The organism is Rahnella bonaserana, assembly GCF_019049675.1.
Lineage (GTDB): Bacteria > Pseudomonadota > Gammaproteobacteria > Enterobacterales > Enterobacteriaceae > Rahnella > Rahnella bonaserana.
The window spans coordinates 1-57,671 of record NZ_JAFMOW010000058.1; the positions used below are offsets into that span (position 1 = coordinate 1).

Here is a 57,671-nt window from a genome sequence, read left to right on the forward strand (position 1 = left end):
GACTAACGCCGCAGGCGTTTGAACAACGGCTGTGCCGTTGGCCCGCAGGGCGAGCCTGCTAAGGCGAGTCATCGAACGAAGTTCGATGGAGAGTCCGCAGCTCAGAAAGCAAAAAACCAGCCGTTAGGCTGGTTTCTTTAAATAGGGTGCCCGGACTCGGACTAACGCCGCAGGCGTTTGAACAACGGCTTTGCCGTTGGCCCGCAGGGCGAGCCTGCTAGGGCGAGTCATCGAACGAAGTTCGATGGAGAGTCCGTATCTCCAAAAGCAAAAAACCAGCCGTTAGGCTGGTTTCTTTAAATATGGTGCCCGGACTCGGAATCGAACCAAGGACACAGGGATTTTCAATCCCTTGCTCTACCGACTGAGCTATCCGGGCAACGGGGCGCATTAAACCGTATTGGGCATGTGTCGTCAACGGCTTTTTTTGACAACGGTGGTGTTCGTCACCTGAATGATGCTTTTTACGACGATTTGTCGATTTAACTGCCGGAATCTGCTGTTTACCTGAAATTCCCGTGAAAAACGCCCTGTCGGGCGGTATCGTATTTTGTAAGAAATTCGCGCAATTTACAGGGTTGAACAGGGGTCTAAAAGATGCCATTATTGCGCCGATTTATTAAACAACTCTGTTCCCGTTTTCACGCGACAGCTCAAGAGGGTTGCGGCATGGCTGGTTTATCACATCGCGCTTTTTATAAGTGCAGAAAAAATCTGATGATGATCTCCGGGTGCTGTAAACACCACGATTTCAGCTTTTCTCCTTTTGCAGTCTCTTTCATGCGGTAAGGCTACCGTTTGTCCGCTGTTAGGCATTATTAAAAACAGAGCGTCATCCGCAGGGTATTTCTCTGATTTTACTGTTGTCTATCAGACGTGGCCGGGCCTGAAACTCGATTTGTCACCACTTTGCCGCTCCGGCATTGTCCTGTCGCACTCGATATCTCGCTTAGCTAACGTCATTTGCCGGGCCGGACTCTGCGCGCAATTGCTTTATGACGTGAGAACCTGCTCATTGCCGTGCCATCTGGCACACCCTCTTACTTAACCGTTTGAGAGTCTGAATGAAACATTTAAAACTTGCAGCAAGCGCTTCCGTCGCCCCTTATCTCCAGACTGCTCGTCTGGTCGTTGACCTGCGCCGCGCTGATTACGCCGACGTAGCGGCCATCATTATTTCTGTGGGTGACCTGAACCACGGCAGGCTGGCGGAGATTGAAACGCTGGGATTCGGTATTCCCGCGTTTGTTGCAGTGCAGGGAACCGAGCAGGTTTCGCCGGAGTTTTTACCGGCGTTGAAAGGCGTTATCACGTTGTCGGATGCCAATCAGGCGTTTTATGCCGCACAAATTGAATCTGCCGCGCAGGCCTATGAAGAAGCCCTGTTCCCGCCGTTTTTCGACACGCTGAAAAAATATGTCGAGATGGAAAATGCGACGTTTGCTTGCCCCGGGCATCAGGGCGGAGAGTTTTTCCGCCGTCATCCGGCAGGGCGTCAGTTTTATGATTTCTACGGCCCGAATATTTTCCGTTCCGATATGTGTAATGCGGACGTCAAACTGGGCGATTTGCTGATCCACGAAGGTTCGGCGAAAGACGCGCAAAAGTACGCCGCTAAAGTCTTCAGCGCCGATAAAACCTATTTCGTCCTTAACGGCACGTCGGCGGCCAATAAAGTCGTCACCAACGCGTTGCTGACCCGCGACGATCTGGTGCTGTTCGACCGTAACAATCACAAATCAAACCACCACGGCGCGCTGTTACAGGCGGGTGCAACGCCGGTTTATCTCGAAACAGCACGCAATCCGTTTGGTTTTATCGGCGGCATCGATGCGGCCTGTTTCGACGAAACTTATTTGCGTAAACAAATTAAAGAAGTCGCGCCGGATCGCGCTAACGAGAAACGGCCGTTCCGCCTGGCCATCATCCAGCTCGGTACCTACGACGGCACCGTGTATAACGCGCGTCAGGTGGTCGATAAAATCGGTCATCTGTGCGATTACATTCTGTTTGATTCCGCATGGGTGGGTTACGAGCAATTCATACCGATGATGAAAGAATGCTCGCCGTTGCTGCTGGAGCTTAACGAGAACGATCCGGGGATTATCGTCACGCAGTCGGTACATAAGCAGCAGGCAGGATTCTCGCAGACTTCGCAGATCCATAAAAAAGACAATCACATCAAGGGTCAGAAGCGCCATTGCAGCCATAAAAAGCTCAACAATGCCTTTATGATGCACGCCTCAACCAGCCCGTTTTATCCGCTGTTTGCCGCGCTGGACGTGAACGCGCGTATTCATGCCGGCGGCAGCGGTAAACATATGTGGATGGAGTGCGTGAAGCTTGGCATCGAAACCCGCAAAATGCTGCTGGATCAATGTTCGATGATTTTGCCGTTTGTTCCGCCTGTGGTGGGGGGAAAGCGCTGGCAGGATCATGAAACCAATGAGATGGCCAACGACGTACGTTTCTTTGATTTTGTGCCGGGTGAACGCTGGCATGCATTCGACGGTTATGCCGAAAAGCAGTATTTCGTTGATCCGTGCAAGCTGCTGCTGACCACGCCGGGCATTGATGCGTCGAGCGGTAAATACACTGAGTTCGGCATTCCGGCGACCATTCTGGCCAACTATCTGCGCGAGAACGGCATTGTGCCGGAGAAATGCGACCTGAACTCGATCCTGTTCCTGCTGACGCCTGCCGAAACGCCGGCCAAAATGCAGTTGCTGGTGGAAGAGCTGGTGCGTTTTGAGCAATACATCGAAGAAGATGCGCCGCTCAGTGAAGTGCTGCCGACGGTGTATCGTAAAAACGAAGACCGTTACCGCAATTACACCATCCGTCAGCTGTGTCAGGAAATGCATAATCTGTACGTCAGCTTTGATGTGAAAGAGCTGCAAAAAGAGATGTTCCGCGAGAAAAGCTTCCCGAAAGTGGTGATGAACCCACAGGACGCACATAACGAGTTTATCCGCGATAACATCGAGCTGGTGGCGATTGGTGATGCGGAAGGACGTATCGCCGCAGAAGGCGCGCTGCCGTATCCTCCGGGCGTGCTCTGCGTGGTGCCCGGCGAATTGTGGGGCGGGGCAGTTCAGCGTTACTTTATGGCGCTGGAAGAAGGCATCAACCTGTTACCGGGCTTTTCGCCGGAATTACAGGGTGTGTATATTGAGAAAAAGCCGGTCGGCTGGAAGCGCGTGATGGGGTATGTTCTCGCGCAATAGCCTCATAAAAACCCATCTCCGGATGGGTTTTTTATCGATTTTCTCCAGGAATAAACACGTTTTCGGATATGTGATGCAGCTCGTAAATATCCCGCTTATTGAGCGAGAATAGAGATACCTGCGTCACAGTTGATTAAAAGCATAAAACGTAAATGAGAAATCACAATACTCAGAGTGATTTTCCGGAATTATAACTAATGCAGAATTCCATCTTAATAAAGGTGACTGCATGTCAGCATTAACTGAAAGGATCAGTGCGAAGGAAAAACTGGGTTTTGGATTAGGTGATGCGGCCAGCCACATTGTTTTTGATTCCTCTGTCGCTATTCTTGCCTATTTCTATACGAATATCTATGGCCTGCCGCCCGCGGTAATGGGGACGTTGTTTCTGGTCGTCAGAGTACTTGATGCGATTACCGATCCTATTATGGGCGCGATCGCCGATCAGACTAAAAGTCGCTGGGGAAGATTTCGGCCCTGGTTGCTGATTATTTGTGTGCCCTTTGCCGTCAGTTGCGTTCTGGTTTATTCCACGCCGGATTTTGAACAGACCGGTAAAATTGTTTATGCGGTTTTCGCATATATATTTATGACCTTAATGTACACGGCGATTAATATTCCTTACTGTTCTTTAGGTGCCGCAATTACTACCGATCCGCAGGATAATCTTTCCCTGCAATCGTGGCGTTTTGCTATTGCACCCGTCGGTGGTGCGATGGGGACTGCGCTTATCCTGCCGTTAGCCGATTTTATCTCACCGGGAGACCGCGCAACCGGCATGCAGTGGGCGATGGGCATCTTTGGTGTCATTGGCTGCGTAATGTTCTTTGTCTGTTTCCTCACAACGCGGGAACGCATTACACCGGTGAAAGAAGAGAACATGAATATCCTTCGCGATGTTCGTGTGCTTATGCAAAATGATCAGTGGCGGATACTCTCCGTTTATAACCTTGCCATGTTATGCGGGGTTGTTGTTCGCGGCAGTCTGCTGGTTTATTTCGTGCAATATGTCCTGCATCAGGGAAGCGGCGTTATTTCGATTTTCATGATGGCGACTACCGTTGCGGCTGTTATCGGGAGTTTATTTGCGAAAAAACTGGGATCGTGGATGTGTAAAATCCGCGCATCTATATGGGTAAATATAGTCAGTGCATTCGCAGGATTACTTTTCTTTGTACTGCCAACCGATTACTGGATCCCAGCCTTTATTGTTCATATTGTCCTTAACTTATTACAGGGGATAAATGCTCCGCTGCAATGGTCAATGATTACGGATGCCAATAATTATGGTGAATGGAAAACTCAACGCCGTATTACCGGCATGAATATCGCGGCGAATATCTTTGTGATTAAACTCGGCGTAGCGATCGGTGGCGCGCTGACAGGCTGGGGGCTTGCATGGTTTGGTTATCAGGCGGGTGTGGAACAACAATCGGCAGAGGCGGTACGCGGTGTCCTGATTTTATTCACCGTCTTACCGGCTATTTTCTATCTGATCACGGCTTTCTCTATCCGTTATTACCAGCTGACGGAAGAGCGGATGAATCACATTGTCAGTGATTTGGGAGCCGGAAAATTCCAGACACAGAGTTTACAGACGGAAAGTTTACCGACACACAGTTAAGACATTCGTTGCGGCGCCTCACGCCTGAGGCGCCGCAATGACAAACGTTAATCCAGGCGGCGGTAGCTGCGCTGAGTATTGTTCACTTTATAAAGATAGCGGCGCGATTCTGCCGACGGATGTTTTGTCGTCAGTGTGGTATAGACATCGCCCGGCGCCATATTGTTGATGATGTTAAACGCCTGCGCTTTATTCTGAGAGAACACACGCAGAACACTTCCCGCACCGCCGTTATACGCTGTAATCACTGCATAGCGACGTGATGTCGGATTATCGATATTCCCCAGATAGACGTTTTGCAGCATCGCCAGATAGGCCGTGCCGGTATTGATATTGTTCTGCGGATCAAACAGATAGCTGCGGCTCGGCTTACCCCATTTCCCTTCAGATTTAAACACATCAACACCTGCGGTGTGTTGCACAACCTGCATCAGACCCAGCGCATCGGCATTACTCACCGCATACGGGTTAAAGGCGGACTCTGTTTGCATGATCGCCAAAATCAGAGACTGATCGACGCCATATTTGGCAGAGGCTTCACGGATCATCGGCAGATATTTATGCGCACGTTTGTTCAGGTGGTTTGGCACCATCTGGATCGTGACGGAATAAATGATATGCATACCGGACTGACGGCGCATCAGTTTGTTCTGCACCAGATAGTCGGCAAAGCTGTTGGCTCGTCCTATCCAGCGGATTGGCTGTCCGGTATTGTCGAGCACCTGACCGTACAGCATCGGTTCACGGCTGATCTGGATATCGTTGGCATCGGAATACAGGTCAACGTTGCCCGGATCATCCCCCACCAGCAATGTGCTGATGATGGCCTGACGCAGGCTGGCCGCCGGATCCGTACCAGAAATGGTTTCAATAGTGATCGTACCCGCATCAAAGTTGATGTGGCTGCGGGTGTAATACTGATCGCTATATTTTACGTAGTCTTTCGGACCCGCGATCAGTACTTCATTCATACCCCAGATGTTTTCGATGTTGTGGGCGAACTGCCCCATTAAAATATCGAATCCGTTGGTGTCTTTTACATAAGCTTCGTTGAACTGGTCTTTCTTACTGCCGGAGCAGGAGATCAACATGGGCGCGATAACCAGCAAAGCTAAAATTTTCTTCATCTTAAAAGCCATTTCTGATGAAAGAAGCCGGTGCCTGTCAGCACCTGCCTTAATATTTTAATCATTGTTATTAATGATTATTTTGACGGCGGGGTATAGCCTTCGATATGCACGTCCTGACCTTCGAACAGGAAATTGACCATTTCCTGTTCCAGCAGTTTGCGGTCTTCCGGATTCATCATGCTGAGTTTCTTCTCGTTGATCAGCATGGTTTGTTTGGCCATCCACTGAGACCAGGCTTCTTTCGAAATCTCATTGAAGATACGTTTGCCAATCTCGCCAGGGTACAGCTGGAAGTCTTGTCCTTCAGCTTCGCGCTTGAGAAAAGTACAAAAAATCGTTCTGCTCATGCTAATTCCTTATCGATCGTTCTTTTGGGTCGGTTCTTTAGCCAGTTGCGTCAAAAGACGCTCTACCGGCGCGGCCAGCCCGACGGATTGTGGTTGCGCTAAGTTATACCAGAGACCCGCACCTTCATCCATGCAACCCGCAGCGGAACGCAGATTTAACCACATCGGGACAATATCCAGATGGAAATGGCTGAAAGTGTGACGAAAAGCGGTCTGCTGCTGCAACTGATTTTGCGTAACACCGTATTTTTTCAGACCAAGAGCCAGTTCATCTTCGGTGGTAAATTGCGGGAAGCAGAACAATCCGCCCCACAGGCCGACCGGCGGACGCTGTTCCAGCCAGACTTTATCTTCCTGCTGGATCATCAGCATAAACGCGGTCTTTTCCGGCAGGGTTTTCTTAGGTTTTTTACCGGGATAATTCGCCCAGCTATGATGCGCATAGGCTTCACAGCCTGATTTTACCGGGCACAACTCGCACTTGGGTTTGCTGCGGGTACACACCATCGCGCCCAAATCCATCATCGCCTGATTGAACTGTGCAACGCCTTCGGCTGGCGTGACCGCTTCGCTTATTGCCCATAGCTTGTTTTCGATTTTCTTCTCGCCAGGCCAGCCTTCAACCGCATAACAACGGGCCAGCACGCGCTTCACATTCCCGTCTAAAATCGGGTAGTGCTGATTAAGAGCCAGCGACAAAACCGCTCCTGCGGTGGAACGGCCAATGCCCGGCAGTGCAAGAATTTCATCAAAAGTTATCGGAAATATGCCGCCGTGCTGGCTGGCGATGGTCTGCGCCGCTTTATGCAGGTTACGCGCACGGGCGTAATATCCCAGCCCGGTCCACAGATGCAGCACTTCATCGAGCGGCGCCGCGGCGAGATCAGACACCGTCGGGAAGCGTTCCATAAAACGTTCAAAATACGGAATTACAGTCGCTACCTGCGTTTGCTGCAACATCACTTCTGAAAGCCAGACTTTGTAAGGTGTTTTAGCGATTTGCCACGGCAGCGTTTTGCGGCCATAGCGCTGATACCAGTCGAGCACCAGAGGTGAGAAACGTTGGGCTTCCATCATGGGTGAATTACAGTCCGGCAGGGTTAAAAGACGGGGCTGATCACATCACAGTTCCCGTCTGGCTGTAAACCGGAACTTTCCGCACTGTATTGACGGATTTCCTGCCCGCAAGCCTTGCTAATCGGGAGTAAGTTTGGATAATGCGCCTTTCCTTATATTTAGTGACCAAAGCACAGGCATCCGCGCGCGGGTACCGCGTCTTGCCAATCGGAGTGGAAACACCATGAAAAACGACGTCATTTCACCGGAGTTCGACGAGAACGGTCGCGCGATGCGCCGTATCCGTAGTTTTGTCCGCCGTCAGGGCCGTCTGACGAAAGGTCAGCAATTCGCGCTGGACAACTTCTGGCCGGTGATGGGCGTGGAGTTTCAGGCCGAATCTCTGGATATTGATGCCTTATTTGGTCGCTCTGCACCTGTGGTGCTGGAAATCGGTTTCGGTATGGGCACGTCGCTTGTCACCATGGCGAAACAGAATCCTGACCAGAACTTTATCGGGATTGAAGTACACTCACCGGGCGTCGGCGCGTGTCTGGCAACGGCGCACGAAGAGGGCGTCAGCAACCTGCGCGTGATGTGTCACGATGCGGTTGAAGTGCTGGAAAAAATGATTCCGGATGGCTCGCTCGACATGGTGCAGCTATTCTTTCCTGACCCGTGGCACAAAGCGCGCCATAATAAGCGCCGTATCGTGCAGCCGGAGTTCGTTGAGAAGCTGCGCAAGAAACTGAAAGTGGGCGGTGTCTTCCACATGGCAACCGACTGGGAGCCGTATGCGGAGCACATGCTCGAAGTGATGACAAGTTTAGAAAGCTGGGCGAATCTGTCGCAGGAAGGTCATTATGTCCCGCGCCCTGAATCGCGCCCGGTGACCAAGTTCGAAATGCGTGGCCAGCGTTTAGGCCACGGCGTGTGGGATCTGATGTTTGAGAGGAAGCAATAATGGCTACAAATCGCAGTCGTCGTTTACGTAAGAAGTTACACATTGCCGAGTTCCAGGAGCTGGGCTTCTCTGTAAAATGGCGTTTCCCGGAAGGTACCGCGGTAGAAACCATTGACGAATCACTGGATAAATTCATTGACGGTGTGATCGAGCCAAACAAACTGGCCTTCGACGGCAGTGGCTATCTGCAATGGGAAGGTCTGGTTTGCCGTCAGGACATCGGTCACTGCACTGATGAACAGCGCGCGCAGGTCAAAAAATGGTTAGAAGACCAGAAAATGGAAGACGTGGAAGTTTCTGAGTTATTCGATATCTGGTGGGACTAATTCCACCGGTCAGATAAATTCTGAATCTTTGAAAGGTGCCTTTCCGGCACCTTTGTTACATCTGGAGGCAGGACGTTGGGTACCGAACTCGATAACAGTTTGCTGGAAGATATTCTGGCGCAGGTCAGGCCGCTGATTGGCCATGGCAAAGTTGCCGATTACATTCCTGCGCTGGCGGAAGTCAGCCCCGATCATTTAGGGATTGCCGTGTGTACCACGAAAGGCGAGATCTTTCGTGCCGGTGATGCCGATATGCGTTTCTCGATCCAGTCGATCTCAAAAGTGCTTAGCCTGACGCTGGCGCTGACCCGATATCAGGAAAGTGAAATCTGGCAGCGTGTCGGCAAAGAGCCCTCCGGGCAGCCTTTCAATTCCCTGGTACAGCTTGAACTTGAGCAGGGAAAACCGCGTAACCCGTTCATCAATCCAGGCGCGCTGGTGGTCTGCGATCTGCTGCAAACCCGGCTCTCCGCACCAAAGCAGAGAATGCTGGAAGTGGTGCGGCAACTGGCCGGATCGGCAGATCTCAACTACGATCGGCACGTTGCCCGTTCAGAGTTCGAGCATTCTGACCGCAATGCGGCCATTGCTTATCTGATGAAGTCTTTCGGTAATTTCGACAACGACGTCATCACCGTTTTGCATACCTATTTCCACTACTGTGCATTACGGATGAGCTGCGAAGAACTGGCGCGGACGTTTGTATATCTTGCCAATAAAGGGCATCCGCTGGGGAGTGAAGAACCGCTCATTGATGCCCGTCAGGCGCGGCAGATTAATGCGATGATGGTCACCAGCGGTATGTATGACGGCGCGGGTGAATTCGCCTACCGCGTCGGGATGCCGGGCAAATCTGGCGTCGGCGGCGGCATTATTGCCGTGGTGCCTGGCGAGATGTGCATTGCGGTTTGGTCACCGGAACTTGATGCGGCAGGGAACTCTTTGGCAGGTATTGCTGCCTTAGAATTACTGGCGCAACGTATTGGCCGTTCAATTTTTTGAGTTTGCTGTCTTAAGGGAGAGTACATGTTAGTAAAAAGTGGAGTGGTAAAAACCGGACTTGCTGCGTTGCTGGCGCTGAGCGCGTGGAGCGCGCAGGCTGATTATCAGTGTGCCGTCCAGCCTAAAGATGACGTGATCATCAAGCCGCAGACCGTACAGGTGGTCGGTAACAGCGGTGATCTGCTGATCACACCAAATGGTAACGTGACCCTCAACGGTAAAGACATCACCCTGAGCGCGAGACAGCGTCAGGAAGCTATCGACTATCAGGCCGGTTTACGCCGTGACCTGCCGTGGATTGACCAGGGTGCGACGGCACATCTCGAAAAAGGCCGTGTGGCGGTTGATCGTGTGATCGTCGAGAAACTGGGCTCTGACAGCAATGTGCGCAACCGTCTGGTTAAGCTCGATAAGCAACTGAAAGAGCAGATGAACCTGATTATCGAGCACCGTGCCGATGGCCTGACCTTCCACCATAAAGCGGTGGATCAGGTTAAGCAGAACGGTCAGAAGCTGATGGAACAAACCATGGGCGGCGTGATGCAGGACAGTATCAATGAGATGGGGCTCAAACAGGCGGCCAGCGGTGGAAATCCACTGCAGGCGATGATGGGTAATCTCGGCGGACTGCAGCAGGCCGTTCAGGAAGAGTGGAGCAAGCAGGAAAAAGAGTTCAAAGCCTTTGGTGATGACGTCTGCAAGCGCGTGACCAATCTGGATACTCAGCACAAAGCCTTGCTGGCAGATTTGAAATAATGGCCATTTCATCGCCTCTTTAAAACACCTAAAGAGGCGATGAAGACGACATTAGTGCGAAGTATTCACCATATGGTAAAGCGACCAGCGCTTCATGCCAGGATAGAAAGTCGTGAATAACCTCTGTAGAAAGGCGATCAAATCCCCTTCCTTTTTGAAAATAAATTCGCCTAAATTAGGGTCAAATACTTTATATTTGCCCTCGGATGTTAATAACCCCATCGCATGAGCTGAGTGACTCATTTTTATACTTAAATACTCAACCCTGCCATGCGCACACGAGTAAACAATTTCGCTTGCTGCCGTTTCAAAGAAGCTGGAATTATCAGTATTTTGTGATGTCGGGGATTCCTTTTTTACCGCATCAAAAAGATCTAAACCCAGAGGCCGGCACATCTCCCGGCGGCTATAATCGTTATAGGCATTCATTTCCGAAAATAGCAGCCTCATATTAGTGAGTCCCCTGATTACACTTGCCCCTTCGGCACCCAGAATATAATTTTTCCATTCATGGAAATTGCCCCTTTTTTTGGCATAGGTAAGCACTAATGCCAGACAGGCTCCATTTAGGCCACGCTGGACAGTTTTTCCATTGACCTGAACACCATCTTTTTGCCAATAACCGCGCCGGCAGTAGGGGAAGGGGTGTCTGGCATTGCCTAAATCCAGATAAGTGAATTGTTGAAATAAAGAATAATCAGAACAATGTGTTGCTTTAGCGAGCTCAATAGCTTTTGTGAAGCGCATATAACATCCCTGTGTTATTTATCAATGTAGACTTACGTCTGTTTACTCCCCCAAAAACAGCTCCAGCAGTGAGTTGAGGAATAATTTTCCTTTGCCGGTGATCTGCCAGTGTGTCTGGGTTTCCAGCAGATACTCTTTGGCGATCGCTTCGTCGAGCTGTGCGCGGATCACCGATTCATCCAGCCCGGTATACAGTCCAAACTCTTCGCGCGGCGCGGCTTCCAGCAGGCGAAAGCGGTTCATGAAGAATTCAAACGGCAAATCTTCGGTTTCCACCGGATGTTGTTTATCCATGTAACGCCCCTGCATATAACCGCGAGGATGCTTGGTTTTTACGGTACGCAGGATTTGCCCGTCGGGCTGCGTCAGTTTACCATGCGCGCCGCAACCGATGCCGAGGTAATCTCCGAAGCGCCAGTAGTTCAGGTTGTGCTGACACTGGTAGCCTGGTTTGGCATACGCCGAGGTTTCGTATTGCTGATATCCGGCGGCTGTCAGCAACTGATCGCCTTGCTCGAAAATATCCCACAGCGCGTCATCATCCGGCAGTTTTGGCGGGCGCGAAGCATACATCGTATTGGGCTCGATAGTCAGCTGATACCACGACAAATGCGGCGGATTGAGTGCGATTGCCTGACGCAAATCATCCAGCGCTTCTTCCAGTGTCTGATCCGGCAAGCCATGCATCAGATCCAGATTAAAGCTGCGCAGGTTCAGGTCTGTCGCCAGATGCGCCGCGCGTTTCGCTTCGTCAGGGCCGTGAATACGCCCCAGACGCTCCAGTTTCTGTGCATCAAAACTTTGTACGCCGATGGAAATGCGGTTCACTCCGGCGCGCTGGTAACCGCTGAAGCGGTCTGCTTCGACAGTGCCGGGATTAGCTTCCATGGTAATTTCAGCGTGAGTATCGAGCGGCAAACGCGCACGCACGCCATCGAGCAGCTTTTGCATCGCTTCGCTGCTCAGCAGGCTTGGGGTTCCGCCGCCGATAAAAATAGTCCCAACGCTGCGTTCGCCAACCAGATGCAAATCCGCATCTAAATCTGCCAGAAGATGCGCGACATAATCGTCATGCGGCACTTCACCCTTTAACGCGTGCGAGTTGAAATCGCAGTAAGGGCATTTTTGCACGCACCACGGAATATGAATGTAGAGACTCAGCGGCGGTAACTTACGCATTCTTTTGTGCAGCCTCTTTCATCGCGGCAAACAACAGTTTCAATGCCTGCCCCCGGTGTGACACCGCACTTTTTTCTTCACGGCTCAGTTCTGCTGCAGTTTTGCCCAGCTCAGGGACATAAAAAATCGGGTCATAACCAAAGCCGCCTTCACCTGCTTCAGCAAAGGTGATTTCACCCGCCCAACTGCCATGACACACCAGCGGCGTCGGATCTTCAGCGTGGCGCATATAGACCAGTACACAATGGAACTGCGCTCTACGCTGGCCCTGCGGGACGTCTTTCAGGGCGACCAGCAGTTTGTCAAGGTTTTGCTGATCGCTGGCATCAACGCCGGCGTAGCGTGCGGAGTAAATCCCCGGTGCACCACCGAGAAAATCAACCGCCAGACCAGAGTCATCTGCAACAGCAGGTAAACCGGTGATGGCCGCCGCGTGGCGGGCTTTCAGGATGGCATTCTCAATGAACGTCAGGCCGGTTTCTTCGGCAGATTCAACGCCGAGTTCGGTTTGTGCCACCACGTCCAGCCCGAATCCGGCCAGAAGATGTGCGAGTTCACGCACTTTACCGGCGTTGCCGGTAGCTAATACGACTTTCTGCATGGGAGAGTCCTGACTTAAACGTTATTCTGCGAGCAGTACCGCGACCTCAGTCGGGATATTTTGCGGATGGATAATGCGGACTTGTTTATGGCGGCCCAGCGCGCCCTTTTCGATGCTTATCTGACTTTTGGCGACTTTAAACTGTTTTGAGAGAAATTTCACCAGATGTGTGTTGGCCTGTCCGTCTACCGGCGGGGCGGTGATGGCGACTTTTAGTTCGTCGCCATGCAAACCCACCAGGCTGTCACGGCTGGCTTTGGGCTGGATAACCAGCCGCAAAACCAGCTCGTCATATTGCCAGACCGCCGGGCTTAAAGCTGGAACCACAGCGCACCCAACAGATCCATCCCCAGATAATTCAGCATATACAGGATAAGGATCACGACCATCGCTGAGAAATCAATGCCGCCCATTGCAGGGAGTATGCGGCGGATTGGCGCCATCAGCGGCTCAGTCAGCTGCATCAGCAGATAATCCATCGGCCCGCGGCCCTGACTCACCCAGCTCATCAGCGAGCGGATAATGACCAGCCAGAACACCAGATAACCTGCGGCTTTGACCAGCCCTATCAGGCCTATCAGCAGACTGCTCAGTCCAAAGAAGATAGCACCGCTCTGGATAAGCAACAGCAGCGGGAATTTGATGGTGCAAAGAATGAAAGCCAGCAGCAGGCTTGCGCTGTCAATCGGGCCCAGCGGCGGAATAATCCGGCGAAGTGGTCCGATAATTGGCTGAGTAATCTTCACAACGAACTGTGAAAACGGGTTATAAAAATCTGTACGTGCCCATTGCATCCAGATGCGCAGCAGCAGAACCATCACGTAGAGATCTATGAGGGTTTTAACCAGAAAAGTCAGCGTTAACATAATTCTCCTATGCCCTTCATCCTTCGCGCTGCTTCTGCGTTGGCTGCCTTCGCAAACCCCGGTCACATACTGATGTATGCTCCCGGCGATTTGACTCAGTTGCCGCCTTGACGCAACACGAATGATTTTGGGCAGTGTTATTTTATTATTTGCTCTTATTAGAACAGTTTTTCCATTTCCTGCGCGCGGGTAATGGCGGCCTGCATGGCTTCGGAAACGATCTCCGGTAATTGTCGGTCGGTGAAAACTTTCAGTGCTTCAAAGGTCGTGCCGCCTTTAGATGTTACATTCTCACGCAGTTGTGACAATGGCGTGTCCGGGCTGGCCGCCACTAAAGCACTGGCACCGCTGGCGGCTTGTTCAACCAGCATCCGCGCGGTTTCTGCACTGAAACCCAGACGCTGCGCTTCGGCCTGCATCGCTTCCATAAACAGGAAGAAATACGCCGGTGCGCTACCTGCGGCGGCAATCACGTGGTTGATACCTTCTTCGGTATCGACCCAGCAGATTTTGCCCACAGCAGTCATCAGTTCACCGCTGTAATCACGATCTGCCTGCGAAACCTGTTCTGGTGCATACAGCCCGCTCATGCCCTGACCGACCAGCGATGGCGTGTTAGGCATGATGCGCACGATATTGAGATTATCGCCCAGCAACTCACAGAAGCGCGCCACGCTGACGCCTGCGGCAATCGACAGTACCAGCTTGTCGCTAAAATCCACGTCTTTTTGCAGTGCTTTACATACATCCGCCATCATCTGCGGTTTTACAGACAATACAACGACATCTGCGGCTTTCGCACAGCCGTTATTATCGCTGCTGCTCTGTACGCCATATTTTGCGGCCAGCGCATCGCGATGGGTGGTGGAAGGCGCACAAACGCTGATCATATTGGCCGGATAACCACTTTCAACCAGGCCGGAAATAATGGCACCTGCCATGTTACCGGCACCGATAAAACATATTTTGCGATGTTGCATTCATGCTCCTTGCTTTTAATGGGGGCTGAATTGAGCCAATCAATAGTAAAGCAGTATACCGGCAGAGAGCGGTTACTGTTTTACGCTGTAATCACGGGCACCGAAAATAGCGGTACCGATACGAACCAGGGTGCTTCCGGCGGCAATCGCGGCGGGCATATCATCGGTCATACCCATTGATAACGTATCGGCCTGAGGACAAATACTGTGTAAATCTTTCAGGGCGTCACGCATCTGACCGAAAACCTCCAGCTGGCGCGCATAGTCGGTTTCAACGGCCGGAATAGCCATCAGACCGCGCAGCGTCAGATTGGACATGGCCATAATCTGCGTCGCCAGTTCGCCCACTTCACCCACAGCAATGCCGGATTTACTGGCTTCATCGCTGATGTTCACCTGAATCAGCACCTGTAACGGCGGTAAATCCGCCGGACGCTGTTCGTTCAGGCGCTGGGCGATTTTCAGGCGATCGATGGTATGACACCAGTCGAAGTTCTCCGCCACCAGACGGCTTTTATTCGACTGCAACGGCCCGATGAAATGCCAGGTCAGCGCAGGCTGATGCCCGGCAAAGTGGGCAATCTTATCCACGCCTTCCTGCACGTAGTTTTCGCCGAACGCTAACTGCCCGGCGGCAATCGCTTCTTCGACAGCGCTCGCAGGTTTAGTTTTACTCACTGCAAGCAATGTAATTTCTTCCGGAGACCTGCCGCAAAGGTCTGCAGCGGCTGCGATTTTCTCGCGGACATTCTGTAAGTTCTGCTCAATAGCATTTTGCTGACTAAGGCTCATAGGGACTCAGGAGGATTTCAACATGGATATTGATGGATTAGTGGGGCGTAGTGTAAAGCAAAATGCCTCCGATCTGCACCTTTGTACCGGCAATCGGCCCGTGCTGCGTATCGGAGGGGAATTATGCCGCTGTGAGGACCTGCCGCTGATCGACGCATCGCAGATGCAAAAGCTCATCAGCCAGTGGCTGAATGTCGCAGAACAGGCCAATTTACAACTGGCCGGGCAATTCGATAAAGCGCTGACGCTGGCGCAGGGCGTGCGGATGCGCCTCAATGTGTTTCAGCAACTGCATGGTTTGTCGGCGGCGCTGAGGCCGGTTCCCGCATGCTGTCCTGAGCTGGCGACACTACGGGCACCGGATATCTTGCAGCAAATCATTACATGTGAAGATGGCCTGATCCTGGTGACCGGTGCGACAGGCAGCGGGAAATCGACCACGCTGGCGGCAATGATTGATTATCTCAACCGCCATATGACGCGGCACATTATTACGCTGGAAGATCCGATTGAGCTTATCCATATCAGCAGACATTGCCTTATCCAGCAGCGCGAACTGGGGCTCCATACCCGTTCATTCAGTGAAGCGGTACGCGGTGCCTTGCGTGAGGATCCTGACGTGTTACTGCTGGGGGAACTGCGCGACACCGAAAGTATCCGACTGGCGCTGACGGCGGCAGAAACCGGTCATCTGGTGCTGGCGACGCTGCATACGCGCAACGCGACGCAGGCCATCGACCGGCTGATTGATGTCTTTCCGGCAGAAGAAAAAGCCTTTGTGCGGGCACAACTGGCGGGCAGTCTCAGGGCTGTCGTCGCACAAAAACTGGTGGTGCAAAAACTTAAAGAAGGGCAGGGGAATGATGATGAAAATGCGGTAAGAATGGCGCTGTTCGAAGTGCTGACGTCAACACCGGCGGTATGCAATATGATCCGCGAGGGAAAAACACATCAGCTGGCGGATATCCTGCAAACCGGCGCGCAGGCCGGAATGCAGACATTTGCCCAAAGTCTTCAGCAGCGGCAAAGTGCCGGGCTGCTGGCCGCAGATCAGGACTGACTCCATTGCTTCTCAAACCAGCTTTCCAGAATGATCACCGCAGAAGCGGCATCCACACTACCTTTGTCCAGCGCGCGGAAGCCTCCGCGGTCAAACAAATCAGCGCGGGCTTCCACGGTGCTCAGACGTTCATCATGCAGTTCAACCTGAACGCCAAAGCGGCCATGCAGGCGGTTAGCAAATTTACGGGCACGGGCCGTCAGCGGTTGCTCGGTGCCGTCCATGTTCAGAGGCAGACCCACAACCACCAGATCCGGCAGCCATTCTTTCAGCAGCTTTTCGATTTTCTGCCAGTCCGGCGTACCGTCCTGTGCTTTGAACGAGGTCAGCGGACGTGCAGTGCCGGTGACTTCCTGACCGATAGCCAGACCGATGCTCTTAGTGCCGAAATCAAACGCAAAAACCGTGCGGTTAGCCATTATGCGTGTCCTGCATGCGTGGCAAGCTGGCCGACATCGATACCGATCATTTTCGCGGCTTCACGCCAGCGGTCAGCAACCGGGGTACGGAATAAAATGTCATTGCTGGCTTCAATGGTCAGCCAGGAATTTTCCAGCAGCTCTTTTTCAAGCTGGCCCTGTTCCCATGCGGCGTACCCGAGCGCCACCAGCACATCTTTCGGCTGATCGGGCGTGCCCAGCGTTTCCAGCACGTCTTTAGAGGTGGTGATCATGGTGCTGTCCGAGATACGGATACTGGAGCCAAAGCCTTCGCGCGGCGTGTGCAGAATAAACCCACGGTCGTCAGCCAGCGGACCACCGGAAAACACCGGGCGGTCGAGGCGGATGTTCGGGTCGCGAGGCTCGGGTGTGATGTCCAGTTTGTCGAGAACGTTTTCAACGGTGAAATCTTCGACCAGTTTGTTAATCACCAGACCCATTGCGCCGTCTTCATTATGTTCGCAGATATAGACGACCGAACGTTTGAACTGGGGTTCATCCAGGCCAGGCATCGCAATAAGAAAGTGATGTTGTAGATTCATGGTAAGCAGGATGTTTAACCTCAGAAAATTGAAACACCGCGTAAAGGGCAGTGTAGTAAGTCATCCGCATCAAAAAAAGTGGGTTATCCAGCATTGCTGAACAACCCATCAGATTATGCGGTCACGCCATTTTAGCGGGCAGCCAGACGCTTTTCGATAGCGTCCATCAGCATGCCGGTGACGGAAATCGGGAATGCCGCTTCGATTTCACGCGCACAGGTCGGGCTGGTGACGTTAATTTCAGTCAGGCGGTCGCCGATAATATCCAGACCGACAAAAATCAGGCCTTTCTGCTTCAGGATTGGCGCGACAGTGCGGGCGATTGCCCAGTCACTTTCGCTCAGCGGACGCGCTTCGCCACGGCCACCGGCGGCCAGATTACCACGGGTTTCGCCCTGCGCCGGAATACGCGCCAGGCAGTAAGGCACCGGCTCGCCGTCGACCACCAGAACGCGTTTGTCACCGTCTTTGATGGCGGGCAGATAATTTTGTGCCATACAGAAACGACTGCCGTGTTCGGTCAGCGTTTCAATCACCACAGAAACGTTCGCGTCTTCTGGTTTCAGACGGAAGATAGAAGCGCCACCCATGCCGTCGAGCGGCTTGAGGATCACGTCAGTGTGCTCTTTATGGAATGCTTTTAACTGCGCAGCATCGCGGGTCACCAGCGTATCAGGCGTCAGTTCAGGGAACCACGCGGTGAACAGCTTTTCGTTACAGTCGCGCAGGCTCTGCGGTTTGTTAACGATCAGCGTGCCTTTTTCTTCGGCGCGTTCAAGGATGTAAGTGGCGTAAATGAATTCGGTATCGAACGGAGGATCCTTACGCATCAGGATGACATCCAGTTCCTGCAGGGCGATATCCTGCTCAGTACCAAACTCATACCAGCCGTCGTAATCCTGCTTCACGCTGAGTTTTTTAGTGATGGCACGGCCTTCGCCGCCGCGCAGATACAGGGAATTCATTTCCATGTAGTGCAGCTCGTAACCACGACTCTGCGCTTCCAGCAACATAGCGAAACTGGTGTCTTTTTTGATGTTGATGGAAGAAATCGGGTCCATCACGATGCCAAGCTTAATCATTTGGTCTCCTCTTAACCCAGATCGCCGAAACGAACCTGTAAGGCCGTTATCGCGGTGAGTGCTGTGGTTTCTGTACGCAGAACACGGGGTCCCAGCAGGATATCAGTAAATCCGTAGCCGGAGGTCATTGCAATTTCGTCAGCGGATAAACCGCCTTCCGGGCCAATCAGTAAGCGGACGTGGCTTACCGGTAGCGGCAGGGTGTTAATACTGTGGCTGGCGCGCGGATGCAGGTTCAGCTTCAGGCTGTCATCCTGTTCGGCACACCAGGCTTCAAGTTGCATCGCCGGGCGAATTTCGGGGATACGGTTACGCCCGCACTGTTCGCAGGCTGCGATGGCAATTTTCTGCCATTGCTGCAGTTTTTTCTCCAGGCGTTCGCCGTCAAGTTTGACGCCGCAACGCTCGGAAAACAGTGGGGTAATGGTGTTCACGCCCAGTTCGATGGATTTCTGGATGGTAAATTCCATCTTCTCGCCGCGTGAAATCACCTGGCCGAGATGCAGATTCAGCGGGGATTCGTTATCTGACAGCACGCCTTCGCTCAGGCTGACGCGCACACTTTTCTTATCAACCTGCGTGATGCTGGCGTCGAAAACCTGATTGCTGCCATCAAATAACTGTATCGCCTGACCGGGCTGCATCCGCAGAACGCGTCCGACATGGTTGGCGGCATCTTCGCTCAGCGCAATTTCGCTGTGAGCGGTCAGGGTTTCCGGATGATAAATGCGGGGGATGCGCATGTGTGGCTGCTGTCCTTAAAGTCTTTTCTGAAGGGCTATTTTGGCGTGATTAGCCCGCGTTGTCGCGAGCTAATGTGCTCTGATGACGTGTTAATACTAAGTTAGCTTTTTCGTTGTGCGCAAGCCTGCTGAACGTAAGGGTTATGATTACCCTGTACGCTGGCGATGCGGTTATCGCGCTCACATTCCCATGAAGTCACCGGATACTGGCGATCCCAGGCGGTGAACAGCTGGGTTTGCTGACGGGACAGGTTCAGTTTGTACTGATCGCGCATGTAGAAATAGGTGCGTGCGATGGCACCACGGGCACGGGCTGGCGGCTCAGCGGCCTTAGCCTTGAAGTCGACTTTCATTTCGCAGCGACCATACTGGCCTTCCCCGCCATTCCATTGGCTGTACATAAAATTATTACGGTCGCCATTCACTTCACCAATCGCGGGCTGCAGGTTGTGCAGGTCAGTTTCTACCTGACGATAATCAGCGTTTTTCGCACAATTTTTACGTCCGCCATCCTGCCAGCATTGCATCTGATGACCAAACTGCCACGCAGGAACCACATGTTCCCACTCAATCCGGCTGGCGCGCTGTTCACTTTTTCGTACCGCGTAGCCGCAGGATTGCAGATCCGGCGTGCCCTTTTTCCCTTGCCAGCTGATGTTACAGCCGCAATAGAAGCTCGGCGCACCCTGATTAATTTTAACCGCTGCGGCCTTGGCCTGAGTGAAATTATTGATGGCATGCCCGGACTGGCTCAAGGCGCTCAGCGGCGCCAGCGCACCGATAAACAGAAAAGATAAAAACGTTTTATGAAACATGTTTCTGAAAGACCTGAGACTAAAAGGCCGGAAGGGTAACGGATACAACGGGCGGTGACAATGAGACTTTGCCGTGATTAGTGATTGAAAAATCAGCTATTAGTGGTGCCTTTAGCGTTGAAACGTAACAGTTCGCCACAATGGCGGCAGCGATATTCTGACTCTTTGCGCATCACTTTGTTATGGCGACGGACGGTGAGCTGATGGTCACGGCAGGCGCATAAATACGGATAGGTTTTGCTTTGCACGGAGGCGACTTCGAACTTGTGCGTTCTGCTGGCAGAAACACCCAGCACATGTTCCATCATCCAGCGCCACTCTTTGCCGTGCGGTGCAGGTGCCCGGCCAAACCTCCGATATACCAGCAGGTGCGCCAGTTCGTGAGGCACAACTTCATCGATAAACGGCTGCTGGTTTTCCATCAGCAATACCGGGTTGAGCCGGATTTGCCAGTGTTGCAGATAGGCGCTGCCCGCGCTGGTGCCGCGTTGCTGGTAGGTGATTTCCGGCTCAGTGTAATCGGTGCCAAAAAACTGATTTGCCATCCGGAGCTTTTCCCGAAGACAGCGCATAACGGCCTGTTGCAGGGCGATGGGGAGACGTGAGGTTTTCATCTGGCGAAGGATAAATCTGGCGGGGGAGAGATGCAATATGGAATTCCTCCCCTTTGCAGGGGAGGAATGGCAGGCCTGTTTATGACAGGCTTATTTACCAATATCGCGCAGGGCTTCGCCTTTCATCAGGTTGCGTTCGATGTGTTCCAGAGAGACGTTTTTAGTCTCAGGGATCAGCGCAATGGTGATGAAGATGAAGACCACGTTCAGCGCGGCGTACACCCAGAAGGTGTTGGCGTTGCCCAGGCTGTCGAGCATGGTCAGGAAGGTGGCGCCGACGATCATGTTGGCAATCCAGTTGGTCGCGGTGGACACTGTGATACCAAAATCGCGGCCTTTCAGCGGCTGAATTTCAGAACACAGAACCCAGATCAGCGGGCCGGCGCTCATCGCAAAACCAACGATAAACATCAGCAGCATAGCGATAGAGAAGTATTTCGCCGCATCGGATTCCACACCGATATGCAGCATAGTACCCAGTACGCCCATACCGACTGCCATCACCAGGAAGCCCAGTTTCAGCGTTGGTTTACGGCCCCAGCGGTCAACCAGACCGATGGCAATGAAGGTCGCCAGAACGTTGACCAGACCGACGATAACCGTGCCCCACATCTGCTGAGAGGTGCTGGCGAAACCGGCGATGCCGAAGATTTTTGGTGCGTAGTACATGATGACGTTCATACCGGTGAACTGCTGCATCACCTGCAAGAGAATGCCGAGGTAAACCGCACGACGGAAGTTTTTGTTGTTAACAAACAGACCCCATCCGCTTTGTTTTACTTTCAGACTCTCACGGATTTCATCCAGTTCGCGTTTTGCCTGCTCGCTGGAATCACGCAGTTTTTCCAGTACGCGGCGCGCCTTACCGTCATCGCCACGTGCTGCCAGCCAGCGCGGGCTGTCCGGGAGGAAGAAGACACCAATCAGCAGCAGCAACGCAGGAATAGTGATGATACCCAGCATCCAGCGCCATGCGCCGGTGTAGCTGAACGCGGTATCAGACAGATACGCGGCCAGAATACCGATGGTGATCATCAGCTGATACATGGAAATCATGCTGCCGCGGATTTTCTCCGGTGCGATTTCTGACAGGTAAATTGGCGCGGTGTAAGAGGCGATACCGACCGCCAGACCCAGCAGAACGCGGGCAACAATCAGGATTTCTGCATTTGGCGCAAAGGCAGAACACAGGGAGCCGATAACGAACAGAACTGCGCCGATCATCAGGCTGTATTTACGTCCCAGGCGGAAGTTCAGCCAGCCGCTGCCGACAGCACCGACGGCGGCACCAAACATCATGGAACTGACAACCCATTCCTGTTGATGGTTTGTGATCTGGAAGTCATGGCTGATAAAGGGCAGGGCACCAGCGATGACGCCGATATCAAGGCCGAACAGCAGTCCGGCCAGTGCAGCAAGAAAACAGACAAAGAAAGTGACGCTTTTATTCGAGCGTTTTCCTTTGGTCGAAGTTGAGTTGTTCATCCGGTCTCCAAAATAATGCAATCGTTTTGAGTTTGTAATAATGCTTAGGCTGTTATGTTATTTACCCTGCGCACAGCTTAACGTGAACCCGCTCACAGTGTTGTAATCGTTTACACTTATAGGTGTGATTGGGTGTCTTGTTTTTGAAGGGTTTCAAACGGATAGCGTAACAGGAAGGGGATGTGCCGGAGAGTAATAGCCCAGAAATTGATTTATATCAATCAATACAGTGTTTCAAACTTTTACATATACAAATAACTAATTAATTTATAACAAGTTATGTTCTGTAACCGTTTTCATTATGACCATTACTTAAACGGAAAACTCTCCACTTCCTGCTTTTGAGTGTAATCGTTGAAATACTCGATTCTGATTTTTTCAGACGATGCTGAAGCGGAAAACGTTAACGCCGGAGAGTACGGCTTTCCAGGATAGACGTTTTTCTTCAGCTCTTTCCACTGGCAGCGGGCCTCGTTTTTATCGCTGTCACATAGTCCGATACGTTTCACTAACAGATGAATGTTTCCGGTGTTGGTGATTTTCTGAGCGGAGACGTCCCACCCGAGTTTTGCTACCTGTTTTGCAGGGGGCACCATCACCACCACGCCCCAGACAATGGTCAGGCTCAGATCGCTGGTGAAGTTTTTATCACTTCCGGTGTTTTTAAACTCCTCCGGTGTCATCGACTGAAAATGGACGCGGTAGATTTTTTCCTGGTTGCTTTCGCCCAGGCTGACGATCCTCACGGGCTGACTGTTACCCGCAGGCAAGCCAAATTTCAGCGGCGAAACCACCAGACTATTCTGCGCGCCCTGCTGCGCAGGCGTTTCGTTTTCCTGAGCGGTGCCCGGGTTGTGAACCTCAGTGATTTTTCCCTGAATATACTGCGTTGTTTCACTTTTTGAACTGATGACTAACGTCGTTGCATACTGCTCATTGAGCATCACTTTCATTGGTGAAACGGTGATATTGGCAAAACACAGGGCAGGCATGGCCAGCACCAGTAACGGGAGCATTTGCAGACCGGAGACCGGCCATTGTTTTTGTAACCTGCGCATAAAAATCCTTACGTTAGATATGGTGATGAAGTGCAGTCCTTTGCCCGGAGTTTCGCCTAAAGCTGCGGTGTAAAGTCCACGATCAAGTGTCCGGTATAATGTCCGGCTTGTTTGCTGCTGATCTGAATAGGTTTTGTACTTAATGTCAGCGGTACAGGGACGCACGTCACCGGCTCGGGTATGCCGGGCAGAAGCACGGGCCGCACTGGCGCAGAGGATATATCCGGAATCACATTATCCTTACCCCGGTCCACGGTCATTGTGCTGCCATCGGGCAAATGCATCGCGACCTGATAATCGATGCGTCCTGATTCCACACTGGTATCCCCCGTATCGTGATAGAGGGAAAAATCGTCATTACCACGTGATGCAGAGCCTTTAGGCTGGTCGGTAAATTTGACCGTGAAACTGCTGCTGTAGGAGTCAAAGCCGTCGTAAAGACACATATCAATATTTGCCAAACCCGTCATCTGTGACTGGTTTCCGCCCGATCCGGGCAGCGGGCGTAAATTAAGATCAATCCGCGGCGCGGCTGAGGAAAACTCCGGGAAATAAATTTGTACATTATTATTATCGGTCACATTGAGGTTGATATACGCCACCCAGTCAGCCAGCTTTTGACGGGGCTCCCACTCTGTCAGCGCCATATCAAGTTTGGCATGCCAGATCCCCCCTGTGGGGAATTTGGCTATTTCACTTTTCGGAATATAAAAAGTGGCGAGCGCAGTATAGCTGGCACTGGCACCCACTGCGGCGGCCTCGATATGATAGGGGCCATAGCCACCCACCATTCGTGATGCCTTCACCGTTAACCTGGCAGCGGCGCCGGTCCTTTTTTCCACAAAGAGTAAAACGATATCGGTCGTCCCTGTAATATTTCCAGAGTCTTCTGCCTTAGGTTCGGTTGGGCATTTACCATTGGTTGAATCCGTGCTGCTAAGGCATACCCAGGTATTTCTTGCATAAGGGAGTGGGTACTCGCCATTCCCCCCTGATTCATCTTTCCAGATATAAGTGTCCGTGGGGGATGCTTTGTCTACAGTGGCGTTGATGGATGTATTGCGTCCGGCGGGCGGTTCAGCATAACAACTGACGCTGACAGATATAATCGAAAGAAATAGTATTAAAAAATGAATACTTCTAAGTACGTTCCGCATCTTATTCCCCCGACACCCTGCATTACAGGTTGTCTTTATCTGACTTCTGATAAATGATCCCGCTATCGATCATATTGCTGTTTTTTTCTCCCCCATTGAATATAGACTGATAGGGTTCATGAGGAAGAAATAGCTTAGTTTTAATCTCACCACTGGCTTTAAGTCATTTAAACGAAGAATTACCCGTTAAACTCAAAGCTGCGATGTGAATGACACAATTAAATGTCCTGATTGTTTGTTATTTTTATAATAAATTTTTGCTGAACATCTGTAGTACTGTATTCGGCACTTGAACGTGCGTGCAGACAATAAAACTCATCATATTATGATAATCGGGTAAGACTTTTTCATTGTGATGTTTTTCATTTCATCTCCCGAATATATTCCGGTAAGTCAGCAAACTGAGCGGGTTTGCACAATGTTTTACCCACATAACGTACTACGTCCCGGCTGGATTTAATGGTCACCGCACATTGATAGGTCTGATGGTTGCTGCTGACATACAGTGTTTTCGCCAGAGAATTCATCTCTGCGGTAAATCCACCATCTTCTGAAATGCTGAAAGCAGTGGCATTAAGCATCGTGCTATTAGCCAGCGGGATACCTGTTGCGGTAGTCAGTTGTCCGACATAGGTGTAATGCGATTCCATTGTCACTTCACGCAGTTTCATTTTTCCCGGCAGGAGGAATAAATTCTGACTGCCTGCGCCCTGAGTAATGCTGGCCTGGCTGCCGTTGCTGGCATCACGACTTTCATTGACGGACACTTTTCCTTCTTCAAAACCAGTGACCGGGAACAGGGCTTTGCTGTTCTGTTTCATTTGCGTGGCTCCGCCGCCCTGGACAGACACGTCTATCAACGCATCATCTGCTGCATCCGGATCTTCTTCGTTGCCTTTCACTTTCACCGCCACGGCCGCACCCGGTGAACCCGCGCCACCTGGCCCCAGGAAGAAGCCGGATTTAGAGACTGCAATGGAAGAACTGTAGCTGCCGGTCACCGCGCTCTCATGACTTTTTTGCTGGTTGTTATAACTGTCGGAAAGGGTCAGTTCACCCTCGCCATGCTGGCTGTTGAGGCGGCCATGAATTGCGGCGTTAGCGTTATCAGTGTCAGTGCCACCTATATCAATACCCAGTTCGCGCTCGTTATTGCTGCCCCAGTCCCAGTTCTGGCTGGCGTTGTAGGTCATCTGCCCGTCGCCGTTCTGGCTGCCCTGGTAATCAGTGCTGAGTGAGGTGTTGCTGCTGCGAAGCTGTGCATCTTTTGGTGTATTGCGCGACAGGGAGAAGCCCACGTAGACCCCTTTGTCGTTATCACTGTCACTGCTGCTTTGACGCCGGTATGTGCCAAATCGCGTGGTAATAGTCATTTTCTTCCAGTTGAAACTCTTATTCATGCTCAGCTGTAAGGTGTTCGAGGTACTCTGTGATTCGGTGTTATTGATCATGTTGTCTTCAAAAGGCTTTGTAGGATCGTATGACGATGAGTCCGGCGAGAGGCTGGTGTTTTTATTGTATGTATAGCCCAGCGAAGCCGACCAACCTTTGACCGGCACCGAAAATGTGGCGTTAACGGATTCGTAGCAACCGATATCGGCATAGTCATTTTCGTCGACGTCGGCACTGGTGCAGCTTTTGCCGTATGCAGCATTACGGTAGACACTCAGGGAAAAGCCGTCGTTATAGCTGATTTGCTCAACGTTCCCCCTGGAACCTTCGGTGCCGCCAAAGACACTGGCCTGCATATCCAGCACGCCGTCGATCAGTTTTCCGTTAAAACCGTGCGTCCATTGCAGACCCGTTTCGCCGTAATTTTCATTATCCGTATTGGCAATGCCCGCCGTCGCCGTCAGTTCGGCAAACACGGACAGACGAGCCCCGGCTTGCACCACCGGCTTGCGTGACGTGCTGTTATTGTCATCATCATTATTGTTTGAACTGACAACTTTGTTATCGGCCGTCTCGCCAGCCTGGATAAACCACTGCATATGCCCGTCGCTGATCCCGCCGGTTTTGGTAAACGGCTGAGTATCGGTGCGCACGAGCTGATTATTCTCATAAATTCTCAGGGTGACGGCATAACTGCCGCTTGGGAAGTTGCCGGTATCGAGCGTATTTGAACCGTTGTTGAGATAAAACGTCCCGAGCAACTGATTGCCACGATAAGCATCCACACGGGATTTACTGGAAAGCAGTACCACCAGCGGCGAACCTTTACTGGCCTCTGCGAGATTCAGGTAGCTCAGGGAGCTCCCGGCACGCAGGCCATCGATCGCATTCAGCGGCAGCTGAGAGAAACTGATATTGCCACCGAGATTGCTGGAGAGATCGCGTGAGTCCATCCGCCCGGCCTGCACATAGTGGCGCTTGCCTATATTTTGACGGAAATAAAAGTCATCGACGGACACCGTCTGGTTGTCGCTGTCGTCACTTTTGTAAGAATCGAGTGACCAGTCAAAACCGACATAGCCGTTGGTCAGGATGCCCAGTGCGCCTGAGCCCTGTAATGACAGGCTCTGATAGTCATCCTGCGCCGCCACATTCAGGGTTTGCTGATGAATCAACGCATTTTCAGTCTGCGTTGACGGGGTGTAATAAAGCGTTTTGCCACCAGATTCCGGCAGCAGTTTTTTACTAACAAAAACGTCAGCCGCGCTGTTATTTTCATCATAAATCAGTGCCAGGGAATCGGTATCCAGATAACCGCAGCCAGTGGCATTAGCGTTACTACCGCAAACCAGGTTGCCGTGTCGCGCAAGAGGCGCTGATAACGTCGTCAGCATTTGCTGGTAATCGGGGGTGCCAGCTTTCAGCGGCAGATTTAAGGCGTTGAGCACCGACTGAGGTTCTTTGAACTGGACGGTTTCCAGCGTAACGTTGGCTTCAAATAAACCGGCTGACTGGCCGAGCAGGTTGACGTTCAGCCAGACATTCTGACCAGAGACCAGTTCTTCAAAACCGGGTGGAACATCTGAGCCTGCTAAAGCAAGATTGCTGAATAAAGCACAATGAATGGCCAGAAAGCAAAGCGACACTTTCAGATTGGGTTTCATTATTTTTCCTTTATTCAAAAATCCATGAGGTGAAAAAGAATCGGCCTGATTAACAGGCCGATATGGAGTGATTCAGGCGGGCTGAACACTTATGGCGTTACAGTTGCCTGAGTCAGTACAACGCTGACAATGCCGCTGTAGTTACCGGAAGCAACAGGTGCCTGAGTGGTCTGGCTGATGATCAGAGGCTGAATGATGGAACCGTTCGCTGTATCACCGTTAGGGAACAGCATGTTCGCGCTCATGGTCTGCTGTGTCTCAGTCAGGGTCAGGTCGCCGTATTTCACGGTCAGTGGGATTTTTGGGTTGACGCCGACGGTATCCATTAATTGCGGAGTACCTGCCAGGTTGATATTCACGTCTTTTTCCGCATCATTTGAATAGATTTTGGTGGACTGTGTAATAGGCTCCAGACCCAGGCCTGGCATATAACGCATTTCCATCGTAGAAGGTAATACTTCGCCGGTATCAGTGGTCATATCCAAAGTCGCATCAATGTTTGCAGTTACAGTAATATCTTTCTGAACTGCATAAGCATTAATAGCCATACCCATGATCACTGTCGCCATCAATGGCTTGATAACTGATTTCATTATTTAATTCCTTAATTTAGAGGTGCACATTGCTATGCGGATTTTATAACGAGGGTTTACTTTATTTTCTGCACAAGATAACAGGGCTTATCTGGCGCTGAATTCTTTTACACCACCGGTTTTATCGGTCCAGTTGAAATATTTCACTTTCACCACGCGGTAATTATTGCCTTTGAATAAAGCGGGATCTAACGTTGCGTGCTGATTAGGATAAATACTGTTCTTGACCGGTTTACTCCATTTGCATCCTTCATCGGTGAGTTGCTGAGGACATAAACCGATACTGTTAATCTTCAGATGAATATTGCCGGTGTTGCTGACCACACCCCTTGCCGGATCCAGCGTGAAGTCCAGCCGTGGGGTGGCAGGGGGGACAGTAACCAGTACGCCCCAGATCATGCTGATTCCGAGTTTAGCCGGGCCTTTTTGTTCATTTTTGTCATTGCTGTTCAGCCCCGGAACCCCTTCAAAATATACGCGATAGGCTTCTTCTGTTTGTGGTGGCTGAATATTAATTAAACGTATAATTCGGGTGGTGCCGGGAGAAAGTCCGAACTTTTCCGGGGTAACGACAATACCGTTTCCGGATGACTGGCTTATTACGCTTTCACTTTCTTGTGCTGTTGCCGGATTATTGATTTTTTTTACTGTCGTTTTCACATATTCCGTGGTGGCGGAATTTGTTGTTACGCTAATTTGTGCGCCACCGCTTTTTTGCATAGGGACCGAAATAGGGTAGACGCTTATTCCTGCAAATGATGATGCTGATAAGATTAATGGGGAGGCCGCTAAAATCATTATCAATGATTTTGATTTTTTTAATGGCATTGTCATTTTCTCGATAATTTAATAAGTCGCTATCCTGAAGGTTATTTCGTTAATTCCCTTTGAGTGAATATCTTTTTTGGTGCTTTTGATGGGGTGAATAATAGATTCAATGAATGTTCCGGTCAATGGCATGTAAATTAGCTATTTGTGTTATTCGTTTAGATATAAAATACATTCAACACAAATATAACATTTAGCGTGAATTTTACCGTGCTGATTATGAAGGGGTTTTATTCACGATTTTAGTTTTATTATCGCAAATGTTAACCAAAAGAGAGTGGATATATTCACTGCAACATATACCTACATGATCTATTAAGTTAAATGAATATAAACAGTATTCTGAAGTTAATCATTAAAATCATTGGGATATGACTTCTTGCTTTACTTGTCGTTGTAAGCTGTTTGGGTATCGGAATGGCACAGCAGAAAGGAACAGGAAATTAAAGAGAAATCCGGGGCAATAAAAAACCCCGCTTGCGGCGGGGTTTGAAAGATTTTTGTCGCGTCGGTTTCTTATAAACCCGCGGCTTCGCGCAACTGAGCGGCTTTGTCGGTTTTTTCCCAAGGGAAATGTTCGCGTCCAAAGTGACCGTAGGCTGCGGTTTCTTTGTAGATTGGGTGTAACAGGTCCATCATCTGAATCAGACCGTACGGACGCAGGTCGAAGAACTCGCGTACCAGCAGGGTCAGCTGTTCGTTAGACACTTTACCGGTACCGAAGGTTTCCACCATGATAGAAGTCGGTTCTGCCACGCCGATGGCGTAAGACACCTGAATTTCACAGCGGTCAGCCAGACCGGCAGCCACGATGTTTTTCGCGACATAACGTGCAGCATAAGCCGCTGAACGGTCAACTTTAGACGGATCTTTACCAGAGAAAGCACCGCCACCGTGACGGGCCATACCGCCGTAAGTATCCACGATGATTTTACGTCCGGTCAGACCGCAGTCACCCATCGGGCCACCGATAACGAAGCGGCCAGTCGGGTTGATGTGGTATTTAGTGCCGGCGTTCAGCCATTCTGCAGGCAGGACAGGTTTGATGATTTCTTCCATCACCGCTTCCTGCAAGTCTTTCAGCGCGATGTCTTCAGAATGCTGAGTAGATAAAACAACGGCATCGATACCGACGATTTTACCTTCGTCATACTGGAAAGTGACCTGGCTTTTCGCATCCGGACGCAACCATGGCAGGGTGCCTGATTTGCGCACTTCAGCCTGACGCTGCACCAGACGGTGTGCGTAAGTAACCGGTGCTGGCATCAGTACGTCGGTTTCGTTAGTTGCATAACCAAACATCAGACCCTGGTCGCCCGCGCCTTGTTCCAGCGGATCAGTACGGTCAACGCCCTGATTGATGTCCGGCGATTGCTTGCCGATAGCGCTCAGAACTGCGCAGGAATTGGCATCGAAACCCATGTCAGAATGGATATAGCCAATTTCGCGAACAGTCTGACGCGTGATTTCTTCAACGTCGACCCATGCGCTGGTGGTGATTTCACCGCCAACCAGGACCATGCCGGTTTTGACATAAGTTTCACATGCAACACGTGCTTTTGGGTCTTGTTCTAAAATTGCGTCCAGTACAGCATCGGAAATCTGGTCAGCAATTTTATCTGGATGTCCTTCCGAAACGGATTCGGACGTGAAGAGGTGTTTAGCCATTATGTTCTTTACCTTACATACGACGGGTTAGATATCACTGCATAGCACTGGGGTGACGGGCAGATGAGGAGCTGAGCTCGACATTGTCGCAATGCGTCCTGCATGTCCCCATTAGGCAAAGCCCTGAAGCAGTTTGCGCGTTAAACCACCCATGCGTTCGGACGGATTAACATCTGGACGGCTATTTTAGGATAGCAGACGTTCTGAATGCCAGTCATTTTTGTGACAGAGTGAGTGTTATTGTGCGGGTTTGCAGTGATATTCACGGTCTGAAACTATTTAAACCGCATTTTCATTTTGCAATTACAGCGGGTTGCCGGTATAAACGGCGCGCGCAATGCACATTTCTGCAGGCCCTGCAGAAGCAGCGTATTCCAGTAATTACTGTTTTCTCAGCTCGAATGCCCGCGGGTGATGCGTGGCACGTGTGGAGGTGGTTAGTTTAATGACCCACTTTTTACCGTTTGTAACATTTCAACAGCATCCCCTGCAGCCTTCATTGCGTTCTGCAGCACTTCTTTCAGACTTTCATTCAGAAAAGCGTCTGTCTTCTTTGCGATGTTTCAAAAAGCCTGACTATAGACAGGTCAGTCGCCGACATCGGTACGCTACTCAGTAACCTCCGGCCTGCGTGAACATCGCAATCCCGACATATAACTGATGTAGCCTGCAATCTCCCGGGGCATCCATCCCTGATTTCTCCCGACTCGTTACACGGAGTCTAAAAACGTGTTTTACAATGATATGAGTAGAAAACAGTCCCGTGGCTGTGGCTCGCAGGGTTTTATCCTGTCTGAAAGCCAGCCTTGCGGGTTGTTCTCACCTGTTGTTACTGCGATAGTGGCTGGCCATGTTGTCAGTATAGAAAGAGGATTTACCTATGTCTGATGACATCCAGTCCCACCGTCCGTCACACGCGGGCGATACTGTTTCTTTGCGCTCCATGCAGGAGGTTGCCGTGAACGATCGTGATGCCAGCAAAATGCTGCGCACTTACAACGTTGCCTATTGGGGTAACAATTATTATGACGTCAACGAACTGGGCCACATCAGTGTCTGCCCGGATCCTGACGAGCCTTCTGCCCGTGTTGATCTGGCACAACTGGTAAAAGACATGCGAGAGCAGGACGGTCAGCGTCTGCCGGCACTGTTCTGTTTCCCACAAATTTTGCAGCACCGTCTGCGTTCGATTAACGCCGCGTTCAAACGTGCGCGCGAATCGTTCGGCTACGAGGGTGACTACTTCCTGGTTTATCCGATTAAGGTTAACCAGCATCGCCGCGTCATTGAGTCGCTGGTGGAATCCGGTGAACCGCTGGGTCTGGAAGCTGGCTCAAAAGCTGAGCTGATGGCCGTTCTGGCGCATGCCGGGATGACCCGTTCGGTGATCGTGTGTAACGGCTATAAAGACCGCGAATATATTCGTCTGGCGCTGATCGGCGAGAAGCTTGGTCACAAGGTGTATCTGGTTATCGAGAAGATGACTGAGATTAAACTGGTGCTGGAAGAAGCCGAACGTCTGAACGTGATCCCGCGTCTGGGCGTGCGTGCGCGTCTGTCTTCACAGGGCTCGGGTAAATGGCAGTCCAGCGGTGGCGAGAAATCTAAATTCGGTCTGGCGGCGTCTCAGGTTCTGCAACTGGTCGAAATGCTGCGTGACGCCGGGCGTCTGGAAAGCCTGCAACTGTTGCACTTCCATCTGGGTTCGCAACTGGCGAATATCCGCGATATCTCGACCGGCGTGCGTGAATCTGCGCGCTTCTATGTCGAACTGCACAAGCTTGGCGTCAATATTCAGTGCTTCGACGTTGGCGGTGGTTTGGGTGTGGATTACGAAGGGACCCGCTCGCAGTCTGACTGCTCGGTAAACTACGGTCTGAACGAATACGCTAACAACGTCATCTGGGGTATCGGCGACGCCTGTAATGAGCATGGCCTGCCGCACCCGACGGTGATCACCGAGTCTGGCCGCGCCGTGACCGCGCACCATACCGTGCTGGTGTCCAACGTCATTGGCGTTGAGCGTAACGAATTCAAAGAGCCGGTTGCGCCTGAAAATGACGCACCGCGTGCTCTGGGCAGCATGTGGGATACCTGGAATGAAATGCACGATCCGGAAAACCGTCGCTCGCTGCGTGAATGGTTGCACGACAGCCAGATGGATTTGCACGATGTCCATTCGCAATATGCGCACGGGATTTTGGATCTGACGCAGCGCGCCTGGGCGGAAGACATCTACCTGAATATCTGTAACAAAATTCAGGATCAGCTGGATCCGAGCAACCGTGCGCACCGTCCGATTATCGACGAATTGCAGGAACGTATGGCGGATAAACTGTACGTCAACTTCTCCCTGTTCCAGTCAATGCCGGATGCGTGGGGTATCGATCAGCTGTTCCCGGTTCTGCCACTGGAAGGTCTGGACAAACCGCCGGTAGGTCGTGCGGTGCTGCTGGATATTACCTGTGACTCTGACGGCACCATCGATCACTATATCGACGGTGACGGCGTGGCGACCACCATGCCAATGCCGCCGTACGACCCTGAGAATCCGCCAGTGCTGGGCTTCTTTATGGTCGGCGCGTACCAGGAAATCCTCGGTAACATGCATAACCTGTTCGGTGATACGGCGGCAGTTGATGTGTTTGTCTTCCCTGATGGCAGCATTGAAGTTCAGCAGTCTGACGAAGGCGATACCGTAGCCGACATGCTGGAATACGTGCAACTGGACCCGAACGTATTGCTGGCCCGATTCCGCGATCAGGTGAAGGAAACCGATCTGGATGCAGAATTGCAGGCGCAGTTCGTTGAAGAATTTGAATCCGGTTTATACGGTTATACCTATCTGGAAGAAGATGAGTAATTCAGCAGGATAAATCAGCCTGTCTCAGTAAAAAAATGGCGAAGGTTTCACACCTTCGCCATTTTTTATTTGCAAATTATAAAAAATAATCTGTCGCGTTGATCTCACGCTGTGAAATTATTTATAGTATGGCGTTGAGCGTACAAATATAATTATTTGAATAATGATGTTGCTGCTAACCCTCTTGCCTTGTCCCTAACGCCTGCACCGATTAAATCCATATCAACGAATTGCTCTTTAATACTGGGCTTTTTCACCTGTTATGCGCTGGCCACAGGACAGCAAATGTATCTAAGATCACACTATTATTCAAATCAACTAATTGAAGTTATTCCTAATATAAGCGTTGGCATTCAGATAATGAAATAATTATTATGATTTCAATATCATAGGCCTGCGTAGCTTATACATATTAAGCTTTGCTTAATTCATAATTTTAATATGGATATGGTGCGACCAGAATAAAATTCATATAATACAAGTCCTGTATAGGGATTTTATTTAACGTACAGCTAACATATTATTTTACTTAAGGGATTAAACTAATGATTAAACGTAATTTATTGGCAGTGGCTATTTTAAGTGTAGTAGCGACTGGTGCAGCACAAGCCTCTGATGGCCAAATTCAGTTGAACGGGAATATTCTTAATCAAACCTGTACCGTTGCCGTTGATGGTACCCCGACCGCTAACTCCACCATTGTTCTTGATGGTGTTCCAGCGGCAGATTTGGAAAAAAACACACTGAATACGGTCTCTGGCGGTACGTTAAAAGGTTCTGATGTAATGCGTACCATCCAGATTACATTGCAGGATTGTGCATTGCCTTCCGGAAAAACAAAAGTCGGCGTCAGTTTCGACAATACCGGTTACGGTCAGTCTGCGTATTCCACTTACCGTAACATGTTGCTGGATTCTATTAATACTGTAGCGACTGCGGCGCGTGGGGTTGGCATTGGCTTCACGGCACCTGCCAGCGCCAGTGATCTGGTCATGGGCGAAACAAAATCGGAATTCACCGCACCAGAAGCCGGTGGCGTGCTGGCTTATGACTACCAAATCCGTTACGTGCGAACAGCCGACGCAGCCGCTGACGTTGTTGCTGGGGATTTAGACTCTGTAGCAACATTCAGCCTGGTGTATGAATAATAGTTAATCCTCCTGTCAAACAGGCAGTTCCACTGCCTGTTTTATTATTACTGAGAATGAAAATGAAACAATATACCGCCAGAAAAATTATTGCTGTTATGGCACTTATCTTCACATGTCAGCATGCCTGGGCCGATATTGTGATCAACGGCACCCGCGTTATTTACAATGAAAAAGAGAAAGAAGTTAACGTCAGGTTGACCAATGAAGGCACCCGTCCGTTATTAGTTAAGTCCTGGCTTGATAAAGGCATAGCTGAAGAATCACCAGAAAATATTGACGTTCCTTTTGTAATTAATCCGCCGGTATCGCGTATTGATTCTAAAAAAGGGCAGGTATTACGTATTTCTAAATTGGCTAACGCGTTACCAAAAGATCGTGAAAGTATATTTTATCTGAATGTGCTTGAAGTTCCGCCAAAAATGAAACCCAGTGAAAAAATCTCAGCGGAAGCCGATAACGATGCGGCCAGCAGCAGTCGTCTGCAACTGGCATTCCGCACGCGAATCAAGTTCTTCTGGCGTCCGGCGAGTCTGGCTAATCAGTCCGTAGCTGAAGCCTCGAAAGCACTGAAATGGGAAATGATTAACGCGCCAAAAGGGTGGGCAGTAAAAGTCACTAATAATACGCCTTTTTATTTTAGCTTCAGCAAAATCAGTGTCGCAGGTCAGGCTGTTAAAGCCGGCATGGTTGCACCGATGAGCTCAGGCGAATTCCCGGCAGTGAATAGCGCGTCAAAACCAGGCAGCGGGAAAGTGGAGTTCTCCTGGATTAATGATTATGGCACCGACGTGGATAGTTCAGCCTTATACGGAAAATAAGTCATTACTTGCTCTTCTTACAGGGATTGTTTTCTGTGCGTATAAAATATCAACGGATTATTATCACTCTTATTTTACTGGGTAAACCCCCGACGGGTCTCCATGCTGAAACCCCGGCAGTGCCGGTTCAGGAAAATGCAGCAGCCGGTCTCCCGTCCACGACTGAGTCTGCACAATCCATACCTGATGAAGAAGAAAAAGTAGAATTTGACAGTGCTTTTTTCACGGACTCCGGGGTGGATGTCTCACGGTACAGCTATGGTAACCCTGTGCTGACCGGGAAATATCGGACGGCGGTGATGGTCAATGACAAACTTCGTGGTCAGTTTGAGATTAATTTCGTTGAAAATCCGGCAGATAAACTGCGTGCTCTCCCTTGTGTAGACCAGGCGTTTTTCGATGCCGTCGGGATTAAGGTGGACGAGCAACAGGATGATAAAGAATGCCACCTGTTGCAGGACTGGCTGCCTGAGGCCAGGTGGAAACTTGACGTCAATGAACAGATCTTCTCCATTACTGTGCCACAGATAAAGATCATTCAGCGCGCGGAAGACGAAGTGCCAGTTTCTCTGTGGGACGAAGGTGTTAATGCCCTGACCATAAATCATAACTTTAACTATTATCGTTCTACTTATTCCAGCGACACGTCGGATTCTGCCTATCTGGGCGTGGATGCCGGACTGAATATTGCAGGCTGGCGGGTGCGTATGCGCGGTGACGCCCGTTACAGTTCAGATACCGAAGACGTTGAATTTGACAGCAGTAATCTGTTCGCAGAACACGATATAACGGCACTGAAATCTCAGTTACGCGTTGGGGAAATTTACGGCAGTTCATCATTTTTTGACTCTTTTCCAATGAGAGGGATGTCCTTAAGCAGTGATGAACGTATGTTGCCCGATTCATTAGGCAATTTTCGGCCGGTCATCCGGGGAGTTGCCGAAACTAATGCCAGGCTGATTGTCAGTCAGAAAGGCAATACCATTCTCGAGACTACCGTACCGCCAGGTGAATTCAGTATTAATGATTACAGCACCATCAGCTCATCTGATGATCTGGACGTCACCATTTACGAAGCCGATGGCAGAACCCGTAGCTTCAGTATTCCCTATAACAGCGGTGCCAGGCTGCTGTATCCGGGCGTTGGCCTATATACGCTTTCCGTGGGGGAATATGACCAGCAAGACGGCGATACGCCCATTGTAGGACAGGCGACATATCAGTACGGTGTTAATAATCTGGTGACGGTTTATTCCGGGGCAGAGTATTTCTCAGATTATTATGCGGTACTCGGGGGGATGTCATTCAATACGTCTTTAGGCTCAATTTCGCTGGATATGACACATTCGTCATTAACGACTGAAGAGGGTGACATTTTACAAGGGCAAAGTTGGGGGCTGACCTATAGCAGTACATTAAGCGCCACCAATACTAATTTTGATCTGGCTGCTTATCGTTATTCGACCGAAAACTATTACAGTCTTGATGATGCAATTTATTATCTTGATGATGATCGTTCTGATCGCGTTGATAATATGCGCTCAAAGTTGCAGGTTAATATCAGTCAGGATCTGACTGAGGGCTTTGGCTCACTTTATACCTCGGGTTCTCTGACTGAATATTGGGCATCGGCGCGTAAGGATAAAAGCTATCAGATAGGTTACAGCAACTCCCTGGGGAATGTGAATTACAGTGTGTCGGTGAACCGTTATTACACACAGGAAAACGAAAAGGACGACCAAATTTATCTTTCATTATCCATTCCTTTGGGTGGAGAAAGTCATGATAAAGCATTGTTTGATTATCTGAGTACCACCTACACCAACAGCGGAAAAGGCAAAAATCATCAGTTAAGTACCAGCGCCAGTGGAACAAATAATAAGCAAGATATCTATTACGGCGTGAATACTTCTTTGAGTAAAACAGACAATTATGGTCAGAGTGAACTGACTGAAGTGGGTGGGAATATATCGATGAATACCCGCTATGGCACATTTGGCAGTAGTGTATCCGCCAATACCGATAACAGTCGGCAGCTATCACTAACATCTAATGGCGGCATACTTGCTCATGGCGGTGGCGTGATTTTAGGGCGTACGATTAGCAGTGATTCAGGGACGGCACTGGTGAATGCCAAAGGTGCAGCAGGTGCTCGGGTCAATAACGACGTCTCCTCTGTATTAAATAACGATGGCTATGCGTTTGTCTCGAACCTTTCGCCTTATCGTTATAACGATGTTTCACTGGATCCCTCCACCATGACAGGCGATACCGAATTAAAAGAAACCTCAATACGGGTTGTTCCCCGGGCAGGGGCAGTGATTAATGTTCCGTTTAGTACCGATGATCGCCGTTCTATTTTCTTAATCATGAAAAAACGTGACGGTAACAATATTCCGTTTGGTACTGAAGTGCTTAATGAAAAACAGGAAGTAGTTGGAATGATGGGGCAAAATGGCCGGGCATTTACACGAGGTCTGGAAGATAAAGGGCGTATTACTGCACGCTGGGGTGATAACCCGAATGAACAATGTTCTTCAGATTATGCATTGCCGGTTTATTCAGATACGGATATCAGAGAAGAAACATTAATGCTGGAAAATTTAATATGCCAATAATAGAAGGACTTTATAAATGAAGCGTAGCATACTTTCACTTTTGCTTGCGGGTGGTGTTATTGCCGGCCAGTTCTGTGGTTCCGCCCATGCGGAGCAGCTTAATTATTCAGGCTCAGTGACGATTGAAAAAGGATCATGTGTATTTACCGCACTGAATAATATGCGCATGGAATTTAATTTTGCCTCGATCACGCCGCTCCAGGTTCTGAATGCGGCCACATCGCTGGAGAATACCTTTCAGGTAAAAGACTGCGCGGGTGCGTCGGGGATTGATTTATCATTAACCACCACCACCAGTCAGGTGCTGACCGGCGCGTATGCCGGAAAATGGACCATACCGGCAAGCGGAACCGGTAAAGCGGTTGGGCTGGCTTATAAAACGGAACTGAAGTCCGGCGGCGGAGCTTATGCATCCTTCCCTGTAGATGGCACTGCTATAAGTATTACCACCAATAGTGTCGCTCTGCCGATAAGTATTAAAACTACCCTGGTTCCGACGGTATCGTCACTGAGCGCCATGACCAGCGGTAATATGGACGCTGCCGCTATTATCAATATTGCGTATCAGTAATAAGGAAATTACAGATGAAAAAGCTAGCTTTGGTTTTATTTTTGGCGGGTCTGGCAAATAGCGCCTGGGCTGCCGACAGTATTGACGTTCAGTTTAAGGGGACGTTAACCAACCCAACCTGCACGGCGACGTTTACCGGATCAACTGGCACAGATCTGCATTTCCCGACGATGAAAGCCAGTGTGTTTAATTCGCTGCAGCAAGGCGCTATTGTTCCCGGCGATACTGTTCCGGGATATATCAAATTTACGTCCTGTGGCGGCGGTGTGACAGCTGTCAATATTCAGTTTGTCGGTAAATCGGTATCAGGATACGGATTCCAGGGTAAAGCGATGTATTTTACTCAGGGAGCAGCGACAAGTCAGCTGGGAATGGTGCTGTTCAAATCCAGTTCTGACACAAGCGAAGATAATGCGATACCGGTGTCGTCAGCCACAACAGCCATAAGATATCCACTGGCCAGCATGGTTAAAGAGGGCAGTGATTACAAATATAACGTTTTTGGTCGCCTCGTTCTCGCAAAACCAGCAAACCCTGTGGTTACAGGAGATTTAACCGCCTCGGGTGTAATTAATATTAGTTATGAATAAATGATTTATTTATAAATATTATTCCTCTCGAATATATAAATCTCATCGCAAGGGAGAGTTTTAAAATGGAAGTATTCTTTATTAAGAAAACAAAACTCTCTTTTACTTACAGAGTGCTTGTGGGGTTGGTTATTGTTTTTTCTGAAATACTATGGGCTCAGGCTGAACCCGTAAAGACAGAAAGTACTGGTATTGAGGTCAATTTTTCCGGTAATTTAAAGTCAGCAACCTGTAACGTTCATTTTATGGAAGATATTGTTACCCTTGATGGCGTGGGAGGGGCTGGTTTTAAAAAAATTGGCGATCTTTCCGCTTATCAGAAACCTATTTCATTAACTGTGCGTGATTGTCAGTTGCCTTATTCTCAGCAGGCGCAATTGTTACTGAGTTTTAAAACTCAGGCATTAACGGATATGGTGGCTCCCGGTGGTTTTTCCAATCAATTAGCTGACTCACCGACCGGAATTGGCCTTGCAGTCTTTGATGCGCGTGATAACAGTAATGTCCTTGATGCGCAGGGGCATGCAAGAGATGTGCGTTACCTGGTAACAGATGACACAGACTTAGTCTCGGAAAGAGCCTTTTATATCCGTTATATGCAGACCGATAATACCGTCGCAGCCGGCCCTGTCAGTGTTTTGCTGTTTGCAGAAGCAATTTATAATTAATGGTAATAAATCATGAAATTAATCTTACTGTTTGTTTTTTTATTTTGCGGGCACGCTATCGCCGCACCGACATTAACACCCAACTCTATTGCGATGCATAAGGTTACCGTCAATATGTCAGCATTCGGTAGTGCGGTTTCGGTAGGGAGCAAGGTGGTTAATGCTGAAGTCAATGCGAACTGGGCGACGGGGGGGGCAGACTATTTTATATATAGCAATAAGGTCCCTGATCCAGGTGCGGTCAGAACAACTTATGGCCCCTTATGGTATAAAAATACTTTTTGGCCATCGAACGTTAATATAAATAATAGTATATCCTATGACGGGATGACATATTATAAAATGATGAATGTTGCCGATAATGATATTTATGTTGCCTGGAAACAGGTGGTCTATGATTATAAAAGAAGGTCCAATACGTGGTATACAGCCCCTTTCGTCGAACAGGATTATTCACAATGGGTGTGCGCTATAAATTCTGAGGGTGAAATTAAGCTTGTAAATAATTCAAGGAGCGTTGCTGGGGGGGATTGTGGTGATGATGAGATGAGTATAAGTATACCCGTAAGACCGGCTGAAAACCCAAGTAACGGTACACTCTATTTTTATTTCCCTAAAAAACCAACCAAAACGGTGGTGTTTAATAGTTACCGACTGGCAGATATGAATATTACTTATAGTTTACTTCCTGATTATCAATATAGTTATCCTGGGGATGGCACCATGACACCCTATCTTCAGATTGTGCTGACGGGGTCATTGACGTTTAACAACGCATGCAGAGTGAGCACCAATGGTGGGCTGGCTGTCGAGGTTCCTTTAGGCGCGTTAAGTGCTGGCAAATTTACGACAAAAGGCGCACTGCCAAACGGTTATACGGCGAAGACCACCAATATAGAATTTAGTTGTGATAACGACATCCCAGGCACTTACGGCAGTGACTCCGTCAAATGGTCAATCAATGCGGCACCAACAAGTACTTCATCAGAAGCCAGCAATGGTATCCTGAAAGCAGTCGCTGCGGGGAGTGGTAATACCATCAATAATCTTGGCGTACAGCTAAAAAGTCCGCAAAATAGTAATAACGCAATTAATGCGACAGGAGCGGTGATCTATCCCACAACAGTATCTGGTAATAAGGCCACGGCGCAAATAACCGCCTATCCGACCATGATTAATGACACAAAACCCAGTGGCTCGGGTGATTTCAAGGCGATGGCAACGGTAACGTTTAATATTCCTTAAATGCCAGTTTAGACGGGTGGATTAGCGCAAGCGATATCCACCGTCATTCCTGTCAAGATTTCAATCATTAACTGAAGTCATTAGCTGAAAATAAAAGAGATGCGCCTTTCGATGCATCTCTTAATTGACGGATTACTTCCCGGCAGCAATACGCTCGCGAATATGTTTCGCACGCGCTTCTGAAGAAGGATGATCGTCAAACCAGCCGATGCTGCTTCCCTGATCCAGTTTTGCCAGTTTTTCAAAACTGGTTGCCAGACCGGTCGGATCGATACCGCGTTTTTTCAGCAAATCAAACGAGTAATCGTCCGCTTCTGATTCCTGTTTCTGCGAGAACTGCGCATTCACATATTTCTCGCCCAGATCCGCCAGTTGCGATTGCGACAGCGTGGCGCTGACACCGCCGAGTGACGAAATCGCCGAGCGCGCCGCGGTAGCGCTGTACGCCACCTGCATCGCTTTGCGGGTATGGCCCAGCGCGACGTGCCCCATTTCGTGGCCGAGCACGCCTTCCACTTCATTGTCGTTCATCATATCCATCAGACCGCTGTAAACGCGGATACAGCCGTTGGCCATCGCCCATGCGTTGACGTCTTTGGTCAGATACACCTTGTAGTTGGCGGGAGTACCGTTGATGTTGTCGCCCAACGCCGCCGAGATTTTTTTCAGGCGCTGCGCGTATTCACTGTCGTCAGGCGCTATCTGGGCTTTTTTGTCCATCTCTTCGCAAGACTGAACGCTCAGTGTTTTGACGTCGGCATCGCTCAGCGTATACGCCTGATAAGCCTGCGCGCCGGACTGCATTAAAGTATCGGTATTGACGGTTGCACAGCCACTGACCAGCGACGCGGCAAAAAGACTCAACATAACAGGACGAAATTTCATCAGTTCAGATTCCCAGAGAAGATAAGCAAAGGTTGAAAAGCAGTCACAAAAAGACCCCGACTGTCAGGATAGCGTTAAGGTAGGTTTTTAGCAGCACCCGATCTATAGTGTAAGTCCGAAAAAACGCACTGATTTAAAAGCGGATTTTGTGAACTTAATCACGAGAGTGATTAGAGATTGCCGTTTTAATGCCGAGTCTGAGAAAATGACTTTCTTGACTGCTTTTTTAATCCGACCTGGAGTAGAACATGTCCTCTCGTAAAGAGCTTGCGAACGCTATTCGCGCACTTAGTATGGATGCCGTGCAGAAAGCGAATTCCGGCCACCCTGGTGCCCCTATGGGCATGGCAGATATTGCCGAAGTGCTGTGGCGCGATTACCTGAACCATAACCCGACAAACCCGCACTGGGCTGACCGCGACCGCTTCGTGCTGTCCAACGGTCATGGTTCCATGCTGATTTATAGCCTGCTGCACCTCACGGGTTATGATCTGCCAATGAGCGAACTGGCAAACTTCCGTCAGCTGCATTCTAAAACTCCGGGTCACCCGGAATACGGCTACACTCCAGGCGTAGAAACCACTACCGGCCCGCTGGGGCAGGGTATCGCCAACGCCGTCGGTTTTGCTATCGCAGAACGTACTCTGGCTGCACAGTTCAACAAACCAGGCCATGACATCGTCGATCACCACACTTATGCATTCCTGGGTGACGGCTGCATGATGGAAGGCATTTCTCACGAAGTGTGTTCTCTGGCTGGTACCATGAAACTCGGCAAACTGACCGCGTTTTATGATGACAACGGTATCTCCATCGATGGCCACGTAGAAGGCTGGTTCACCGATGATACGGCTAAACGTTTCGAAGCTTACGGCTGGCACGTAGTCCGCGGTGTTGATGGCCACAATCCTGACGCCATCAAAGCGGCTATCGAAGAAGCCCACAAAGTGACTGACAAGCCATCCCTGCTGATGTGCAAAACCGTAATTGGTTTCGGTTCACCGAACAAAGCCGGTACTCACGATGTACACGGCGCTGCGTTGGGTGCTGCTGAAGTGGCTGCAACCCGCGAAGCACTGGGCTGGAAATACGCAGCGTTTGAAATCCCGCAAGATATCTATGCTCAGTGGGATGCTAAAGAAGCCGGTAAAGCGAAAGAAGCTGCATGGAACGACAAGTTTGATGCTTACGCTAAAGCGCATCCTGAACTGGCAAAAGAGTTCAAACGTCGTGTGAACGGCGAGCTGCCAGAGAACTGGGAAACCGAAGCACAGAAATTCATCGAACAGCTGCAGGCGAACCCTGCGAACATCGCCAGCCGTAAAGCATCCCAGAATGCGCTGGAAGCTTTCGGTAAAGTGTTGCCTGAATTCCTGGGCGGCTCTGCTGACCTGGCACCAAGTAACCTGACTATGTGGTCCGGTTCTAAGTCTGTCGGTGACGATCAGGCGGGTAACTATATCCATTACGGTGTGCGTGAATTCGGTATGACCGCAATCACCAACGGTATCGCGCTGCACGGTGGTTTCCTGCCGTACTCTGCGACCTTCCTGATGTTCGTCGAATATGCACGTAACGCCGTGCGTATGGCTGCACTGATGAAAATCCGCAACGTGTTCGTGTACACCCATGACTCCATCGGTCTGGGTGAAGACGGCCCGACGCACCAGCCGGTTGAGCAAATCGCCAGCCTGCGCGTTACGCCAAACATGAGCACCTGGCGTCCTGCGGATCAGGTTGAATCCGCTGTGGCATGGAAATACGCGATTGAGCGTAACGACGGCCCGGTTACCCTGATCTTCTCCCGTCAGAACCTGACCCAGCAACCACGTACTGCTGAGCAACTGGCAAACGTGGCGCGCGGTGGTTATGTGCTGAAAGATTGTGACGGCACACCAGAAGTGATCCTGATTGCGACCGGTTCTGAAGTCGGTATCACCGTAGAAGCGGCTGATAAACTGGCGGCTGCGGGCACCAAAGTGCGTGTGGTTTCCATGCCTTCAACTGATGCCTTCGACAAACAGGATGCGGCTTACCGTGAATCTGTGTTGCCGAAAGCCGTGACTGCCCGTGTTGCTGTTGAAGCGGGTATCGCGGATTACTGGTTCAAATATGTTGGCCTGAACGGCGCTATCGTCGGTATGCATAGCTTCGGCGAATCTGCTCCGGCAGATCTGCTGTTCAAAGAATTCGGTTTCACTGTTGATAACGTTGTTGCTCAGGCACAGGCGTTACTGAAGTAATTCCGCTTTCTTAAAAGCTTCTTAAAAGCACCTTCGGGTGCTTTTTTTTGGCCTGCAATTTTATGCGCAGGTTCTCAGTTTCGCGCGAAATGACGCAGGTCAAACCCTTCCGGTGCGGACTCAGCTAAACTCCCTGCATTCTGATGCTGTTTCAAACCATCGGTTTTTGAGAATAATCACTGTCGAAAAGGTGATGAAAAAGTAAAATCACTGTGAATACACGGAATTGGCTGATGTTTTTTTAAGCGTTCGGCGCGATTAATGCCTCTGCGACTGACGAATTATTCCTTTTATTCATTGTTTGGTTTATTCTCAGCTGAACCGTTTCAGTCTGGCTATTTGAGCTTAACATCGTCACCAGGTTGTTATCGTGCCGGAAACTGAAATTTTTCTGCCGCACGCATTGTGCTGACAGATGACGATGGTGATTCACCGTAAACGCACGCTGCATTACTATAGGTGTTACTGAAATTGAGTAACAACCGTGTAACAGGGAGATGTATGCCAATACGTATTGCAATTAATGGCTTTGGTCGCATTGGCCGTAGCGTATTGCGCGCGTTATACGAATCCGGGCGTCGGGCGGAAATCTCTGTCATTGCCATCAATGAAATCGCCAGCCCTGAAGGCATGGCACATCTGCTCAAATACGACTCCAGCCACGGGCGCTTCGCCTGGGATGTTCGCCAGGAAGGTGAAAACCTTTACGTCGGCGATGACTCCATCCGTTTACTTCACCAGCCTGATGCCAGCCAGTTGCCCTGGGGCGAACTGAGTATCGACGTCGTACTCGATTGCACCGGTGTTTACGGCAGTCGTGAAGACGGAGAAGCCCAGCTTGCGGCCGGCGCCAAAAAAATTCTGTTCGCGCATCCCGGTGGTCATGATCTCGACGCCACGGTGGTTTACGGTGTAAACCACGATTTGCTCGAACGCCAGCACCGCATTGTGTCCAATGCGTCCTGTACCACCAACTGTATTATCCCTGTGATCAAGCTGCTCGATGATGCGTTCGGCATTGAGTCGGGCACGGTAACGACCATCCATTCTTCGATGAATGACCAGCCGGTCATCGACGCGTACCACGCGGATTTACGCCGTACGCGCGCTGCCAGCCAGTCTATCATTCCGGTCGATACCAAATTGGCCGCAGGGATCACGCGCATCATGCCTAAATTCTGCGATCGCTTTGAAGCGATCTCGGTGCGTGTGCCGACAATCAATGTCACAGCCATTGATCTGAGCGTATTTGTCGAGGGTTCTGTGACGGTAGACGAGGTGAACCAGCTGCTGCAAAAGGCCGCAACAGGTGCTTTTCGTGGTATAGTTGACTATACCGAACTACCATTAGTCTCGACAGATTTTAACCATGATCCCCACAGCGCCATCGTAGATGGAACGCAGACGCGGGTAAGTGGACAGCACCTGATTAAGACACTTGTCTGGTGCGATAACGAGTGGGGTTTTGCCAACCGAATGTTGGATACAACATTGGCAATGTCCGCTAGCGGTTTCTAGTACGGCTGTTCCGGCCTTCTGGCCGAAATTGCCTTCAAGCAACTTTAAAGAGAATCAACGAGAGGATTCACCATGTCTGTTATTAAGATGAGCGATCTGGATTTAGCGGGTAAACGCGTACTGATCCGTGCCGATCTGAACGTGCCAGTTAAAGATGGCAAAGTAACTTCAGATGCACGTATCCGCGCTTCTTTGCCAACCATCGAAATTGCCCTGAAACAAGGCGCACGCGTGATGGTTACCTCGCATCTGGGTCGTCCGACTGAAGGCGAATATAACGAAGAGTTTTCTCTGCTGCCGGTTGTGAACTACCTGAAAGAACATCTGAAATCCCCGGTACGTCTGGCGAAAGATTACCTTGATGGCGTTGAAGTTGCAGAAGGTGAGCTGGTTGTTCTGGAAAACGTTCGCTTCAACAAAGGCGAAAAGAAAGACGACGAAGCACTGTCCAAAAAATATGCTGCTCTGTGTGACATCTATGTGATGGACGCATTCGGTACTGCGCACCGCGCGCAAGCTTCTACTCACGGCGTGGGCAAATTTGCGCCAATCGCCTGTGCAGGTCCTCTGCTGTCTGCAGAACTGGAAGCACTGGGTAAAGCGCTGGGTAACCCGGCGCGTCCGATGGTAGCTATCGTTGGCGGTTCTAAAGTTTCTACCAAACTGACCGTTCTGGATTCCCTGTCCAAAATCGCTGACCAGCTGATCGTTGGTGGTGGTATCGCGAACACCTTCGTCGCTGCTCAAGGCAACAACGTCGGTAAATCCCTGTACGAAGCAGATCTGGTCGGTACCGCAAGCAAATTGCTGGAAACCTGCGACATTCCTGTTCCTACAGATGTTCGCGTGGCGACTGAGTTCTCCGAAACAGCGACCGCCACTGTGAAGTCTGTTAAAGACATCAAAGATGACGAACAAATTCTCGACATGGGCGACGAGTCTGCAAATCGCCTGGCTGAGATCATTAAAAACGCTAAAACCATTCTGTGGAATGGTCCTGTAGGCGTGTTCGAGTTCCCTAACTTCCGTAAAGGGACCGAGATTGTGGCGCAGGCTATTGCTGACAGCGAAGCATTCTCTATCGCAGGCGGCGGCGACACTCTGGCAGCTATCGACCTGTTCGGTATCGCTGACAAAATTTCCTATATCTCCACTGGCGGTGGCGCATTCCTGGAATTCGTTGAAGGGAAAGCACTGCCAGCGGTTGTGATGCTGGAAGAGCGTGCTAAGAAGTAATGAACCCTGAACAGGGAGCCAGCGGCTTCCTGTTCTTCTTTGCCGCGCGAGGGGCTGCACAGTGGAACTCGCGCGACATAGCAAACCGATTCAATCCATCTACGGCCGACGAATACAGGACAAAGAACTATGTCTAAAATTTTTGATTTCGTAAAACCAGGCGTTATCACTGGTGATGATGTACAGAAAGTTTTCGCTATTGCTAAAGAAAACAAATTTGCTCTGCCAGCGGTAAACTGTGTAGGCACCGACTCTATCAACGCCGTTCTCGAAGCTGCTGCTAAAGTCCGTTCACCGGTTATCGTTCAGTTCTCTAACGGCGGCGCTGCGTTCATCGCAGGTAAAGGCCTGAAAACTGACGTGCCACAAGGCGCGGCAATCCTGGGTGCAATCTCTGGCGCACACCACGTACACCAGATGGCAGAACATTACGGCGTGCCAGTGATTCTGCACACCGACCATTGCGCGAAAAAACTGCTGCCATGGATCGACGGTCTGCTGGACGCGGGTGAAGCTCACTACGCGAAAACCGGTAAACCACTGTTCTCTTCACACATGATCGACCTGTCTGAAGAATCACTGGAAGAAAACATCGAAATTTGCAGCAAGTACTTAGCTCGCATGGCAAAAATCGACATGACTCTGGAAATCGAACTGGGTTGCACCGGCGGTGAAGAAGATGGCGTGGACAACAGCCATATGGACGCATCTGCACTGTACACTCAGCCACAAGACGTTGATTACGCATACGAAAAACTGAATGCTATCAGCCCGCGTTTCACTATCGCTGCGTCATTCGGTAACGTACACGGTGTTTACAAACCAGGTAACGTTAAACTGACTCCAACGATCCTGCGTGATTCTCAGGAATACGTGTGCAAGAAACACAACCTGCCACACAACAGCCTGAACTTCGTATTCCACGGCGGTTCCGGTTCTACTGCAGCAGAAATCAAAGAATCTGTAGGTTACGGTGTTATCAAAATGAACATCGACACCGATACCCAGTGGGCTAACTGGGACGGTATCCTGCAGTTCTACAAGAAAAACGAAGCTTACCTGCAAGGTCAGTTGGGTAACCCGGAAGGCGCGGACAAACCTAACAAGAAATTCTATGACCCGCGTGTATGGCTGCGTGCTGCTCAGTCTTCCATGGTGACTCGCCTGGAACTGGCATTCAAAGAACTGAACGCAATCGACGTACTGTAATTCTTACGCTTCCGGTGCTTGACCACCGGAATGTGAGGATAATCGTCAAAGGGGCTTCGGCCCCTTATTTATTGCCCGTTTTATCTTCACAATGTCACTCCTGTTAACGCAAATGCCACTGGCGGAGAAAATTATGCGTATCGCATTGTTCGCGTTATTTGCCCTGACGTCCTTTGTTCAAGCTGCTGAAATTGATTGTAAAAATGCCACGACCCAGATGGATATGAACATTTGTGCCGGACAGGATTTCAAACGCAGCGATGCGTTGTTAAATCAGGCTTACAAACAAAAAATGGCGCAGCTTTCGCCGGAGCAGCAAACCAAATTCAAAGCAGCCCAGCGCAGCTGGATTGCATTTCGTGATAACGACTGCGCGTTTATGTCTTCCGGCGTTGACGGGGGCTCTGTTCAGCCGATGATCTATTCCGGCTGTCTGCAACAGAAAACCGAGCAGCGTACCAAAGAAATTAATGACATTCTGCACTGCGAAGAAGGCGATTTAAGCTGTCCATAACATGAAGTCTGAAGGTAGAAAGCCATGAAGCCAAAATCTGTGACCCTTGATGATGTCGCGCGCCACGCGGGTGTGTCCTATCAGACCGTTTCGCGTGTACTCAATCAGGCTGCGCACGTGTCGGTAAGAACGCGTAATAAAGTCGAACAGGCGATGGCTGCGCTGAATTACGTCCCGAACCGTGTTGCCCAGCAACTGGCGGGCAAACAAAGCTTTACCCTCGGACTGGCGACCACCGAACTGGCGCTGCATGCCCCGTCTCAAATCGCATCGGCGATGAAAACCCGGGCTAACCAGTTAGGCTTTAACGTCGTGATTTCGATGACTGATAACCTGAGTCTGGCTGCCTGCCGCACGGCGGTGAACGAACTGATGTCGCAGCGGGTAGACGGCGTGCTGATCAACGTGCCACTGTCGAATGACGATGCGGCTGCGATCGCCCGGCTTTGTGGCAATCTACCGGCGTTGTTTCTGGATGTGGATCCAGAAGCTGACGTCTTCAAAATTCTGTTCGATCCGCACTGCGGCGCGGAGCAGGGCGTGGAGCATTTGCTGGCGCTTGGACATCAGCAAATCGCGGTGCTCACCGGCCCGCTGGAATCTATCTCTGCGCGCTTACGTTATGAAGGCTGGCTGAATACGCTCGCGACGCGGGATATTTCGCCCTGTGTGGTTCAGCACGGCGACTGGAGCGCGGCGTCGGGTTATCAGCAGGCGTTATTACTGCTCAATCAGCCGGTGCGCCCGACGGCGATTCTGGTCGCCAATGACCAGATGGCGCTCGGTGTTTTGCGCGCCGTGCATGAGTTTGGACTGCGGGTGCCGGAACAAATCTCGGTAATTGGCTATGACGATACCGAAGATAGCGCCTTTTTCTTCCCGCCGCTGACTACCATCAAACAGGATTTCCGGCTGCTTGGTCACGAGAGTGTGAACCGGCTGGTGGATCATCTGCACAAAAATGGTGATCACCACAGCGACTCGCTGTTGCTGCCGACTTCTCTGGTCGAGCGTCACACCACCGCCAGGCCTGGCGCAGAAAACGTCTCACAGGAAGCGTTGTCGCAGGAACTGATCCGTATCGCCCGTCAGCTTAGCGCGCTGTAATCTTCTTTTAATTCGCAACTCTATTAAATGCCCATGACGCGGATTTTGTGATCCGCGTCCCTTTCCCGCATCCTTGCGCTTTACTTACTCTCTCCGGTTACGCATGTTTATATTATTGTGAGCGCATAACAATTTACCGGGGAGATATTATGAATCCATCAGCGGAAGATAAGTTATCGTCGCTGGCCACTGTTCTGGCCCGCCGTGACTGGGAAAAACCTGCCTCGACGCAGTGCAACAGATTACCTGCGCATCCGCCGTTCAGCAGCTGGCGTAATGCTCAGGAAGCCAGAGAAAATCAGCCATCAGAAAAAGTACGCAGCCTGAACGGCCAGTGGGCGTTCAGCTATTTTACCCGTCCTGAGGCGGTGCCGGAGCAATGGCTGCAGCAGGATCTGGCCGATGCAGATCCCGTACAGGTGCCATCCAACTGGCAGCTGGCAGGTTATGATGCGCCGATTTATACCAACGTACAGTATCCGATCCCTGTCAATCCGCCGTTTGTACCCGAAGAAAATCCTACCGGTTGTTACTCGCTCACAGTTTCTGTGGATAAAGACTGGCTGAGCAACGGACAGACGCGCATCGTGTTTAACGGCGTCAATTCAGCGTTCTATTTGTGGTGTAACGGCCAGTGGATCGGCTATTCGCAGGACAGCCGTTTACCGGCGGAATTCGATCTCAGTCAGGTGCTGCACGCGGGGGAAAACCGTCTGGCGGTGATGGTGCTGCGCTGGAGCGATGGCAGTTATCTCGAAGATCAGGATATGTGGCGCATGAGCGGGATTTTCCGCGATGTCACGTTGCTGCATAAACCGGCGGAACAAATCACCGACTTCCAGGTGCGTACGCATCTGTTCCACGGCTTCACGCAGGCCGAACTGGAAGTACAAGTCAGCGCCGCCGTACCGCAGGAAAATGCCGCTGATTATCAGGTGCGCGTCGAGTTGTGGCAGGGCGATAAACCGGTCACAGAACATCAGCAACCGCTGGGCAGCGAAATTATCGACGAACGCGGAACGGCATATGATCGCACCACGTTGCGTCTGCCGGTCAGTCAGCCTGCGTTATGGAGTGCGGAACAACCGGCGCTGTATCGTGCCGTAGTTTCCCTGATTTCTCCGGAAGGTCAGCTTATCGAAGCCGAAGCCTGTGACGTCGGTTTCCGTCAGGTGGAAATCAGCAACGGGTTGCTGAAAGTGAACGGTCAGCCGGTGCTGATCCGCGGCACCAACCGCCACGAACATCATCCTGAAAATGGTCAGGTGATGGATGAAGCCACTATGCGCCGTGACATTGTGCTGATGAAACAGCACAACTTTAACGCCGTGCGCTGCTCGCATTATCCGAACCATCCGCTGTGGTACAAGCTGTGTGACGAATACGGTCTGTACGTCGTGGACGAAGCCAATATCGAAACCCACGGCATGCAGCCGATGAACCGTCTGTCGGACGATCCGGTGTGGTTCAACGCCTTCAGCGAACGCGTGACACGCATGGTTCAGCGCGACCGTAATCATCCGTGCATCATCATCTGGTCACTGGGTAACGAGTCCGGGCATGGCGCAAACCACGACGCACTATACCGCTGGATAAAATCTGTCGATCCGACCCGTCCGGTGCAGTACGAAGGCGGCGGTGCCAACAGCGCAGCAACCGACATCATCTGCCCGATGTATTCCCGCGTTGAGCAGGACCAGCCGTTCCCGGCGGTACCAAAATGGTCGATTAAAAAATGGATCAGCATGCCGGATGAAACCCGACCGCTGATCCTCTGCGAATACGCCCATGCAATGGGTAACAGCTTCGGTGGTTTCGATAAATACTGGAAAGCCTTCCGCCAGTTCCCGCGTCTGCAGGGCGGTTTCGTCTGGGACTGGGTCGATCAAAGCCTGCTGCGCACCGGCGAAAACGGCGAGCGTTATATGGCGTATGGCGGCGATTTTGGTGATACACCAAACGATCGCCAGTTCTGCATGAATGGTCTGGTATTTGCCGACCGCACGCCGCATCCGTCCTTGTTCGAAGCGCAGCGCGCCCAGCAATTTTTCCAGTTCTCGCTCACCGGCACCTCGCCGCTGACGCTGGAAATTCACAGTGAATACCTGTTCCGTCACAGCGATAACGAGCAATTAGTCTGGCGTATCGAACGTGACGGTGAAGTCATTTCGCAGGGCGAAGCAGTGCTGAATATCGCGCCGAACGGCAAACAAACGTTGGCGCTGGGCGATATCCCGCAGGCAGAAGGCGATTTGTGGCTGAACGTCGCGATACACCAGCCGCAGGCAACCGCGTGGTCCCAGGCGGGACATCGCAGCGCCTGGGATCAATGGCAACTGCCGCAGCCGCTGAGCCTGCCGGTGCCGGAGAAAATCTCCGCTGCTGCGCCGGTTCTGGATCAGCAGGGTGACCTTATTTCTGTGGTGCATGGTGCGCAACGCTGGCAGTTCAGTCAGCAAACCGGACAGCTGGAACAGTGGTTCGATGGCAAAACGCCGCGCCTGCTTAGTCCGCTGCGCGATCAGTTTGTCCGTGCGCCGGTGGATAACGATATCGGGGTCAGTGAAGTCACGCGTATCGATCCGAATGCCTGGGTGGAGCGCTGGAAAGCGGCCGGCATGTATCAGCTGGAATCGCGCCTGCTGACTATCTCCGCCGATCAGTTGCAGGACGGCGTGGTGATTATTACCACGCACGCGTTTATGGCGGGTGAGGAAACCCGTCTGCTGAGCCGCAAGATTTTCCGCATTGATAATCAGGGCGAGTTGCATATCAGTGCCGATGTGTGTGTGGCATCAAACGTGCCTTCACCGGGACGCATTGGCCTGACCTGTCAGCTGGCAGACACAGCAGAAAAAGTGAGCTGGCTGGGGCTGGGGCCACACGAAAATTACCCGGATCGCCGTCTGGCCGCGCAACACGGGCGATGGACGTTGCCGCTGGCTGATCTCTATACGCCGTACGTTTTCCCGACCGAAAACGGCCTGCGCGGTGAGACCCGTGAGCTGGATTACGCCGGATGGACGTTGCGCGGTAATTTCCACTTTGGCCTGAGCCGCTTTAGCCTGCAACAGCTGATGGACACCAGTCATCGTCACTTATTGCGCGAAGAACAGGGTACCTGGCTGAACATCGACGGGTTCCATATGGGCGTCGGCGGCGATGATTCGTGGAGCCCGAGCGTCAGTCCGGACTTCCTGCTGACTGCCGGTCAGTACCATTATTCGTTCACCTGGAAACGTGCCTGACAGCCTGCGCCGCCGGGTTTATCCGGCGGCGCGACATTCAGACATAAGGAAACTGCTTATGTATTACCTGAAAAATACTAACTTTTGGATGTTCGGGCTGTTCTTCTTTTTCTACTTCTTCATCATGGGCGCCTACTTCCCGTTCTTCCCGATCTGGTTGCATGACATCAATCACATCAGTAAAAGCGACACCGGCATTATCTTTGCCAGCATCTCGTTATTCTCGCTGATGTTCCAGCCGGTTTTTGGTTTACTGGCCGATAAACTGGGGCTTAAAAAACATCTGCTGTGGATCATCACCGGCATGCTGGTCCTGTTCGCACCGTTCTTTATTTATGTTTTTGGTCCGTTGCTGAAGATAAACATTTATCTCGGATCCGTGGTCGGCGGGATTTATCTCGGCCTGATTTACAACGCCGGTGCGCCTGCCATTGAAGCCTACATTGAGAAAGTCAGCCGCCGCAGCAGCTTTGAATTTGGCCGTGCGCGTATGTTCGGTTGTGTCGGCTGGGCGCTGTGCGCGTCAGTCGTCGGCATCATGTTTACCATCAACAATGAATTCGTATTCTGGCTGGGTTCCGGCTGTGCAGTGATCCTCGCGATTCTGTTGCTGATCGCCAAACCGGAAGTCACCTCCAGCGCACGCGTGGCCAACGAACTGGGCGCGAACACTAAGCCGTTCAATCTCAGGCTGGCGCTCGAACTGCTGAAAGACAAAAAACTGTGGTTCCTGGCGCTTTACGTGATTGGTGTTTCCTGCACGTACGACGTGTTCGACCAGCAGTTTGCTAACTTCTTTACCTCGTTCTTCTCGTCATCTTCGGAAGGTACGCGGGTCTTTGGTTACGTGACCACCATGGGCGAACTGCTTAACGCCTGCATCATGTTCTTCGCACCGCTGATTGTGAACCGCATCGGTGGCAAAAATGCACTGCTGCTGGCCGGGATGATTATGTCGGTGCGTATCATCGGCTCCTCATTTGCTTCTTCACCGCTGGAAGTGGTGGTACTGAAAACGCTGCATATGTTTGAAATCCCTTTCCTGATTGTGGGCTGTTTCAAATACATCACGTCGGTGTTTGAAGTGCGTTTTTCAGCGACGATTTATCTGGTGACATTCTGCTTCTTCAAGCAGGTGGCGATCATGTTTATGTCTGTTTTTGCCGGTAACATGTATGACCGCATCGGTTTCCACGGAACGTATCTGATCCTGGGCTTAGTGGCGCTGACCTTCACGATAATCTCAGTCTTCACGCTGAGTGGTCGCGGGCCATTGCAGGCCTTCAAAACGCCGGAACCGCTGAAAAACAGCCATGCAAATTCCTAATTTATCTGAAGTCTTTCCCGCAGGATTGGCACTTCATCGCATTGTTAGTTAACCTTAATGCACACTTGCTGCCCGCATCGTCGGGCAGCTTTGGTTTCTTGCAGCCCGTCAGGGTGTAATTTTGGGGTACTTTAAATGGATGATTTGAACGTTGTAGGCAGCATTAATAATGCTGGCAACTGGTTGGTAAGAAACCAGGCGTTACTGCTTCATTACGCTGTGAATATAGTGGCCGCTATTTTCATTCTGATTGTCGGTATGATTATCGCCCGTGTCGTTTCCGGTGCGGTCAGCCGGGTCTTAAAAGTTCGTGGCATTGATATCACGGTTTCCGATTTCCTTTCAGCTATGGTGCGTTACGCGATTATTGCGTTCACGCTGATTGCGGTACTGGGACGAATCGGCGTGCAAACCACCTCTGTGATTGCGGTTATCGGTGCCGCCGGTCTGGCCGTCGGTCTGGCATTGCAGGGGTCACTGTCTAACTTTGCGGCAGGCGTTTTGCTGGTGATCTTCCGTCCGTTCCGCGCCGGTGAATATGTTGACCTCGGTGGTGTGGCGGGTACTGTCACACAGGTACAGATTTTCTCTACCACCCTGCGTACGCCGGACAACAAAATCATTGTGGTGCCGAACGGTAAAATCATCGCCGGTAACATCATCAACAACTCCCGCGAACCGACCAGCCGTATCGATCTGACCATTGGCGTGGGTTATGACTCCGACATCGATCTGGTCAAGCAACTTCTGACCGAGATCGTCACCGCCGACCCGCGCGTTTTGAAAGATAAAGACGTCGTGGTGCGACTGAACGAAATGGCAGCGTCTACCCTGAATTTCATCGTGTACGCATGGACCAGCAACGGCGATGCGCAGAACGTGAAATGGGATCTGCTGGAGTCGTTCAAACGTGCACTGGATAAAAACAACATCAATATTGCTTATCCGCAGATGGATGTTCACCTTTATCAGGTCGCGAATGCGGCAGCGGGTCAGCAGGAAGAACGTCGCTCGTTCGAATAATAAATTCTTCCCGGATTCAGATTTTCGCAGGCGCCTCCGGGCGCCTTTTTTGTGCCTCAGATCAACGGTCTGCTTCTATAAGATAGTCTAATGACCGATTAGAAATATCCATTTCCTCTTATGCCAGCAAAGCCCTTACACTGCGCGCAATCTTTGTTATCAACCCTTTGTTATCAACTCTCTGAAGGAGTTCCCGTGCTGGCTATTTTCCTGCAAGGACTGGCGATGAGCGCCGCAATGATTTTACCGATTGGCCCGCAGAATGCGTTTGTGATGAATCAGGGTATTCGCCGACAGTATCACCTGATGATCGCCGGATTGTGCGCGCTGAGCGACATCGCGCTGATTTGCGGCGGCATCTTTGGCGGCAGCGCGCTGCTGAGTCAATCTCCGACATTACTGATGCTGGTGAGCTGGGGCGGAGTGGCGTTTTTACTTTGGTATGGCTGGGGCGCGTTTCGCACGGCATTCAGCAAGGATCCTGAACTGGCGAAGGCCGAAGTGGCGAAGCAAAGCCGCTGGAAAATTGTCGTCAGCATGCTGGCGGTCACCTGGCTGAATCCGCATGTTTATCTGGATACTTTCGTGGTACTCGGCAGTCTGGGCGGCAGCCTGAATCCTGATGAGCGTTCGTGGTTTGCGCTCGGCGCGGTCAGTGCATCGGTGATATGGTTCTTCGGACTGGCCATTCTCGCCGCGATGCTTGCGCCGTGGCTCAATACCGGCAAAGTGCAGCGGGTCATCAACTTTATCGTCGGTGTGATTATGTGGGGCATTGCCGTACAACTGGCACGTCAGAGCGGAGTATTTTAAATTTTGTCACTAATCTTAGTTCCAGTTGTAATGGATTATGCTACGGTTTCGCAGATTGTTTTGACCTATCTATTGCCAGATCTTTGATGATTAATGGAGGCACTGTGAAACTGAAAGCATTAGCTGTAGCGGCGATGTTGGGATTAGGGACATTACCTTTGGCGTTGCAGGCGGCGGAATTACCAGCCGGGCCGCATGTGGTGACGTCAGGCACGGCGAGCGTTGATGCAACGCCGGATATCGCGACGCTGGCGATTGAAGTCAGCGTGTCGGCGAATGATTCAGCCAGCGCCAAGAAACAAGCTGATGAACGTGTAGCGGCATATTATGCGTTCCTGCAAAAAAACGGCATTGAGAAAAAAGATATCAATGCGGCGAACTTGCGTACTCAGCCGGAATACAACTACCTGAAAGACGGCACCTCGCAGCTGAAAGGCTACCGTGCGGTGCGTCAGGTGCAGGTGACGTTACGTCAGCTGGATAAACTGAACGAATTGCTGGATGGCGCACTGAAATCAGGTTTGAATGAAGTGCGTGCGGTTGAACTGGGTGTGGCTAATCCGGATAAGTTCCGTGATGAAGCGCGTCAGAAAGCCATCGAAAACGCCACGCAACAGGCTAAATCACTGGCCGAAGGCTTCCATACCAAACTGGGGCCGGTATACAGCATTCGTTATCATGTGGCTAATTATCAGCCGATGCCGGTGGCGCGTATGTATAAAACCGCCGAAGCCGCAGGGCAGAGCGATGTTGCGCAAACCTATGAGCAGCAAAGCATTCACTTCGACGATCAGGTCGATGTGGTGTTCGAATTGCAGCCACAGGCACCCGCTCAGTAAGCCTGATGCCGTAATCCTGAAAAAACCCGCTCCGGCGGGTTTTTTATTATTTAAAAATGAGTATGCAGCCTTGTTATTAAGCAATTCATCTGTTTTTAAAATGAATTGTTTAATAATGGCCTTCACAGTTATGTTAGTTTTCTTAAATTAATATTTAGTATGGAAAGTTGGTCTGTCAGGGGAGAATAATGCGGATTTAATAATGATATTAAATCTACATTCTTTTTCCCCAATGGACTGAATATGAAATTTAATAAAACTCTTCTGGCTATCGCTATAAGCATGGCCAGTTTTTCTGTTTGTGCCAGCGTTGCACCGTTAGTTTTTCATCAGCAAGACGATTCTATCAATAGCTTGTCCGGAGCACTCAAAGGACAGGTGAAGTTTGCTCAAACCCATACCATTGATCCTTCCAATAACAGTGTGAAGGAAATGCCTCGCCTGGTC

52 protein-coding genes and 1 tRNA gene (1 of these 53 running past the window's edge) are annotated in these 57,671 nt (G+C 50.7%); 27 read left to right on the top strand and 26 right to left on the bottom strand.

The window, feature by feature from the left end; genetic code table 11:
• Positions 1–303: 303 nt before the first annotated feature.
• A tRNA-Phe gene (locus J1778_RS07840) sits at positions 304–379 on the bottom strand.
• Positions 380–1,064: 685 nt separating this feature from the next.
• On the opposite strand from J1778_RS07840, the gene speF reads away from it, so the two are divergent.
• Entirely contained in the window at positions 1,065–3,227 is a 2,163-nt protein-coding gene (gene speF, locus J1778_RS07845; RefSeq protein WP_217172694.1) for an ornithine decarboxylase SpeF, read from the top strand.
• Positions 3,228–3,456: 229 nt separating this feature from the next.
• Positions 3,457–4,851: a glycoside-pentoside-hexuronide (GPH):cation symporter gene (locus J1778_RS07850; protein WP_217172695.1), complete on the top strand. Its 1,395-nt coding sequence runs from the start codon at positions 3,457–3,459 to the stop codon at positions 4,849–4,851.
• 47 nt (positions 4,852–4,898) lie between these two features.
• Here the strand turns inward: J1778_RS07850 and mltC are convergent, their stop codons facing one another.
• The 3 genes from mltC to mutY all read right to left on the bottom strand — a co-directional run bounded on the left by mltC (position 4,899) and on the right by mutY (position 7,405).
• Positions 4,899–5,978, bottom strand: coding sequence for a membrane-bound lytic murein transglycosylase MltC (gene mltC, locus J1778_RS07855; RefSeq protein WP_217172696.1), 1,080 nt, complete (start codon positions 5,976–5,978; stop codon positions 4,899–4,901).
• Positions 5,979–6,055: 77 nt separating this feature from the next.
• Positions 6,056–6,328 (bottom strand): oxidative damage protection protein, encoded by a 273-nt coding sequence (locus J1778_RS07860; RefSeq protein WP_217172697.1) that lies wholly within the window; start codon positions 6,326–6,328, stop codon positions 6,056–6,058.
• A 9-nt stretch (positions 6,329–6,337) separates the two neighbouring features.
• Complete coding sequence (mutY, locus tag J1778_RS07865; protein WP_217172698.1) at positions 6,338–7,405, bottom strand: A/G-specific adenine glycosylase; 1,068 nt, start codon at positions 7,403–7,405, stop codon at positions 6,338–6,340.
• A gap of 223 nt (positions 7,406–7,628) precedes the next feature.
• Here mutY and trmB point away from each other — a divergent pair, with 223 nt between their 5' ends.
• The 4 genes from trmB to J1778_RS07885 all read left to right on the top strand — a co-directional run bounded on the left by trmB (position 7,629) and on the right by J1778_RS07885 (position 10,432).
• Positions 7,629–8,348, top strand: a complete 720-nt coding sequence (trmB, locus tag J1778_RS07870) for a tRNA (guanosine(46)-N7)-methyltransferase TrmB (RefSeq protein WP_217172699.1) — start codon at positions 7,629–7,631, stop codon at positions 8,346–8,348.
• Positions 8,348–8,674, top strand: coding sequence for a YggL family protein (locus tag J1778_RS07875; protein WP_095924788.1), 327 nt, complete (start codon positions 8,348–8,350; stop codon positions 8,672–8,674). The genes trmB and J1778_RS07875 overlap by 1 nt, the downstream gene beginning before the upstream one ends.
• A 75-nt stretch (positions 8,675–8,749) precedes the next feature.
• Complete coding sequence (gene glsB, locus J1778_RS07880) at positions 8,750–9,676, top strand: glutaminase B (protein WP_217172700.1); 927 nt, start codon at positions 8,750–8,752, stop codon at positions 9,674–9,676.
• A 24-nt stretch (positions 9,677–9,700) separates the two neighbouring features.
• Positions 9,701–10,432 carry a YggN family protein gene (locus J1778_RS07885; protein WP_217172701.1) on the top strand — a complete coding sequence of 244 codons (732 nt, stop codon included), beginning with the start codon at positions 9,701–9,703 and terminating at the stop codon, positions 10,430–10,432.
• A 51-nt stretch (positions 10,433–10,483) separates the two neighbouring features.
• On the opposite strand, the gene J1778_RS07890 is transcribed toward J1778_RS07885, so the two are convergent.
• The 7 genes from J1778_RS07890 to J1778_RS07920 all read right to left on the bottom strand — a co-directional run bounded on the left by J1778_RS07890 (position 10,484) and on the right by J1778_RS07920 (position 15,597).
• Positions 10,484–11,179, bottom strand: a complete 696-nt coding sequence (locus J1778_RS07890) for a YopT-type cysteine protease domain-containing protein (protein ID WP_217172702.1) — start codon at positions 11,177–11,179, stop codon at positions 10,484–10,486.
• A 42-nt stretch (positions 11,180–11,221) separates the two neighbouring features.
• A complete protein-coding gene (hemW, locus tag J1778_RS07895) occupies positions 11,222–12,358 on the bottom strand; it encodes a radical SAM family heme chaperone HemW (RefSeq protein WP_217172703.1) in 1,137 nt (378 codons plus the stop codon).
• Positions 12,351–12,959 (bottom strand): XTP/dITP diphosphatase, encoded by a 609-nt coding sequence (locus J1778_RS07900; RefSeq protein ID WP_217172704.1) that lies wholly within the window; start codon positions 12,957–12,959, stop codon positions 12,351–12,353. Before J1778_RS07900 ends, hemW begins: the two co-directional genes overlap by 8 nt.
• A gap of 21 nt (positions 12,960–12,980) precedes the next feature.
• Positions 12,981–13,286 (bottom strand): DUF167 family protein YggU, encoded by a 306-nt coding sequence (yggU, locus tag J1778_RS07905; RefSeq protein WP_217172705.1) that lies wholly within the window; start codon positions 13,284–13,286, stop codon positions 12,981–12,983.
• Positions 13,271–13,825, bottom strand: coding sequence for a YggT family protein (locus J1778_RS07910; protein WP_013576832.1), 555 nt, complete (start codon positions 13,823–13,825; stop codon positions 13,271–13,273). Before J1778_RS07910 ends, yggU begins: the two co-directional genes overlap by 16 nt.
• Before the next feature lie 158 nt (positions 13,826–13,983).
• Positions 13,984–14,805 (bottom strand): pyrroline-5-carboxylate reductase, encoded by an 822-nt coding sequence (proC, locus tag J1778_RS07915; protein ID WP_217172706.1) that lies wholly within the window; start codon positions 14,803–14,805, stop codon positions 13,984–13,986.
• Positions 14,806–14,877: 72 nt separating this feature from the next.
• Positions 14,878–15,597: a YggS family pyridoxal phosphate-dependent enzyme gene (locus J1778_RS07920; RefSeq protein WP_217172707.1), complete on the bottom strand. Its 720-nt coding sequence runs from the start codon at positions 15,595–15,597 to the stop codon at positions 14,878–14,880.
• A gap of 22 nt (positions 15,598–15,619) precedes the next feature.
• Between J1778_RS07920 and J1778_RS07925 the strand changes: the two genes are divergently transcribed.
• Entirely contained in the window at positions 15,620–16,657 is a 1,038-nt protein-coding gene (locus J1778_RS07925) for a type IV pilus twitching motility protein PilT (protein ID WP_217172708.1), read from the top strand.
• Here the strand turns inward: J1778_RS07925 and ruvX are convergent.
• The 13 genes from ruvX to metK form a co-directional block, all read right to left on the bottom strand.
• Positions 16,648–17,076, bottom strand: a complete 429-nt coding sequence (gene ruvX / locus J1778_RS07930) for a Holliday junction resolvase RuvX (protein ID WP_013576828.1) — start codon at positions 17,074–17,076, stop codon at positions 16,648–16,650. The genes J1778_RS07925 and ruvX overlap by 10 nt on opposite strands.
• A complete protein-coding gene (locus J1778_RS07935; RefSeq protein ID WP_217172709.1) occupies positions 17,076–17,639 on the bottom strand; it encodes a YqgE/AlgH family protein in 564 nt (187 codons plus the stop codon). Before J1778_RS07935 ends, ruvX begins: the two co-directional genes overlap by 1 nt.
• A gap of 131 nt (positions 17,640–17,770) precedes the next feature.
• Entirely contained in the window at positions 17,771–18,721 is a 951-nt protein-coding gene (gshB, locus tag J1778_RS07940; protein WP_217172710.1) for a glutathione synthase, read from the bottom strand.
• An 11-nt stretch (positions 18,722–18,732) separates the two neighbouring features.
• On the bottom strand, positions 18,733–19,464 hold the full coding sequence (rsmE, locus tag J1778_RS07945) for a 16S rRNA (uracil(1498)-N(3))-methyltransferase (RefSeq protein WP_217172711.1): 732 nt from the start codon (positions 19,462–19,464) through the stop codon (positions 18,733–18,735).
• A 101-nt stretch (positions 19,465–19,565) separates the two neighbouring features.
• Positions 19,566–20,279, bottom strand: coding sequence for a deoxyribonuclease I (gene endA, locus J1778_RS07950; RefSeq protein WP_217172712.1), 714 nt, complete (start codon positions 20,277–20,279; stop codon positions 19,566–19,568).
• Between the two features lie 92 nt (positions 20,280–20,371).
• Entirely contained in the window at positions 20,372–20,893 is a 522-nt protein-coding gene (locus tag J1778_RS07955) for a SprT family zinc-dependent metalloprotease (RefSeq protein WP_217172832.1), read from the bottom strand.
• Between the two features lie 90 nt (positions 20,894–20,983).
• Entirely contained in the window at positions 20,984–22,378 is a 1,395-nt protein-coding gene (locus J1778_RS07960; protein WP_095924804.1) for a sugar porter family MFS transporter, read from the bottom strand.
• A gap of 308 nt (positions 22,379–22,686) precedes the next feature.
• Entirely contained in the window at positions 22,687–23,436 is a 750-nt protein-coding gene (locus tag J1778_RS07965) for a fimbria/pilus periplasmic chaperone (protein WP_217172713.1), read from the bottom strand.
• A 56-nt stretch (positions 23,437–23,492) separates the two neighbouring features.
• Positions 23,493–24,593 carry a CfaE/CblD family pilus tip adhesin gene (locus J1778_RS07970; protein WP_217172714.1) on the bottom strand — a complete coding sequence of 367 codons (1,101 nt, stop codon included), beginning with the start codon at positions 24,591–24,593 and terminating at the stop codon, positions 23,493–23,495.
• Positions 24,594–24,955: 362 nt separating this feature from the next.
• On the bottom strand, positions 24,956–27,649 hold the full coding sequence (locus tag J1778_RS07975; RefSeq protein ID WP_217172715.1) for a TcfC E-set like domain-containing protein: 2,694 nt from the start codon (positions 27,647–27,649) through the stop codon (positions 24,956–24,958).
• 89 nt (positions 27,650–27,738) lie between these two features.
• On the bottom strand, positions 27,739–28,242 hold the full coding sequence (locus J1778_RS07980; protein WP_217172716.1) for a CS1 type fimbrial major subunit: 504 nt from the start codon (positions 28,240–28,242) through the stop codon (positions 27,739–27,741).
• Between the two features lie 87 nt (positions 28,243–28,329).
• The gene (locus J1778_RS07985; protein ID WP_217172717.1) at positions 28,330–29,070 is read right to left on the bottom strand and encodes a fimbria/pilus periplasmic chaperone; all 741 of its coding nucleotides are present in this window, start codon (positions 29,068–29,070) and stop codon (positions 28,330–28,332) included.
• A gap of 516 nt (positions 29,071–29,586) precedes the next feature.
• Positions 29,587–30,738 carry a methionine adenosyltransferase gene (gene metK, locus J1778_RS07990; protein ID WP_095924811.1) on the bottom strand — a complete coding sequence of 384 codons (1,152 nt, stop codon included), beginning with the start codon at positions 30,736–30,738 and terminating at the stop codon, positions 29,587–29,589.
• 880 nt (positions 30,739–31,618) lie between these two features.
• Between metK and speA the strand changes: the two genes are divergently transcribed.
• Positions 31,619–33,601 (top strand): biosynthetic arginine decarboxylase, encoded by a 1,983-nt coding sequence (gene speA, locus J1778_RS07995; protein WP_217172718.1) that lies wholly within the window; start codon positions 31,619–31,621, stop codon positions 33,599–33,601.
• Positions 33,602–33,753: 152 nt separating this feature from the next.
• Here speA and J1778_RS24850 read toward each other — a convergent pair whose 3' ends face one another.
• Positions 33,754–33,858: an IS1-like element transposase gene (locus tag J1778_RS24850; protein ID WP_217172719.1), complete on the bottom strand. Its 105-nt coding sequence runs from the start codon at positions 33,856–33,858 to the stop codon at positions 33,754–33,756.
• A gap of 288 nt (positions 33,859–34,146) precedes the next feature.
• On the opposite strand from J1778_RS24850, the gene J1778_RS08005 reads away from it, so the two are divergent.
• From J1778_RS08005 to J1778_RS08035, 7 genes are all read left to right on the top strand, one after another.
• Complete coding sequence (locus tag J1778_RS08005) at positions 34,147–34,749, top strand: fimbrial protein (protein ID WP_217172720.1); 603 nt, start codon at positions 34,147–34,149, stop codon at positions 34,747–34,749.
• Between the two features lie 62 nt (positions 34,750–34,811).
• Positions 34,812–35,570, top strand: a complete 759-nt coding sequence (locus J1778_RS08010; RefSeq protein WP_217172721.1) for a fimbria/pilus periplasmic chaperone — start codon at positions 34,812–34,814, stop codon at positions 35,568–35,570.
• A 35-nt stretch (positions 35,571–35,605) separates the two neighbouring features.
• A complete protein-coding gene (locus J1778_RS08015; RefSeq protein ID WP_217172722.1) occupies positions 35,606–38,188 on the top strand; it encodes a fimbria/pilus outer membrane usher protein in 2,583 nt (860 codons plus the stop codon).
• A gap of 16 nt (positions 38,189–38,204) precedes the next feature.
• Positions 38,205–38,759: a hypothetical protein gene (locus tag J1778_RS08020; RefSeq protein WP_217172723.1), complete on the top strand. Its 555-nt coding sequence runs from the start codon at positions 38,205–38,207 to the stop codon at positions 38,757–38,759.
• A 14-nt stretch (positions 38,760–38,773) separates the two neighbouring features.
• Entirely contained in the window at positions 38,774–39,349 is a 576-nt protein-coding gene (locus tag J1778_RS08025; protein ID WP_217172724.1) for a fimbrial protein, read from the top strand.
• A 65-nt stretch (positions 39,350–39,414) separates the two neighbouring features.
• Positions 39,415–40,017: a fimbrial protein gene (locus J1778_RS08030; protein ID WP_217172725.1), complete on the top strand. Its 603-nt coding sequence runs from the start codon at positions 39,415–39,417 to the stop codon at positions 40,015–40,017.
• Positions 40,018–40,029: 12 nt separating this feature from the next.
• On the top strand, positions 40,030–41,262 hold the full coding sequence (locus J1778_RS08035; protein WP_217172726.1) for a fimbrial protein: 1,233 nt from the start codon (positions 40,030–40,032) through the stop codon (positions 41,260–41,262).
• A 132-nt stretch (positions 41,263–41,394) separates the two neighbouring features.
• Here J1778_RS08035 and loiP read toward each other — a convergent pair whose 3' ends face one another.
• Complete coding sequence (gene loiP / locus J1778_RS08040) at positions 41,395–42,147, bottom strand: metalloprotease LoiP (protein ID WP_113878237.1); 753 nt, start codon at positions 42,145–42,147, stop codon at positions 41,395–41,397.
• Positions 42,148–42,395: 248 nt separating this feature from the next.
• Here loiP and tkt point away from each other — a divergent pair, with 248 nt between their 5' ends.
• The 12 genes from tkt to J1778_RS08100 all read left to right on the top strand — a co-directional run.
• Positions 42,396–44,390, top strand: a complete 1,995-nt coding sequence (gene tkt / locus J1778_RS08045) for a transketolase (RefSeq protein ID WP_217172727.1) — start codon at positions 42,396–42,398, stop codon at positions 44,388–44,390.
• A 501-nt stretch (positions 44,391–44,891) separates the two neighbouring features.
• Entirely contained in the window at positions 44,892–45,908 is a 1,017-nt protein-coding gene (gene epd, locus J1778_RS08050; RefSeq protein ID WP_112288986.1) for an erythrose-4-phosphate dehydrogenase, read from the top strand.
• A 72-nt stretch (positions 45,909–45,980) separates the two neighbouring features.
• On the top strand, positions 45,981–47,144 hold the full coding sequence (gene pgk, locus J1778_RS08055; RefSeq protein WP_217172728.1) for a phosphoglycerate kinase: 1,164 nt from the start codon (positions 45,981–45,983) through the stop codon (positions 47,142–47,144).
• A 129-nt stretch (positions 47,145–47,273) separates the two neighbouring features.
• Positions 47,274–48,353: a class II fructose-bisphosphate aldolase gene (gene fbaA / locus J1778_RS08060; RefSeq protein WP_165059161.1), complete on the top strand. Its 1,080-nt coding sequence runs from the start codon at positions 47,274–47,276 to the stop codon at positions 48,351–48,353.
• Between the two features lie 133 nt (positions 48,354–48,486).
• Entirely contained in the window at positions 48,487–48,867 is a 381-nt protein-coding gene (locus tag J1778_RS08065) for a lysozyme inhibitor LprI family protein (protein WP_217172729.1), read from the top strand.
• Between the two features lie 24 nt (positions 48,868–48,891).
• The gene (locus J1778_RS08070) at positions 48,892–49,974 is read left to right on the top strand and encodes a LacI family DNA-binding transcriptional regulator (protein WP_217172730.1); all 1,083 of its coding nucleotides are present in this window, start codon (positions 48,892–48,894) and stop codon (positions 49,972–49,974) included.
• Positions 49,975–50,123: 149 nt separating this feature from the next.
• Positions 50,124–53,222, top strand: a complete 3,099-nt coding sequence (locus J1778_RS08075) for a beta-galactosidase (RefSeq protein WP_217172731.1) — start codon at positions 50,124–50,126, stop codon at positions 53,220–53,222.
• Between the two features lie 58 nt (positions 53,223–53,280).
• Positions 53,281–54,549, top strand: coding sequence for an MFS transporter (locus J1778_RS08080; protein WP_217172732.1), 1,269 nt, complete (start codon positions 53,281–53,283; stop codon positions 54,547–54,549).
• 135 nt (positions 54,550–54,684) lie between these two features.
• A complete protein-coding gene (mscS, locus tag J1778_RS08085) occupies positions 54,685–55,572 on the top strand; it encodes a small-conductance mechanosensitive channel MscS (protein WP_217172733.1) in 888 nt (295 codons plus the stop codon).
• A 195-nt stretch (positions 55,573–55,767) separates the two neighbouring features.
• On the top strand, positions 55,768–56,385 hold the full coding sequence (argO, locus tag J1778_RS08090; RefSeq protein WP_217172734.1) for an arginine exporter ArgO: 618 nt from the start codon (positions 55,768–55,770) through the stop codon (positions 56,383–56,385).
• 104 nt (positions 56,386–56,489) lie between these two features.
• A complete protein-coding gene (locus J1778_RS08095; protein ID WP_217172735.1) occupies positions 56,490–57,224 on the top strand; it encodes an oxidative stress defense protein in 735 nt (244 codons plus the stop codon).
• A 243-nt stretch (positions 57,225–57,467) separates the two neighbouring features.
• On the top strand, positions 57,468–57,671 hold the 5' end (the start) of the coding sequence (locus J1778_RS08100; RefSeq protein WP_217172736.1) for a M66 family metalloprotease. Its footprint extends 2,580 nt past the window's final position; only the first 204 of its 2,784 coding nucleotides appear in the window; the start codon lies at positions 57,468–57,470; its stop codon lies off the right edge, out of view.

Coding starts and splice junctions, on each gene's coding strand:
- J1778_RS07970 (WP_217172714.1), bottom strand. CDS start 24,593: ATGCGGAACGTACTTAGAAGTATTCATTTTTTAATACTATTTCTTTCG.
- J1778_RS07875 (WP_095924788.1), top strand. CDS start 8,348: ATGGCTACAAATCGCAGTCGTCGTTTACGTAAGAAGTTACACATTGCC.
- J1778_RS07980 (WP_217172716.1), bottom strand. CDS start 28,242: ATGAAATCAGTTATCAAGCCATTGATGGCGACAGTGATCATGGGTATG.
- trmB (WP_217172699.1), top strand. CDS start 7,629: ATGAAAAACGACGTCATTTCACCGGAGTTCGACGAGAACGGTCGCGCG.
- J1778_RS07885 (WP_217172701.1), top strand. CDS start 9,701: ATGTTAGTAAAAAGTGGAGTGGTAAAAACCGGACTTGCTGCGTTGCTG.
- mscS (WP_217172733.1), top strand. CDS start 54,685: ATGGATGATTTGAACGTTGTAGGCAGCATTAATAATGCTGGCAACTGG.
- mutY (WP_217172698.1), bottom strand. CDS start 7,405: ATGATGGAAGCCCAACGTTTCTCACCTCTGGTGCTCGACTGGTATCAG.
- J1778_RS08080 (WP_217172732.1), top strand. CDS start 53,281: ATGTATTACCTGAAAAATACTAACTTTTGGATGTTCGGGCTGTTCTTC.
- metK (WP_095924811.1), bottom strand. CDS start 30,738: ATGGCTAAACACCTCTTCACGTCCGAATCCGTTTCGGAAGGACATCCA.
- J1778_RS08025 (WP_217172724.1), top strand. CDS start 38,774: ATGAAAAAGCTAGCTTTGGTTTTATTTTTGGCGGGTCTGGCAAATAGC.
- J1778_RS07960 (WP_095924804.1), bottom strand. CDS start 22,378: ATGAACAACTCAACTTCGACCAAAGGAAAACGCTCGAATAAAAGCGTC.
- J1778_RS08030 (WP_217172725.1), top strand. CDS start 39,415: ATGGAAGTATTCTTTATTAAGAAAACAAAACTCTCTTTTACTTACAGA.
- rsmE (WP_217172711.1), bottom strand. CDS start 19,464: ATGCGCATCCCCCGCATTTATCATCCGGAAACCCTGACCGCTCACAGC.
- J1778_RS08070 (WP_217172730.1), top strand. CDS start 48,892: ATGAAGCCAAAATCTGTGACCCTTGATGATGTCGCGCGCCACGCGGGT.
- J1778_RS07900 (WP_217172704.1), bottom strand. CDS start 12,959: ATGCAGAAAGTCGTATTAGCTACCGGCAACGCCGGTAAAGTGCGTGAA.
- J1778_RS08020 (WP_217172723.1), top strand. CDS start 38,205: ATGAAGCGTAGCATACTTTCACTTTTGCTTGCGGGTGGTGTTATTGCC.
- J1778_RS08065 (WP_217172729.1), top strand. CDS start 48,487: ATGCGTATCGCATTGTTCGCGTTATTTGCCCTGACGTCCTTTGTTCAA.
- speF (WP_217172694.1), top strand. CDS start 1,065: ATGAAACATTTAAAACTTGCAGCAAGCGCTTCCGTCGCCCCTTATCTC.
- J1778_RS07975 (WP_217172715.1), bottom strand. CDS start 27,649: ATGAAACCCAATCTGAAAGTGTCGCTTTGCTTTCTGGCCATTCATTGT.
- tkt (WP_217172727.1), top strand. CDS start 42,396: ATGTCCTCTCGTAAAGAGCTTGCGAACGCTATTCGCGCACTTAGTATG.
- proC (WP_217172706.1), bottom strand. CDS start 14,805: ATGCAACATCGCAAAATATGTTTTATCGGTGCCGGTAACATGGCAGGT.
- J1778_RS07955 (WP_217172832.1), bottom strand. CDS start 20,893: ATGAAAACCTCACGTCTCCCCATCGCCCTGCAACAGGCCGTTATGCGC.
- epd (WP_112288986.1), top strand. CDS start 44,892: ATGCCAATACGTATTGCAATTAATGGCTTTGGTCGCATTGGCCGTAGC.
- J1778_RS07920 (WP_217172707.1), bottom strand. CDS start 15,597: ATGAGCCTTAGTCAGCAAAATGCTATTGAGCAGAACTTACAGAATGTC.
- J1778_RS07910 (WP_013576832.1), bottom strand. CDS start 13,825: ATGTTAACGCTGACTTTTCTGGTTAAAACCCTCATAGATCTCTACGTG.
- J1778_RS07860 (WP_217172697.1), bottom strand. CDS start 6,328: ATGAGCAGAACGATTTTTTGTACTTTTCTCAAGCGCGAAGCTGAAGGA.
- loiP (WP_113878237.1), bottom strand. CDS start 42,147: ATGAAATTTCGTCCTGTTATGTTGAGTCTTTTTGCCGCGTCGCTGGTC.
- J1778_RS07935 (WP_217172709.1), bottom strand. CDS start 17,639: ATGAATCTACAACATCACTTTCTTATTGCGATGCCTGGCCTGGATGAA.
- pgk (WP_217172728.1), top strand. CDS start 45,981: ATGTCTGTTATTAAGATGAGCGATCTGGATTTAGCGGGTAAACGCGTA.
- mltC (WP_217172696.1), bottom strand. CDS start 5,978: ATGAAGAAAATTTTAGCTTTGCTGGTTATCGCGCCCATGTTGATCTCC.
- J1778_RS07925 (WP_217172708.1), top strand. CDS start 15,620: ATGGATATTGATGGATTAGTGGGGCGTAGTGTAAAGCAAAATGCCTCC.
- endA (WP_217172712.1), bottom strand. CDS start 20,279: ATGTTTCATAAAACGTTTTTATCTTTTCTGTTTATCGGTGCGCTGGCG.
- J1778_RS07965 (WP_217172713.1), bottom strand. CDS start 23,436: ATGCGCAGGTTACAAAAACAATGGCCGGTCTCCGGTCTGCAAATGCTC.
- J1778_RS07890 (WP_217172702.1), bottom strand. CDS start 11,179: ATGCGCTTCACAAAAGCTATTGAGCTCGCTAAAGCAACACATTGTTCT.
- gshB (WP_217172710.1), bottom strand. CDS start 18,721: ATGATTAAGCTTGGCATCGTGATGGACCCGATTTCTTCCATCAACATC.
- J1778_RS07985 (WP_217172717.1), bottom strand. CDS start 29,070: ATGCCATTAAAAAAATCAAAATCATTGATAATGATTTTAGCGGCCTCC.
- J1778_RS08010 (WP_217172721.1), top strand. CDS start 34,812: ATGAAACAATATACCGCCAGAAAAATTATTGCTGTTATGGCACTTATC.
- J1778_RS07850 (WP_217172695.1), top strand. CDS start 3,457: ATGTCAGCATTAACTGAAAGGATCAGTGCGAAGGAAAAACTGGGTTTT.
- fbaA (WP_165059161.1), top strand. CDS start 47,274: ATGTCTAAAATTTTTGATTTCGTAAAACCAGGCGTTATCACTGGTGAT.
- speA (WP_217172718.1), top strand. CDS start 31,619: ATGTCTGATGACATCCAGTCCCACCGTCCGTCACACGCGGGCGATACT.
- ruvX (WP_013576828.1), bottom strand. CDS start 17,076: ATGGCTAACCGCACGGTTTTTGCGTTTGATTTCGGCACTAAGAGCATC.
- J1778_RS08035 (WP_217172726.1), top strand. CDS start 40,030: ATGAAATTAATCTTACTGTTTGTTTTTTTATTTTGCGGGCACGCTATC.
- J1778_RS08075 (WP_217172731.1), top strand. CDS start 50,124: ATGAATCCATCAGCGGAAGATAAGTTATCGTCGCTGGCCACTGTTCTG.
- J1778_RS08005 (WP_217172720.1), top strand. CDS start 34,147: ATGATTAAACGTAATTTATTGGCAGTGGCTATTTTAAGTGTAGTAGCG.
- hemW (WP_217172703.1), bottom strand. CDS start 12,358: ATGCGTAAGTTACCGCCGCTGAGTCTCTACATTCATATTCCGTGGTGC.